Source organism: Hyphomicrobiales bacterium, from assembly GCA_039989895.1.
GTDB lineage: Bacteria > Pseudomonadota > Alphaproteobacteria > Rhizobiales > JACESI01 > JACESI01.
In genome coordinates this window covers 1-57,671 of the sequence record JBDXGY010000003.1, presented here as the reverse complement: position 1 = coordinate 57,671, position 57,671 = coordinate 1, and the positions used below count along the sequence as shown (strand labels likewise).

The window sequence follows — 57,671 nt, the reverse complement described above, 5'->3', positions numbered from 1 at the left end:
TGATTCCGAAATTCTCGACAAACTACGCAGTATTGAGAAGTTGCCAGTCGAGGCGAATTATCGCCAATGGAAGAAAAACATTCTTGATGTTCATCAAAGCGTAGAGACGCAAGAATTCACATGGTATTTGCCGGACGGACAAACCCTGCGTGTTGTCGCTAGCCCCCGGGCCAGTGGGGGCGTTACGTGGATATATGAAAATATGACCGCGGAGCTGGATATTAAAAAACGCGTAAATGTATTGTCATGCTTGCAAAGAGAAACATTAAATCGCCTGTCGGATGGTGTGGCTGTTTTTTCAAGCGATGGAAAACTAACCCTGAAGAATGCTTCTTTCATGAAATTGTGGGGCTTGGATGATGAAATCTTAGTCACCAATCCGGATTTAAACAGTATTGCTGAGATCTGTGTTGAAAAATATGCCTGTAAAGATGACTGGCATGCCCTGAAGATGGCTGTTGTGGGTGTGAGCGACAAACCAGATGAAGCTGATGGCACAATGGAGCGCCCAGATGGCTCTGTCATACGTTATTCAACCAATGCCCTGATCGATGGCAGCAGGATGATTACCTTTGTTGACATTACCGATAGTGTTAATTTTGAAAATGCCATGATGGAGAAAAATGAAGCGCTGAGTGAAGCGGACAAATTGAAAACGGATTTCGTTCAACATGTAAGCTACGAACTGCGCTCACCTTTAACAAATATCATTGGCTTTACGCAGCTTCTGTCGGATGCAGACATTGGTCCGCTCACAGATAAACAACAAGAATATACGGATTATATCCTCTCCTCTTCCTCGTCAGTGCTTGCTATTATCAATGATATTTTGGATTTGGCGACCGCAGATGCAGGCGTATTAGAGTTATCTCTCAGTGAGGTTTCTGTTCGCGGCATTATCAATAATGCTGTTGAAGGGTTGAAAGACCGCCTTCGTGAGCGCCAAATTAAACTTACACAGACTATTGCCCCCGATGTTGACACTTTCATAGGCGATGAACGCCGGATGATACAAACTCTTTTCAATCTCCTGTCTAATGCAATCCAGTTCTCCGAAGAAAATAGCGAAATTTCTCTCATTGTCTCAAGCAAAGATGAAGATCTTATCTTTGAAGTGCAAGACTGGGGTGCGGGTATATCTGAGACATTTATCAATCAAGTATTTGAACGGTTTGAAAGTCAGGAGCAAGGGTCTGTTCGTGGCGGTGCTGGGCTTGGCCTTTCCATCGTCAAACGCTTTGTTGAACTTCACCATGGCCATGTGGCTATCGATAGCCAAGAAGGTGAAGGCACAAAAATTACCTGTGTGATCCCTATGGAACCAGATCACAACTCGACCGCTGCCGAATAATCTGTGATGCAAATGCACAGCCCTTTTCTGACACTCACGCTTGAAGATGATGCCGCTAGCAATCGGCTTGGGGAGGACATTGCGCCAGCCTTGCGATCTGGCGATTGCGTCCTTCTCTCTGGTGATCTTGGCATGGGTAAAACCACCATTGCCCGTGCCTTAATCCGCGCTTTTCTTGATGATGATCAGGCCGAGGTGCCAAGCCCGACTTTTACCCTTGTCAATCATTTTGAAGAGGGCCGTACACCACTTGCGCATTTTGATCTTTATCGCATCACGGACCCTGACGAACTTCAAGAAATAGGGTTCAAAGAAGCTCTGGAAAGTGGCATCACGCTTGTCGAATGGCCACAGCAGGCACCAGATGATATGCCACAAGATGGGCTGACCCTAAAAATTGATGTGGCAGGCGAGGGGCGTTCTATTGCCTTTTTTGGCAATCAGCGCTGGGCTGAGCGCATAACCCGCACACTCCAAATTCGCGCCTTTTTGGATGCTCATGGCTGGAGCAATGCAACGCGACGCTTTCTGCAAGGGGATGCTTCTGCGCGCGCGTATGAAAAAGCCTATCGCAACGATGGTGCTATGGCTGTTTTAATGGATGCGCCAGCGGTGGCCGATGGGCCCATTGTCAAAGACGGCAAACGCTACAGCCAGCTTGCTCATCTTGCTGAAGATGTGCGCCCCTTTGTGGCCATTGGCGAAGCCTTGCGTGCGCGGGCGCTTCCTGCACCTGAGCTATATGCCTATGATCTGGATGCAGGTCTTTTGCTGATGCAGGATTTTGGGCCCCATACCGTCATTGTTGATGATGCGCCAGATGCCGTGCGTTATGAAACCGCTTTGGATATTCTAGCAAAGATTCACGGACATGACTGGCCGGACAGTGCACCACTCCCCGATGGCTCCATCCATAGCCTTGCAACATTTGATCAGACCGTCTTCGATATTGAAATTTCTTTGCTACTAGAATGGTATGCCCCCCATGTAGTGGGCACACCCTTCAGTGAGGAAGTGGAAGCGGAGTATAAGGCTATATGGCAGACGCTTTTTAATACGCTTTCCACAGGTGAAAAAAGCTGGTTTTTACGTGATTATCATTCACCAAATTTAATGTGGCGGCCTGACGAATCCGGCAATAACCGCATTGGTTTGATTGACTATCAAGATGCCCTTATCGGGCCATCTGCCTATGATGTGGCATCCCTGTGCCAAGATGCGCGTTATACCGTGCCAATAGAGATGGAGCATCACCTAAAACAGCGTTATATCGCCGCACGCAACAATCAAAGCAAGGCATTTGATGAGATTGCTTTTGAGCGGGATTATGCGATTATTGCGGCAGAGCGCGGCACGCGGCTGCTCGGTCTTTGGCCCCGATTAAAATATCGCGATGGTAAAGACCATTATATGAAGCATATACCGCGCACGAAAGAATATTTGCGCCGTGCATTCGAACATCCCATTTTGCATGAGATTAAGGTCTGGTACGCTGACAATCTTGGGCTATAACTATCTTTATCAATATTTCATAACGAGGAAATTAACGCGTGAGCGGCACTCAAAACCCCCAATATCCAACCAAAGCATTCGTTGCGGCAGCAGGACTTGGCAAGCGTATGCGCCCTCTAACAGCGACAACGCCAAAGCCATTGATTGAGGTATGCGGCAAATCGCTGATTGACTATGGATTGGATGCATTGGCACAAGCTGGCACACAAGAAGCAGTTGTAAATGTCCATTATATTGCGGATCTCGTGGAGGTGCATGTTTCCAAGCGCCAAAACCCCCGCATTATCATTTCAAATGAGCGCGAAGAACTTCTGGAAACCGGCGGCGGCACGGTCAAAGCATTGCCTCATCTTGGCGATGAGCCTTTTTATTATCTCAATGCCGATTCTATTTGGATTGAAGGCGTAAAACCTAATTTCACTCTTCTTGCGGAAACGTGGGATAATACAAAAATGGATGGGCTTCTTTTGCTTTCAACCACGGTTAAGGCAATCGGCTTTGAGGGTTTGGGTGATTTTACAATGAAGCCAAGTGGTCATTTGAAGCGGCGAGAGGAAAACATCGCGGCTCCTTATGTTTACGCCAGTGCGGCCATTTTCCATCCGCGATTGTTTAAAGATGCCCCACAGGGTAAATTCTCGCTCAATGTGCTTTTCGATCGGGCAATCGAGGCTGGTCGGCTTTATGGAACACATATGGATGGCACATGGTTGCATGTAGGCACGCCTGAAGCCATTGGAGCGGCAGAAGCCGCCATCAAAAACGCCACAGGTTGACGGAATGTCACAGGGTTATCAGCGCGCCAAAGTTTATTCTATCCCAGCCGATGTGCCGTTTTTAAAAACCCTCGTCACAAATGTTCTGGATGGCACATTGTTGCCCGATGGATTTCAATTAGATGATCCATTAGCGTTGTCACAAATCTCCATTTATCTGCCGACCCAACGCTCAGCCCGCCTGTTAGAAGAGGCTTTTCTTGATGCGGCCCCTAATAAAACACTACTCTTGCCCCGCATCCGTGCTCTTGGTGATGTGGATGAAGATACGATATTATTTGAAGAAGATGATTTAAACCGACCTCGTGATGGTGCGCCGAACGAAGTGCCGCCAGCGCTTTCGCCTCTCTCACGACAGCTTATTTTAACACAACTTGTCATGCAGTGGGGTCGTTCTCAAGAAGGCAGATCAACGCCTGTAAAATCGAGTGATCAACCTTTGCTGATGCCAGCGTCTCCGGCGGATGCTGCTTGGCTTGCCGCCGATCTTGGTGATCTTCTTGATAGAGCCGCGACAGAAAAAATTTCATGGCAAAATCTTGCCAAGCTTGTACCTGATGATTATGCCGCTTTTTGGCAGATGAGCCTAACATTTTTAAAAATTGTAACCGAGATATGGCCCACAATACTGGATGAACGCGGCATGGTGGATGCCGCGACTCGTCGAGATTTATTAATCGCTCAAGAAGAACAAATACTCAGCACTCTGCAGGGTCCCGTGATTGCCGCAGGTTCAACTGGTACATTGCCTTCAACGGCACAATTTCTCGCAACCGTTGCTCGCTTGCAAAATGGCGCACTGGTTTTGCCAGGTTTTGATCTTAACATGCGACCTGATGACTATGACGCTATCGGCGGCAGTGAAGACCGCGATAAAGCGATGAGTGGGCATCCACAATATGGCTTGAAACAACTCATCAAAGATTTTGTAAAAATCGAGCCAAGCGAGATAGAGCTCATCGGTGGACGTAGCGATGATCTGGCACAACGCACAAACATCGTCTCACAGGCCATGCTGCCCGCACCAGTGACAGACCAATGGTTTGAACTTCGCAAGCTCATAAGTGATCAGTCTATAACGGACGCCTTTAAAGATGTTGCTTTGGTGAATGCCAAAAATGATGCAGAGGAAGCTCTTGCTATCGCTTGCGCCTTGCGCGGTTATATTGAAAACAGCACGGGCATTGCCTGCTTGGTTACACCTGATCGCGCTCTTGCGCGCCGCGTGGCGCTAGAGCTTGGGCGATGGGGTTTGAGCATTGATGATTCCGCTGGCCGCCCGCTTGTCAAAACAGCGCCTGCCATATTGGCGCAATTGATTATTGATACGGTTTCAAGTCAGTTCGACCCCGTAACAGTCTTGGCGCTATTAAAACATCCTCTCGCTCGCTTCGGTCTGGAGGGGCGGCATGTGCGCCGAGCTGCGCGCATTTTGGATCTTGCCATTTTACGCGGACCCCGCATTGCTGGGGGTACGCACGGACTGCGAAAACGATTGGAACAAGTAAGCGCCGATGTGCTCAGTGGCACGGCGAAAATTCCTGATATCACCGGCAGCGAACCTGAAGGTGAACCAAAAAGCCGAAGTGCGGGCAGATTACACCCTGCCATTGCGGATGCCTCTCATGAAGACTGGGATGTGGCTGAGACACTCATTAGCCAGCTCATAAAAATATTCACGCCCCTAGAAAAGTTGTTTGATGGTCACGAAGATTATCCTCTATCCACACTTGCCGCGACCCATCACGCGGCGTTGATAGAAGTTATGGAAGAAAAGCCGGCTCATAGTCCTGCTCTAAAAGCCGTCGTTCAACGATTTGAAACTCTCAAGGGTGAAGAGGCCCATTCTTTCATGTTGGAGGCGGGGCATTATCCAAAATTATTCCGCGCGCTCTTGGGGTCAGGAACAGTGCGGGAAGCGGGGGCAGAAGATCCGCGCATTCTCATTCTTGGCGCATTAGAGGCCCGTCTTCTTAGTCCTGACTTTATCGTACTTGCAGCGCTTGATGAGGGCGCTTGGCCTAAAGCGGCTCAAACGGATGCCTTCATGTCGCGTGGTATGCGCGCAGGATTAGAACTTGAGGCGCCCGAGCGGCGTATTGGTCTTGCCGCCCATGACGTTTGCCAAGGGTTGGGCGTGGGCAAGGTGCTGCTTACGCGTGCGGCGAAACGTGGTGGTACACCCACGGTTATGTCGCGCTGGCTGCAACGCTTGTTGGCTCTTGTCGGCGAACCATTGGCCGAGGCCATGAGTGAACGGGGCGCACATTATCTCGGACATGCTGCCCATCTGGATCGACCACAAAACAGGGCTCACACACCAGCTGAAAGACCAAACCCTAAGCCATCGGTTGAGGTGCGGCCCACCAACCTGTCGGTGACACGGGTGGAAGCATGGGTGCGTGATCCCTATGCTATTTATGCTGATCGTATTTTAGAATTAAGACGAGTTGATCCGCTGGGTGCACTTCCAAGCTTCGCCGAGCGTGGCACGATTATTCACGAAATACTGGATCGTTTTAATAAAAACTGGGATGGCATTATCAATGATGCGACTCTCACCAGATTACGTGAGATTGGCTCTGAAATTTTTGACGAAGAGATGCGTGACTTTCCCGACCAAAAAGCTCTTTGGTGGCCAAGATTCGAGCGTATAGCCAGCGCCTATCTTAATTGGGAAAAGGAACGCGCTCCAGCGCCCCACACACGCCATTCTGAAATCTATGCCCGTGTTGATATCGCTGTTGATGAAAAGCCCTTTACTCTATCGGGTATGATCGACCGGCTTGATGAATTAGAAGATGGCACCTTGTCGATTATTGATTTTAAAACCGGCGAACCACCAAGTGCGAAGCAAGTAAAATCGGGCCTCAATGCTCAGCTTGCTTTGGAAGTGACGATGCAACAAAAGGGAGCATTTGATCGTATAGCACCTTTCTCATCGCGGTCTGTATCTCAGCTCGGCTGGGTGAAGCTTAATGGGCGCGAAGATACAGCCCCATTCAAATCAGCACTTATCACAGCAAAAAAGGGGGAAACCCAAGACACGCCTGACGACCTTGGCGATCTGGCAGAACAACAGCTTGTCGACCTTATCCGTCAATATCGTGATCCAGAGCAAGGCTATATGTCTCGTCCACGTCCTGATTTCACATTTCGCTTTGAGGGCGATTATGACCATCTCGCTCGCGTCAAAGAATGGCAGGTCACAGAAGATGAGGATGAGACATGAGCAATAGTCTCACGATTGATGATAATGTACGTATGCGCCAAGCAACGGCGTCTAATCCTGCGCTTTCCGCATGGGTGGGTGCTAACGCAGGCTCAGGCAAAACCTATGTTTTATCGCGGCGCGTCATACGGCTTTTGTTAGAAGGGGCGGAGCCATCAAAAATCTTGTGTCTTACCTTTACTAAGGCCGCTGCTGCTGAAATGTCAGAGCGCGTCTTCAAAGCCTTGGCCGAATGGACAACCGCCGCCGATAGCGACCTTTACAATGAGATTGTTGAGCTTACAGGCAAGGCGCCAAGGGATGAACAAATGCGCGAGGCCCGGCGACTTTTTGCAAAGGCCTTGGAGACGCCGGGTGGCTTGAAAATTCAGACCATCCACGCGTTCTGCGAACGCTTGCTGCATCAGTTCCCAGTAGAGGCCAATGTGGCGGGACATTTTGAAGTGCTGGACGATGTGGGCAAAGAGAAATTATTGCATGAAGCTGAGCGCGATGTCTTGATGGAGGCGGCCCATAATCCAAACGGTGTAATTGCAACCAATCTGTCCATCGCCATCGCTCATGCTTCAGACATGGGCTACGAAAAAGCGTTGCGCAACTTCTTAAGCAAGCAGCAGACATTGCTTGACTGGATTGAAGAGCTTGGCGGTGTTGTCGGTGCCGTTGAAGGTTTGCGGGATTATTTCAATCTTGGTGCCAATGATACGATTGCGGGCTTTCAAGAGCAGATGATGGAGCTACCAAATTTTCCTCCTGTTTATATGGAAAGTCTGCGGCAAGAGCTTGCTGCGAGCTCGGTAAAGTTTCAGGCGCAAGCAGACCTTATCGCCATTATTCTTTCAACAGCTCCAATCGCTGAACGTCAAAATGCGATGTTCGATTTTTTCTTCACCAAAAAGGGTGAGGCGAAAAAATTAGGTAGTGTCGCTTCAAAAGATATTATCGGGAATTTTTCAGACCTTGAAGAGCGGCTGACACAAGAACAAGAGCGTTTGCTTGATCTTCTGGATAAGCAAAAAGCTATCCATACGATTGAAGCGACGCAAGCTTTGTTGACGCTTGGGTCGGCTGTTGCAAAATCTTATACTGGGCGTAAATCAGCAAGCGGCATGATGGATTTTGACGACCTCATTCACAAGTCGGCTGATTTATTAGAAAAGCCAGATGCTGCTGCTTGGGTGCATTATAAGCTAGATCAGGGTTTGGATCATATATTAGTGGACGAGGCACAAGACACCAGCCCCCGCCAGTGGGATGTGATTAAACATTTAGCCGACGAATTTTTTAGTGGTGAGGGTGCGCGCACCCAAAACCGCACGTTGTTCGCCGTTGGTGATGAAAAGCAATCTATCTATTCCTTCCAAGGCGCGTCACCTGAGAAATTTGGCGAAATGCGCAAGCATTTTTTGACCAAAGCCCAAAATGCAGAAAAGCGCTTTGAAAAAATAGCGCTCTCACTTTCATTTCGCTCAACAGCTGATGTGCTTGGCGCGGTTGATATTGTTTGTGGCAATGATGCGATAAAGGGCTATCTCACAGAGGAATATGAGGACCACACGGCGGCGCGACAAAACCAGCCGGGCTTTGTGGAGTTCTGGGCACCCTTCGCTAAACCGACAAAAGCCGTGCACAAAGGTGCATGGTGGCAACCGATGGATCAGCTTGGCGAACAATCCGAGCAAGTACGGCTTGCTGAGAAGGTCGCTAAAACCATCAAGAATATGCTTGATAAGTCGGAGCGCCTTGAAGGCACGGGCACGCTTATTACTGCAGGAGATATTTTGATCTTAACCCGTAAACGCGGGGCGCAGGTGGATGCTATAAATCGGGCGCTGAAGGCCCATGGCATAGCCGTTGCCGGTTCCGACCGTCTCAAGCTCATGGATAATATTGCGATCCTCGATCTGCTGGCTTTGGCTGACTTTGTGCTGTTGTCTGAAGATGATTTGGCGCTCGCAGGTCTTTTGAAAAGTCCGCTAATAAGCCTCACTGAAGATGATCTTTTTGCGCTTGCCCATAATCGTACGGGTACTTTGTGGAAAGAGCTTTATCTGCGCGGACGAGAGGGTGATTCACGCTTTGTCAGCGCTTATGAAAAGCTTGATGCATGGCGGAGCGAAGCGGATTTTGTGCCGCCGTATGATTTTTTTCTGAATGTATTATCGCGCGATCATGGTCGCGAGGCCTTTCTTCAAGGGCTCGGACGAGAGACCGACGAACTGCTGGAAGCTTTTCTCACGCAAGTTCAAACCTATGAACAAACGGAAGTGCCAAGCCTTCAAGGCTTTGTCTCATGGTTTAGAAACGGTGCTGTGGAAATTAAACGGGACATGGAAAGCGCGCGCGATGAGGCTCGTGTGATGACCGTGCATGGCTCAAAGGGTCTTGAAGCGCCAATCGTATTTTTGATTGATGGCAGTGCGCCGGTTCACGCCTCTCACCAGCCAGATATTTTAGGTCTTGGGCAAGAGGGCAACGAGCCTTACATCTGGAAACGCTCAAGCGAGCACAAAACAACGGCGCAAAATGATGCCATTGAGCGAGAGAAATCGGAGGCAATGGCTGAATACTATCGTCTTTTATATGTCGCTATGACCCGCGCGCGCGACAGGCTTTATCTTTTCTCCACGGCATCAGAAAAGGGCGACCCCCCAAAGCAGGGCTGGTATGAGATAACCCATAAAGCGCTGTCAGAGCACGAGTATACAACGCCGATTGTTGATGAGGCAGGCGAAACTATCGCGTGGCGTTGGGCTTCAAGTAAAGCGGCACCTTTGAGTGCCCAAGAGAGCGAAAGTATTTTGGAGGCACCGGTTCATAAACCAGATTGGCTTGCCACAAGTGTCGTTCCTCACGTGCCAGTCGCTCAATCCATAGCGCCATCGCGTACAGGTGGACACGATGAAATTGAAGGCACCACAGACACAACGGGCGAAGCATTTTTAGGCGTGGACCCCATAAAACGCGGGCTATTGATGCACCGACTTCTAGAGCGCCTGCCATCGATCACTCCGTCACAGCGGGAAGCGACAGCGCTGCGGTATCTAAGCAGTAATTTGTCCGACATAGATGATGCCGTGCATGGCGCGATCACTGAGGAAGTGTTGCGTGTTTTAGAAAGCCCACTCACGGGCTCTTTGTTTGCTGTGCCAAATGCCCGAAGCGAAGTGCCGGTCTATGGCACGATTACAATTAACGGCGCCACGTACAAGGTGCGCGGCGAAATAGATCGGCTTATTATCGTTGACGACACTGTTCACATTGTAGATTTCAAAACAAATCGCAGTGTGCCCGACCACCCAACCAATGCACCCAAGGTTTATAGGCGCCAACTTGCCCTTTATCGTGCGTTATTGATGCCAATGTTTCCTGATAAACATATCAAAGCATCCCTACTTTGGACCAATGGCCCTGTATTGATGCCTTTAGCAGAAAGTGATTTAATACAAGCACTTAAAACTATATGAAACATTGTTCTTTTGTTTGAAAATAAATATGGCACTTGCAATGTGCAGCTGAGAGCTTATTTCTAGAGTTCATATGAGTGGGGGAAATCCCACGGTAATTTTGTTTCTCGGGGAATCACTGTAAGTATAGTGAAAATTGAGCGTTAACAGCTCATACAAATAAGAGGTTTATCATGGCTACTGAAGTCGTATCCGACGCAACATTCGATCAGGATGTTATCAACTCTGAAACACCGGTCGTTGTCGACTTCTGGGCAGAATGGTGTGGCCCATGCAAAATGATTGGTCCAGCACTTGAAGAAATTTCAGAAGAAATGGGCGACAAGGTAAAAATCGTCAAACTCAATATTGACGAGAACAATGCGACAGCCATCAAATATGGTGTGCGCTCCATTCCAACATTGATGGTCTTTAAAGATGGCGAGGCGACTTCTATGAAAGTGGGTGCCGCACCTAAGGGTGATCTTGCTAAGTGGATTACTGAAAGCGCCTAAAGGCGATTTTCATTAAACCGGACGAAGCCGAAGATGAAAATCTTCGGCTTTTCTATGGGCTATCGGCAATCACAGCCAAAAACTCATCGCCAAAATTCTTCAACTTTGCTTTCCCCACACCTTTGACTCTTATCATTTCATCAAGGGTTGAAGGGCGCACAACAGCCATATCTTCTAGCGTTCTGTCAGGGAAAATAACATAAGCTGGCACGCCGCGCGCTTTGGCAATCGTTAGTCGTTTTTGTTTTAACGCTGACAAAAGTCCAAGATCACGGTCAGAAATATCGCGCGTTTCTGCAATGGATTTTTTCTTTTCACGAGATTTCTTCGATGGCGGTTTTGCTTCCTGTTTGCGATATAAAAATGTCTCTTTACCGCGCGAAAGATCATTGCCCTTCTTGGTAATTTTCAATCCGCCATATCCTGCGACATCCACCTCAAGAAAACCGATAGAGATCATTTGCCGTATCAACGATTGCCATAAAGCCTTGCTGTAGCCATTGCCACTGCCAAAGCACTCCAGGTCGTCATGGCTGGCTTTTTTGATTTTTTCGGTATTAGCTCCCCGCAAGACATCAATGATATGCGATTGGCCATATATTTCATTCGTTTCAAAAATTGCGTCAAACACCGTAAGCGCATCATCGGTACCATCAGTTAGTTCTTGTGGATTGAGGCAAATATCACAATTGCCACAAGGCTCGTGGCTTTCACCAAAATAAGTAAGCAAGGCTTGGCGTCTGCATGTGAGGGCGTCGGCATAATTGATTAATGCATCAAGGCGTTGGTTTTCACGCCATTTGCGATCATTATCACTGTCTTCCTGATCGATGAATTGGCGTCTGAGGCGAATGTCCCCGGGACCAAAAAGCATATGGGCTTCTGCCGGTTTCCCATCACGCCCCGCCCGGCCAATTTCTTGATAATAAGCCTCTACGCTGCCGGGCAAATCCGTATGAAAAACATAGCGTACATCTGGCTTGTCGATACCCATACCAAAAGCAATGGTGGCGCAAATCACAACACCCTCTTCGGTAACAAACCGATTTTGATTTTCTGTACGCACTTCGGTGTTCAAACCAGCGTGATAAGCGAGAGCGTTGATGTCATGGTCACGCAACAGTTCAGCCGCTTCTTCCGTTTTTTTGCGTGATAGACAATAAACAATACCGTTTGAGGCGCGGCGTGGAAGGATAAAATCAAGCAGCTGGTCTTTCCAGCTGTCCTTGGATGACACTGCAAGCTTGATATTGGGCCTGTCAAAGCCTGCAACGAAAACTTTGTGGGGACCGGCGAAAAGTTGTGTTGCAATATCTTTGCGGGTTGCTTCATCAGCGGTGGCGGTTAGGGCAGCTATCGGTACATTGGGGAAGCTATCTGATAGCTTGCCGAGTTGTGCATATTCAGGGCGAAACGCGGGTCCCCATTGCGACATACAATGCGCTTCATCAATAGCAAATAAGGTGATAGGCAGGCGCGATATGGCATTGAGCATACGATCCGTCATTAAGCGTTCTGGTGCCATATAAAGGATGGAGAGTTCACCGCAGGCAGCTTTGCGCCATGTCGCTATGTTTGCTTCACGGTCACGCGCAGAATTAATGGCATCCGCCTCAACGCCTGCAAGCCTCAAGGCTGCAATCTGATCTTCCATCAAAGCAACTAGAGGCGAGACAACCACGCACAGCCCACCCATGGTGAGGGCAGGCACTTGGAAACAAAGTGACTTACCAGCACCTGTTGGCATCACAGCCAGAATGCTCGTTCCCTCCAACAAGCAATCGACTACTTCTTCCTGACCATCGCGAAAGGTTTGATAGCCAAAGATATCACGCAGCACACCCAGTTTTTTATGCTGGAGATCACCCATAGTTGGCTTTATTTCCATCAATAACTCTTATTCAGGGGGCGTCCCATTACGCTCTAAGACTTCCCCGACGAGATAAAGCGAACCGGAAATCAGAACACGTGGCGGGCTTTCATATTGCCAATTTTTCGCCATCAACTTCAACGCATCTTCTACACTGTTTGCTGGCTCAGCTGATACGCCAGCTTTGAGTGCATATTCTGCAAGCTCACTTGGGTCAATCGCATTTTCTGTGTTGTTCAGCGGTACCGTGAAGCAATGACGTGCCAAATCAGCAAAAGGTTCAAAATAACCAACTGGCTCTTTTGTATTCAACAAGGCCACGATTAAAAACAGCGGACGTTCAACACGTTCCTCTAGATCGGCCATTGCACTTGCAATTGCTTGCCCTGCTGCCGGATTGTGCCCGCCATCAAGCCAGATTTCCGTCTCACTCATTGCCTGATCAACCAAGGCGCCTTGTTGCAGTTTTTGCAATCGGCCAGGCCAGTAAACATTTTGCAGGCCTGTTTCTATGATATCTGTATCAAGTCCGAGGCCCGCTGCTTTTAGGGCGGCGATCGCCGTTGCTGCATTGGCTATTTGGTGATGCCCTGCAAGTCGGGGCATATCGAGGTCAAGCAATTCTTCTTCATCTTGAAAAATAAGCCTGCCATTTTCCGACCATGCCATCCATTCTTGTCCGGCATGCTGGGCCGTGGTGCCAGCGCGAGCAACCGCATAATCAAGAACGTCACTCACAAGATCACTCGTCTGTGGTCCGATAACAACTGGGGCGCCGCTCTTGATGATACCGGCTTTTTCGGCAGCAATTTTTTCTATTGTGTCCCCCAAAAACCCTTGATGATCGAGGGCAATAGAGGTGATGACGCTGACAAGGGGAGGGGCGATAACATTGGTTGCATCAAGCCGACCGCCAAGGCCTACTTCAAGCAGTGTAAAATCTGCTGGATTGCTAGAAAAGAGCACGAAAGCGACAGCCGTTAAAAGCTCGAACACGGTAATATCTTCACCGCCATTGATCCGCTCCACCCTAAGCAATGCTTGAGCAAAACTATCGTCATCCACAAAGGTGCTTTCCCCCGGTCCGCTGGCTAAGCGAAACCGCTCGTTATATCTGACCAAATGGGGGGAGCTATGCACATGAACGCTTTTACCTGCGGCTTCCAAAATAGAGCGCATGAAAGCGATGGTCGAGCCTTTGCCATTAGTGCCAGCCACATGGATGACAGGCGGAATATCAAGGTGTGGGTTGCCCAGTCGCTCAAGCAGGCTCAACACCCGTGTGAGCGCCAGATCATAGCCCGGTGGAAAAGTCATCGTCAGGCGGGCAATAATATCATCAGGGCTTTCAAATGCCATGAGGGCACTAAGGAGTGGCGGTGTCGCCACCCTCGTCACTAATTTCAGGAGATTCGTCATCTGCTGCGGCCTCAGCGTCGTCTGCAGCGGGTTCGTCAATTAACGGCCAAGCCTGATGGGTCAATGTTGCGCAAATTTGTGCAACCGTCTCAGGCAGCGCATGACGATGGACCACCATGTCGACCATGCCGTGTTCTTTCAGATATTCTGATCGCTGAAATCCTTCCGGCAATTTTTCGCGGATGGTTTGTTCTATTACGCGTGGTCCTGCAAAACACACAAGCGCGCCGGGTTCTGCAATGTGAACATCACCCAACATCGCATAAGATGCGGTCACGCCACCGGTTGTTGGATTGGTGAGAACGACGATATAAGGCAAGCCCGCTTCACGAAGTGCTTGAACGGCGACGGTCGTGCGCGGTAGTTGCATCAAGGACATAATGCCCTCCTGCATACGGGCGCCGCCAGAAGCTGTAAAAATAACAAATGGTAGTTTCTTTTTTACAGCGCTCATAATAGCAGTAATAATCGCCTCACCGGCCGCCATACCAAGCGATCCCAACATGAACTCGGAGTCTTGAACGACGGCGATCATCTCAACACCTTTGACCTTGCCGTGGGCAATAAGAATAGCATCCTTCAGGCCGGTTTTTGCTTTGGCGTCTTTAAGGCGGTCGACATAGCGCTTGCTATCGCGAAATTTCAAGGGATCAACCGCAACATCTGGCGTATCAATTTGTTTCCATTCCTCATTATCGAAAAAGAAGTTCAGGCGCTTTTTACCTTCAATCTTCATGTGATAATTAGAATTTGGGACAACGAATTGATTTTGCTCAAGATCACGGTGGAAGACAAGCTCGCCGCTCTCGGGATCTTTCACCCAAAGGTTCTCAGGCGTTTCACGCTTATTGAAAAAACCCATTCCAGGGCGGACGACGTTGCTAATCCAGTTCAATGGCTTGGTTCCTTAGTTTATCTGTATTCTCAAGCTTATTCGGCAGCTTCAGATCGTGCGGCATGAACACCAACACTGAGTTCTTTAACAAGATCAGTGACGGCTTTCACTGTTATGTCGGTAGCTTTACCGTCTTCGTCAAGGCTGTCTTTTATAGCACTAACAAGGGCGGAGCCAACCACCACACCATCCGCATCCATGCCAATGATGCGTGCTTGTTCAGCGGTTTTAACGCCAAAGCCAACCGCAACAGGCAAATCTGTATGGTTTTTGATGCGGTTGACCGCATCGGCCACACGGCCTGTATTGGTGAGGGCGGCCCCTGTGATGCCGGTCATTGATACGTAATAGACAAAACCTGATGTGTTGTTGAGTACGGCCGGCAGGCGTTTGTCATCGGTGGTTGGCGTGGCCAGACGGATGAAGTTTATGCCTGATTCCATTGCCGGCAAACATAATTCATCATCTGCTTCTGGTGGCAAATCAACAATGATCAACCCATCCACGCCGGCTTCTTTCGCTTCTGCCGCAAAGGCCGCTGAGCCACGGAAATAAATCGGGTTATAATAGCCCATGAGCACAATCGGCGTTTCATTGTCATACTCACGAAAGCGGCGCACCATATCAAGCACATCATTCATGCGCATGCCTGCTTTCAAAGCGCGCTGGGTCGCTAGTTGAATCGGGATGCCTTCAGCCATTGGATCTGAGAACGGCATACCTAATTCAATGACATCGGCACCCGCAGCTGGCAATGCATCAACGATTGCTTGACTGGTTGCCTGATCGGGGTCGCCTGCTGTGATAAAAGTTACCAGCGCCGGGCGGTTTTCGCTCGCACATTTTGCAAAACGGGCATCAATTCTTGTTACGGGGCGCTTGGTACTCATGATTGTTCTCGAATTTATTTGACGACGTCGCCGTCTTCTTTTGTGAAGGAACCGATATCGGGATTAGGTAAAATGTCCAGAACTTTCTCGGAAGGCCGCGCCAAAACCGCGCCTTTTGGCGAGACCACAATCGGGCGATTCATGAGAATGGGGTGCTCGACGATAAAGTCGATCAACTCATCATCACTCCATTTTTCATTGCCTAGATCAAGTTCATCATAGGGCGTGCCCCTTTGCCGCAAGATATCACGAACGCTAAGACCAGTGGCCGCGATCACCTCAACCAGTTTTGCGCGACCAATGGGTGTTTTTTGATAATCAATTACATCCAGCATTGCGCCTGATTGCTCAATCATCGCCAAAGTGTTGCGCGATGTGCCGCATTTTGGGTTGTGGTAGATTGTGATGGTCATCCTAAACTCGTCTTGTCTTTGTTATAATCGTTATTTCATTCTTCATAGCCGGACTTGGTTCTGCTATCCAGAAAAACCTGACAAGACAGATGTCATCGTCGTGGTGCTGGTTGGAGTGCTTCGATTGGTTTTCCGCCATCAGTAAACTCTGCGAAAGTGTCAACAGCCTGCTTCATGTGTCTTAATTCTTGACGCATTTCTGCCAGTTGGGGCGCTTGTTCATGGGCCATTAGTCTGAGTTCATTCTCAAAAGCATCCATACGAGTTTCCATCTTTGTCACATCATATTGCAACACTTCAAGCCGCTCTAGAAGAATATCTAATTTATCACTCATCTCGTTAGAGCTCCACGCCCAGCGCTTTGCCAACAGTGAACACATCCTTATCGCCACGCCCGCACAGGTTCATGACAAGGATCTGGTCCTTATCCATGGTTGGCGCTCTTTTAATGACTTCGGCAAGCGCATGGCTTGGTTCCAATGCTGGAATAATACCCTCTAACTTTGTGCAAAGCTGAAAAGCCTCAAGCGCCTCTACATCTGTGATAGGCACATAATTGACACGTCCCGTATCGCGCAGCCATGAGTGTTCAGGCCCGATGCCGGGGTAATCAAGGCCAGCCGAGATTGAATGACCTTCGAGTATTTGCCCATCATCATCTTGCAAAAGATACGTGCGATTGCCGTGCAATACGCCGGGCTTGCCGCCGGTGAGAGACGCGCAATGCCCATCCGTATCAAGGCCGTGGCCGCCTGCTTCAACGCCGATGATCTCGATATTTTCGTCATCGAGGAATGGATGGAATAGGCCAATGGCATTTGAGCCGCCGCCAATGCAGGCAATCAATGTGTCTGGCAGACGACCTTCGGCTTCCATCATCTGTTCGCGTAGCTCATTGCCGATGACGGACTGAAAATCCCGCACAAGCGTTGGATAGGGGTGGGGCCCTGCTGCCGTGCCAATGATGTAAAATGTATCGTCCACATTTGTCACCCAGTCGCGCAGTGCTTCATTCATGGCATCTTTCAGTGTACCCGCACCGGCGGTGACAGGATTAACCTCAGCGCCTAGCAGCTTCATACGAAACACATTTGGTGCTTGGCGTTCAACGTCGGTTGCACCCATATAAACATGACAAGGAAACCCAAATCGCGCGCAAACTGTCGCAGACGCAACACCATGCTGACCCGCGCCGGTTTCCGCGATAATGCGGGTTTTGCCCATGCGCTTTGCAAGCAAAATTTGGCCAAGGCAATTGTTGATTTTATGGCTGCCCGTATGGTTCAACTCATCGCGCTTAAAATAAATCTTCGCGCCACCAAGATGCTCGGTCATACGCTCGGCAAAATAAAGCGGGCTGGGGCGACCAGAATAATGTTTATTGAGATGATCAAGTTCGGCTTGAAAAGACGGGTCCGCTTTCGCCTCTTCATAGGCTTTTTCCAAATCCAGAATAAGTGGCATCAATGTTTCGGCAACGAAACGGCCGCCGTAAATGCCGAAGTGCCCGCGCTCATCAGGGCCGGTGCGATAGGAATTTGGTTTTTGCACATTCATTGCCGTTACTCTTTTGCTCTTTTTTACTCTTCTTGCTCTGGTTTCACGCTTTTAATGTTGCTGCGTGAATAAAGCTTTCAATCATTGCTATATCTTTTACGCCGGGTTGGCTCTCAACACCAGAGGAGACATCAACCCCAAAGGGACTAACCCTTTCAATCGCTTCTTGTACATTATCCGGTGACAAGCCGCCAGAGAGCATGAAAGGCACATTATCTGGAAGGTCTTTCACAATATCCCAATCAAATGTCGCGCCATTGCCGCCTGGCAGATCAGCATCTTTCGGTGGTTTTGCATCAAGTAAAATATGATCTGCAATACCAATATAGGGAACAATCGCGGCAAGGTCATCACTCACGCTGATGCCAATCGCCTTCATGACCAACAAATCATAACGTGATTTTATCTCTAAAATGCGCGCAGGCGTCTCGCTGCCATGACATTGCACAATATCTGGTTTGACATCCCGCACGATCTCATCAAGCGCTTCATCATCTATATTGACCACCAAAGATACAATCTTTGTCCGCCCTCGCGCATGGCCAGCAAGGCGTCTAGCCTCATCACCATCCACATGACGCGGGCTTTTTTTGAAATTAACAAGACCAATCCAATCGGCGCCCGCATTAATGGCAGCATTGATGGTTTGGGTTGTGGAAAGACCACAGATTTTAATGATCGGTTTCATAGTAGCGATATGTCGTTTCAAACATGAATATCAAGAATTAAGTGCCTCCGTTTTATGAGGCCTTGGGCGTAGGAACAAGTCTATAATGTTAGAAAGTACCTATCGGTTGGTATCATATGATGACTTTAGCGCATTGCGGCTCTAAATTGTGCGCCAACAGGAGTGCACAATGTCACAAAAACATATCTTTCTCATCGATGGGTCAGCCTATATCTTTCGCGCCTATCATGCGCTGCCCCCACTCACGCGCAAATCCGACGGTATTCCCGTAGGTGCGGTGTCGGGTTATTGCAATATGATGTGGAAGGTATTCAATCAGGCGAAGGACGGAAAGCTGGGGCCGCCTGCCACGCACTTTGCGGTGATCTTTGATCATTCTTCAAAAACATTCCGCAATGAAATATACCCCGAATATAAAGCCAACCGCTCCGCTCCGCCGGAAGATTTACGCCCTCAATTTGGGCTTATCCGTGAAGCAACTCATGCTTTCAACCTGCCATCAATAGAGAAAGAAGGCTTTGAGGCCGACGATCTGATTGCCACCTATGCTCGCATTGCTAATGAAAATGGCAACAAGGTCACTATCGTTTCATCCGACAAAGATTTGATGCAACTGGTGACAGATAATGTATCGATGTATGACTCAATGAAAGACAAGCATATTTCAACGCCTGAAGTGCTTGAGAAATTTGGTGTGGGACCAGAAATGATGATCGACCTTCAGGCGCTCGCTGGTGATAGCACGGATAATGTGCCCGGCGTTCCTGGCATTGGCGCCAAAACCGCCGCACAATTATTGCTGGAATACGGAGACCTTGAAACGCTTCTGGCGAGAGCGGGTGAGATTAAGCAAAACAAGCGGCGCGAGAATCTGATCGAATTTGCGGATCAAGCTCGTATTTCACGGCAATTAGTCCGACTTGATGATCATGTGGAACTTGATGTGCCGCTGGATGATCTTGGGGTTGTTGAGGTGGAAGGGGCGGAGCTGCTTTCTTATCTCAAGGGCATGGAATTCACGACCCTCACCAAGCGTGTGGCTGAAAACTTTGAGGCCGATGTTAGCGCGATTGAGGCAAAGGTCATCAAAGTTGATGGCTATGAAGCGCAGCGCGGGCCAGATCTTGATCCGACACAAATAAGTAAAGAGGGCGGCATCGCAACGCCACAAATGCTGGCCAGCCAACGCGCAGAAAAAATCAGTGCGCTGCCCGTCGACAGCAGCACCTATGAAATGGTGATAAATCTTGAAGCGCTGGATCGCTGGATCGAAGAGGCGCGCGAGAAGGGTATTGTTGCGGTTGATACAGAGACCACATCTCTTGATGCTATGGCCTGTGATCTGGTAGGCGTATCGCTTGCCACAGCACCGGGCCGCGCCTGCTATATTCCGCTTGCCCATATTGATCCTGATGCATTCTGTGGTGATTTGTTCGGTGATGTGCAATCCAGCGATCATGCGGCCATGCCAAATCAAATACCACTCAAAGAAGCGATTGCCCGCTTAAAGCCGCTCTTTGAAGATCCGTCTGTTCTTAAGGTTGCGCAAAACCTGAAATACGACTGGCTGGTTCTCATTCGCTACGGCATTAAAGTCGCGCCTTTTGATGACACGATGCTGATGTCCTATGTGCTGGATGCTGGCATCTCTGGTGGTCATGGCATGGATGCGTTGTCTGAACGCTGGCTAAACCACGACCCCATTCCCTTCAAGGAAGTCTGTGGCTCTGGCAAATCAATGATTACTTTCGATAAGGTGCCCCTTGAAAAAGCAACCGCTTATGCCGCTGAAGATGCCGATGTCACCCTGCGGCTTTGGATGATCTTAAAGCCGCGCCTTGTGGCTGAGGGCATGGTCACGGTTTATGAGCGACTGGAACGCCCGATGGTGCCAGCTCTTGCACGCATGGAACAACGCGGCATTGCCGTTGATAGGCAAATGCTCTCGCGCCTTTCGGGTGAATTTGCCCAAAAGGCGGCAGCCATTGAAGCCGACATTTATGATCTAGCTGGCGAAACATTCAATGTCGGCTCTCCCAAGCAGCTCGGTGAGATACTGTTTGACAAAATGGGCTTGCCTGGCGGCAAGAAGACCAAAACCGGCGCATGGTCTACCTCTGCACAAGCTCTGGAAGATTTGGCAGCTGAAGGTCATGACTTGCCTGTTAAAATCGTTGAATGGCGACAGCTTTCAAAATTGAAATCTACCTATTCAGATGCGATCCCCACCTATATTAACGCTGATAGCAACCGCGTTCACACCTCATATTCTCTGGCTAGCACCTCCACGGGGCGGCTTTCATCTTCAGAACCGAACTTACAAAATATCCCCGTGCGCACTGAAGAAGGGCGCAAAATCAGGCAGGCTTTTGTTGCCGCCAAGGGGCGCAAGCTTTTGTCTGCTGACTATAGCCAAATTGAACTGCGCGTTCTCGCGCACATGGCTGACATCCCACAGTTGAAACAGGCCTTTGAAGACGGGTTTGATATTCATGCGATGACGGCCAGTGAGATGTTTGGTGTGCCGATCGATGGTATGGACCCTATGGTGCGCCGCCGTGCAAAGGCGATCAACTTTGGTATTATTTATGGTATTTCTGCCTTCGGGCTGGCCAATCAGCTTGGCATCGGGCGCGGCGAAGCGAAGGATTATATCGACAAATATTTCGAACGCTTCCCGGGTATTAAAGATTACATGGAAGAGACAAAGAAGTTTGTTCACGCCAATGGCTATGTGGAGACGATTTTCGGGCGCCGCGCGCACTATCCTGATATTAATACCAAAAATCCAAATATGCGCAATTTTTATGAACGCGCCGCCATTAACGCGCCCATCCAAGGCTCTGCGGCTGATATCCTGCGCCGAGCGATGCTGCGCATGGAAGAGGCGCTTTATGAGGCGAAGCTGAACGCACAAATGCTGCTACAAGTGCATGATGAACTGATTTTCGAGCTACCGGAAGAAGAAGTCGACTCCACCACAGCGCTCGTCAAAGGCATCATGGAAAATGCGACCATGCCCGTCCTCAACCTGAGTGTTCCCCTGTCGGTCGATGCTCGTGCTGCGGATAATTGGGATGAGGCGCATTAACATATAAAACCTATCTACGCGCACCAAACCACAAGCATTTCCATGTTGTCGACATAAGGCGACAAGGGCGCGTATAGCCAAGTCAGAAAATATTCATTTTTTTCTTACATTTGCCTGAAAATTTAACGTGATATTCCGCGAGAGAATCGTGTGTTGTTGTTCATTTATTAGACGAGTAAACGTCTGGCTAAGGGCAAACAAGCGGTTCGTCACGCATGGTGCGTGGTTGAATTCATATCAATTTAAAATTGTAAAGAGTAATAAGAAAGAAGTGGTTTGTATGATATTTTTGAAAAAGAGCATATCAGCAGTTGCGGTCATGAGCCTGATGACTGGTGTAGCAATGGCAGCAGATATTGATCCGCCAGCTCAACCAATTGCACCTGCGGCAAAAAATGATAATTTTTATATCTCAATCTTTGCCGGTGGGAATCTCAGTGTTGGCGATGAATCCTTTTCAAATGGCGATGGCTTATTAGTAGATATTGACCGTGATAATGGATTCAGTGTTGGTGGCGCAGTTGGTTACAAATGGAATAGTTTTAATTTTGATGGCATTACACCTCGTACTGAAATCGAGTTTTCCTATTTCAACAATGATGTTGATCAATTGGATTTTTCCGGCAATGGCGCTGGAAATGAAATACTTATTGGTGACACGGATGTAACTGGTTTCAATGTCTTAGCTAACCTTTATCTTGACTTCGATCATTTTAGCGACACGGGCTTCACGCCTTATATCGTTGGGGGCCTAGGTGTTTCTGTTGTTGATCTGGACCTCGTGTACAATCCGGCAGCGCCTTTTGCTTTGAATCTTGATGACAGAAGCACAAACTTTCTTTGGAGTGTTGGTGCTGGTACTAGTTATGCGTTGTCTGACAGTGTTTCGCTTTTTGGTGATGCGCGTTTCCAACAAGCTATTAACGTAGACAGTGTGCGGCGTGGCGGTGGAACACCAGGCGTCAATGGTGGGACATTCGAAGAAGATCTAAGTAATGTGGCCTTGAGAGCCGGCCTATCCTATAAATTTTAGGAAGCGCGACGTCTCTTTTTAAAAAGCCCGCCTTGTGCGGGCTTTTTTATATTTTGAATCACAACAATTGGTGCGCGGGTACCCTCTTATTTTTATCGAAATCCGAATTAACTTTAAGCGCCATTTAATTATATTATTTTTTAGGCAAAACTATTTATGCGAAGTTTAATTCACCCTCAAATCTAGCGCTAAAGTGTTGTTTTCTTCGGCATTAACTACCTTTTTGCGACTTCTGTGTGTTGCATTGAAAAAGGCCACCTCTGTATTTGAGGCATCCAAAGGCGGACAATCTGCCTTCAATTGTAGAGCATTGGTTTGATGACCAAGCAACGAAGGGTGGCTTTAGATGAATATTGGCGTTCAACACGGTATTTGGAATAAAGATTTCGCGGCTGATAAAGCAGGCCTTGAAAGCATTGGCACGGTTCACTGGAACTATGGCGCTGCCGAGCTTTATGATCGGGCACTGAAAAACCGTGAAGGTGAGCTAACCGCTGATGGCGCGTTGGCTGTCGATACGGGTCAACACACTGGCCGCTCCGCACAAGATAAATTTATTGTCCGCGATGCAAACACCGAAGATAAAATTTGGTGGGACAACAACAAAGGCATGGAGCCTAAACACTTTTCTCTGCTTTGGCAGGATATGATTGCTCACGCCAAAGGTATGGAGCTTTATGCCCAAGACCTTTACGGCGGCAATGACATCGCTCATCGTTTGCAAACCCGTGTATTCACAGAATATGCTTGGCACTCATTGTTCATTCGCAACATGCTTGTGCGCCCGCAGCGTGAAGAACTTGAGAACTTTGTGCCGCAGATGACAATCATTGATCTGCCAAGCTTTAAAGCGGACCCTGAGCGTCATGGTTGCCGCTCTGAGACATTCATTGCATGTGATTTTACTCGAAAAATTGTGCTTATCGTTGGTACTTCTTATGGCGGCGAAATGAAGAAATCTGTTTTCTCACTTCTCAACTATCTATTGCCAGAAAAAGGCATTATGCCGATGCATTGTTCAGCTAATGTGAATGATGAAGGTGAAAGCGCAATCTTCTTTGGTCTTTCTGGTACGGGCAAAACAACCTTGTCTGCTGACCCTTCCCGTACTCTTATCGGGGATGATGAGCATGGTTGGGGAGCTGATGGTATTTTTAATTTTGAAGGCGGTTGCTACGCGAAAACAATCAATTTATCAAAGGAAGCGGAGCCTGAAATCTATTCAACGACAGAACGTTTCGGGACGATTCTTGAAAACGTGATGATCGATGATGAAACAGGTAAGCCCGATTTTGATGATAGCTCAAAAACCGAAAACGGTCGGTGTTGCTACCCCATTGATTTCATCTCCAATGCAAGTGCGACAGGCCAAGCACCGCAACCCAAAAACATTGTGATGTTAACAGCTGACGCTTTCGGTGTGATGCCTCCGATTGCGCGTTTGACACCGACACAGGCGATGTATCATTTTTTGTCTGGCTATACAGCGAAGGTGGCTGGCACAGAAAAAGGCCTAACAGAACCGACGGCAACATTCTCTGCCTGCTTTGGTGCACCATTCATGCCCTTGCATCCATCGGTTTATGGCTCGCTTCTACGTGATCTGATTGCCAAGCACGATGTAACATGCTGGCTGGTAAATACAGGATGGACAGGTGGCGCTTATGGTGTTGGTTCACGCATGCCGATTAAGGCAACGCGTGCCCTGTTATCATCTGCCCTTGATGGTTCGCTGAATGCTGCTGATTTCCGCACAGACGCAAATTTCGGTTTCGAAGTGCCAACTGCTGTGGAGGGTGTCGACTCATCTATTTTGACGCCGCGTGACACATGGGCTGATAAACAAGCCTATGATGCGCAGTCAGAGAATCTTGTCTCAATGTTCATTGAGAATTTTGAGAAATTTGAGAAACACGTTGATATTTCGGTTACGAGTGCAGCGCCCCTTTTTTCTCAAGCCGCTGAGTGAAAAGCGGGTCATTGATGCAAAAAGGCAGCCTTGGGGCTGCCTTTTTTTTTTGGGGATGCTGACTATAATAGAGTTCATGGTTTGATTATGAGCTTAAGTTTTGCTTCCATGTGATAAGTGATCTGGACATTGTCATGGGCCTCGCATCCTGATACATGGCGCTAGTGATAATTTTTCTTATGATTTAAACGGACAATGACCAGCGTGAGTGACACCCCCCACACAGAACAAGCCCACCTGATTTCGCAAGCGCTTCCCTTTATGCAGCGCTATGATGGCGAGACTGTTGTGGTGAAATTTGGTGGCAATGCCATGGGCGATGAAGCCCTGCATAAAGCCTTTGCGCAGGATATAGCGCTATTAGCGCAATCTGGCGTGGAACCTATTGTGGTGCATGGCGGCGGGCCGCAAATTGGAGCGATGCTCGACCAATTAGGTTTGAAAAGCGAATTCAAAGGCGGATTGCGGGTTACGACCAAAGAAATGGTGCGTGTGGTTGAAATGGTTCTGGCGGGTTCCATCAACAAGGAAATCGTCTCATCGATCTGCGCCGAGGGAGGTTATGCCATTGGCCTTTGCGGTAAAGACGGCAATATGGTGACCGCCCAAAAAATTCACCGCACAGAACGCGCGGCTGATTCCAATATTGAGCAGATTATTGATCTTGGGTTTGTAGGCGAGCCAAAAGAGGTGGACACGGTTTTGCTGAAAATGCTGCGAATGCGCGGCATTATTCCGGTGATTGCGCCGATTGCGTCAAGTGAAGACCAAAAAACCTATAATATTAATGCGGATACCTTTGCAGGCGCCATTGCCGGTGCCATGGAAGCCGAACGGTTATTGTTCCTCACCGACATCGAAGGCGTGATGGATGATGACGGCAAGCTTCTGCGTGAGCTTGATGTGGCAACAGCCCGCATGATGATAAAGCGCGGCACGATTTCTGGCGGCATGATCCCAAAAGTTGAAACCTGCATTGAAGCACTCGAACAGGGCGTGGAAGGCGTGGTTATTTTGGATGGCCGCAAACCACATGCCGTGCTCTTGGAACTTTTCACCGAGCATGGCGCAGGGACATTGATCACACCATGAGCGACGTCGACCTGACGCCATTTTGCGATGTTGATACATGGATTTTCGATCTCGATAACACGCTTTATCCGCGCAGTTGTGATCTCTTCGCGCAGATGAACGTGCGTATGACGCAGTTCATTCAAGACCTCAAAGGCTTGCCTTTCGATGAAGCGCGCATCATGCAAAAAAAGCATTACCATGACTATGGCACAACCCTGCGCGGGCTGATGAAAGTGGAGAATATCAATCCGGAAGACTATCTCAATTTTGTCCATGACATCGACTATTCACCGGTCAAGCCAGCGCCTGATCTGCGTGCAGCCATTGATGCTTTACCGGGGCGCAAGATGATTTTCACCAATGGTGACGTGCCACACGCAAAGCGCACCACCGATAAGCTCGGCATTACTGATTTGTTTGAACATGTGTTTGATATTATCGCAGCCGACCTCGTGCCAAAGCCGCATCGCGACCCATATGAAAAATTCATCAAACTAGCGAATATTGATCCCAGATGCGCCGCTATGTTTGAAGATTTGCCACGCAATCTCGCCGTGCCTCACGAGATGAAGATGCGCACGGTCCTTATTCAAGATCCACCAGACAGCACTGAGACCCGGCAGCCGTGGGAAGTAGAAATCACTAATGCGGATCATGTGCATTTTCAAACATCTGATTTGACCGGATTTTTGCAAGAAGTCGGGCGGCAATTTTACTCTCCGTAAAAGTCCTCGACAATTTTCCAACCCTCGCTGGCTGTATCGACAATTTTGAAAAGATCAACGTCATCAGGCGAAATGGTGCCTTCTTCTGCAAGCGCATCAAGATTAATCACCCGCCCCCAAAAAGCCTTGCCAAACAAAAGTACAGGCACGCGCTCCATCCTGCCTGTTTGAATAAGAGTGAGCGTCTCAAACAATTCATCCATGGTGCCAAAACCACCTGGAAAGACGGCGACGGCTCGCGCGCGCACAAGAAAATGCATTTTACGAATAGCAAAATAATGAAAGTTGAAACACAGGTCCGGTGTCACATAAGCATTAGGCGCCTGTTCGTGTTCAAGCACGATGTTGAGACCGATTGACGCCGCGCCAACATCATCGGCGCCACGGTTGCCGGCTTCCATCACACCAGGCCCGCCGCCCGTGACCACCACATATTCTTTACCATCGTGACGAAGAGATGCCTTCGATGAAAGAGCGGCAAAGTCGCGTGCTTCTTGATAATATTTTGAATTTTGTTCGAGGTTCTTTTTCGCGATATCGTTTTTAGCAGCCCATGCTTCACCGCCGGGCTCAGGAATCCGAGCTCCCCCGAATAGCACAACTGTCGAATTTATCCCTTTTTCGATCAGGGCTAGCTCAGGCTTTAAATACTCCAGTTGTAGACGAATGTTGCGGGTATGTTCGGATACTAGAAAATCATCATCCGCGAAGGCAAGCTTATAAGCTGGCGCGCGGGTTTGTGGCGTATCCGGAATTTGTTTGATTTTTTCTACATCCGCTAATGAACTTTTGAATTTCCCAACACTGCGCCTAACATTTTTCGCCATTCTTTTTTCCTATAATCAAAAGACAATTGAATGCATCTCTTATCTGATTCTATAAAACCAATTGCGTCTTTAAGACACATCGCATAGTTTTCGCTCAAACCAACTGTCCTTTATGTAAAATGAGAGAAAACTATGAGCCACGCTGACCTTCAAGCCACAATTGAAAAAGCCTTTGATGAGCGTGATGCCATCAATACTGAAACACAAGGCCCCGTGCGTGAAGCTGTTCAAGAGGCATTAAACCTCTTGGATGCGGGTAAAGCTCGTGTAGCAGAAAAATCTGGCAATGACTGGATTGTCAACCAATGGTTGAAAAAGGCGGTTCTTTTGTCATTTAGTCTCAATGACATGGCCCCTATTACTGGTGGCCCTGACGGGGCGACTTGGTGGGACAAGGTTCCATCAAAGTTTAATGGCTGGGGTGAAGCCGAATGGAAGGCTAATAGCTTCCGTGCGGTGCCAGGTTGTGTTGTGCGCCATTCCGCCTATATCGCGCCAAGCGTGGTGGTTATGCCGTCTTTCGTTAATCTGGGTGCTTATGTCGATACAGGCACAATGGTTGATACATGGGTGACGGTCGGCTCTTGCGCCCAAATTGGCAAAAATGTTCATCTGTCCGGCGGCGTTGGCATTGGTGGTGTGTTAGAGCCATTGCAGGCGGGTCCTGTTATTATCGAAGATAATTGCTTCATCGGTGCGCGCTCAGAAGTTGTGGAAGGCGTTATTATACGCGAAGGGTCAGTTCTTTCTATGGGCGTGTTCATCAGCGCTTCCACAAAAATTATCGACCGTAAAACAGGCGAAGTCTTTATCGGTGAAGTGCCAGCCTATTCTGTGGTGGTTCCAGGCGCTTTGCCAGGCAAACCTTTGCCAGATGGCACGCCGGGTCCTAGCCTTTACTGTGCAGTGATTGTAAAAAGAGTTGATGCCCAAACGCGCTCAAAAACCAGTATCAACGACCTTCTTCGCGACTAGGCGACAAAAGCCAAGCTCTCGTTAATCGCTTCTTTAGCCTTTGAGGCGATGCTGTCGGTTCATAATCATTGAACCGGCAGAAAAAATGCGCATCTATTTTGATTCAAACGGCCGCATATCAGCGGCTGATTTTCGTAAATATGCTCTTATCACATCCTTTGTTGGTACTGGTGCAGCCTATTTAGTGTCGATTGTTTTATTCGGTACATATACGTTACCTTTCGTGCCCTTGATGCCAAACCCAGATCCCGTGCATCAAATGCTGTATACATTATTGCCGCTCCTTTTTTCGGCGCCGCTTTTCATCAAGCGTCAACATGACCGCAATCGCACACCAATGTTCTTTATGCTCTATGTTGGTATGGCAGTTGGTCTTGCCCTTTTTGGTGCAGGCGGTAGCACAACGACTCATCCAATCACACAAGTAGAACTCAAGTCTTTCGTGGCCACTAATGTTGTGCATGCACCAGTCACGCTGATGGGACTTTGGCTGCTTATTGAGTGTTGTTTTTTAAAGGGGGTTGAGGGAGCAAACCAATTTGGCAATGATCCGCTTGGCAATGAGTGGTATTGATATAGAGTATATCAGTTGGCCTGATTGTCTTAGTTGACCCGCTCGCGCACCGGCTATAAACCCTGTGTATGACTGTTTTAAAACCTGATCCAATCAAGATTGCACAAAAGCTTATTCGCTGCCCTTCTGTAACACCAGCAGAGGCAGGGGCACTCGACTATCTTGAAGATGTACTCAAAGATGCTGGCTTTGAAACGTTTCGCGTCCCTTTCGGCGGCGGCGACACCTATGAAGTTGATAATCTTTATGCCCGTTTTGGGTCTCGCGCACCGCATTTTTGTTATGCTGGTCACACAGACGTTGTTCCAGTGGGCGATGCTGATGCGTGGACATGTGACCCTTTCGGCGCCGAAATTATAGACGGTAAATTATATGGCCGTGGCGCAGAAGACATGAAGGCAAGCGTTGCCGCCTTCACCGCCGCCGCGATCCAGTTCATTCGCGAAAATCTTGATTTTGGCGGGTCAATTTCTCTCCTTATCACAGGCGATGAAGAAGCCCGTGCCATTAACGGCACGGTCAAACTCATCGAATGGGCACATCAGCGCGGTGAGGCGATTGATGCTTGTATTGTCGGAGAGCCAACCAATTCTGAGATGATCGGTACGACTATCAAAAATGGTCGAAGAGGCAGCCTTAATGGGTCAATCAGCGTTGAAGGCATACAAGGTCATGTTGCCTATCCCGAGCGCACGAAAAACCCGATAACCATCGGCTTGCCTTTATTAAGCGCGCTTGCAAATGAGCCATTTGATGATGGAAGTGCGAATTTTCCACCCACCAATCTCGAATTTTCAAGCGTTGATGTGGGCAATTCGGCCACCAATGTCGTGCCAGCAAAATTGACCGCGCGGTTTAATGTGCGCTTCAATGATCATTGGACAATAGACAGCCTTGAAGCTGAAATTATACGCCGATTGAAAACAGCAGCACCAGAAGGCGCGCACTACAACCTTGATATCGTCAGACCTGTGTCAGATGTCTTTTTAACGAAGGCAGATGATCTGATTGCTCCCTTGCAAGATGCGATTAAAGAAGTGACAGGCAGGACGGCGGATCTTTCAACGGCAGGCGGCACATCCGATGCTCGTTTCATTAAAAACTATTGCCCAGTGGTGGAGTTCGGCCTTGTGTTCAATACATTGCATCAGGTTGATGAGCACACCCCCGTTGAAGACATCAATACATTGACCCGTGTTTATCAGGCTTTTTTAAAGCGTTATTTCGACGGTTCCTGATGCTCGTACCACAAGATGAAATTCGCTCATCCTTGACGGGGGCTTTGAGAATTCTCTTTAAAGACCCAAAGGCGCTATCATATTTCAATATGACGCCAGACGGGTTCTGGCATTCTTTCAAAGCGATATGGATTGTCTTTGTTCCTTTATCGATCACATTGCTGATCCAGCGAGGCTGGCTCATGTCTGAACATGGGTTATCCTTGGAAGCTTTTCCAAGCGCCATCTTTTTTGCCACTAAGATTTTTGGATTTGGGTTGGAATGGGCCATGATGCCGTTTGTTCTATGGATATTGGCTGACCAACTCGATATTAAGACGCGCTATAGCCCGTTTATTATTGCTAGAAATTGGGCCAGTATTGTCATGGGATGGGTATATTTTATACCTACGCTTACCCATGTTGTCGGCCTCATCAATTTAGATGCAATGGTTTTTTCGCAGTTAATCCTACTCGGCTTCGTTTTGATTTATAGTTTTCGCGTTGCGCGGGCGACACTCGACAAGCCCATTCTTTTTTGCATGGCTCTGGTTTTTGTCGATTTGATAATCGGCCTTTTGATTGGCGGGACGCTGTGGTCCTTTATTGAGCCGACGTTAGTCGCGCCTAAAATATAAAATGCAGTTGTAGTGCGATGATTTTGATCAAATGGGGTGCCTTATTGGCAGACTAAATATCAGGTCCGCATTTTGATAACCTTGCGGCCTCTTAGGGCCAGAGGCAACGAAATAATCATATCATTGCCTCTGGAGATTGGCTTACTCAGCAGGTTCAATTTTCTCCGCTTTGTCGAGCGGCAAATATAGCTCGCCGCCAACACGGAATTTCTCCGCCATGGCTTCCATGCCCTCTTTCTGTGCTTCAGCGCGGATGTCGTGAGAAATTCGCATTGAGCAGAATTTAGGACCACACATGGAGCAGAAGTGAGCCACCTTATGAGCATCTTTTGGCAGCGTTGCATCGTGATATTCGCGCGCTGTATCTGGGTCGAGAGCAAGATTAAACTGATCTTCCCAGCGGAATTCAAAACGCGCCCGTGATACGGCATCATCGCGAATTTGAGCCGCAGGATGGCCCTTTGCTAGGTCAGCGGCATGGGCAGCAATTTTATAGGTAATCACACCAACTTTAACATCATCACGATCTGGCAGACCAAGGTGCTCTTTAGGGGTGACATAACAAAGCATCGCCGTACCAAACCAACCAATCATCGCAGCACCAATGCCGGATGTGATGTGGTCATAACCCGGTGCAATATCGGTTGTGAGAGGGCCGAGTGTATAAAACGGCGCTTCTTTGCAAACCTCAAGTTGCTTGGTCATATTCTCTTTGATTTTGTGCATCGGCACATGACCGGGGCCTTCAATCATGACCTGACAATCTTTTTTCCATGCGATGTCAGTTAGCTCGCCAAGGGTTTCCAATTCTGCAAATTGCGCTTCATCATTGGCATCCGCAATCGAACCAGGGCGCAGGCCGTCTCCGAGTGAGAAGGTCACATCATAAGCACGCATGATGTCGCAGATTTCCTCAAAGTTTGTGTAGAGGAAGCTTTCTTTATGATGGTGCAGGCACCATTTTGCCATGATAGAGCCGCCGCGTGAGACAATGCCTGTGACGCGGTTCACTGTCATTGGGATATAATGCAAGCGAACACCGGCATGGATGGTGAAATAGTCAACGCCCTGCTCGCATTGTTCGATCAATGTGTCGCGGTAGACTTCCCATGTTAGGTCTTCGGCAATGCCGTTTACTTTCTCAAGCGCCTGATAAATCGGCACGGTGCCGATGGGGGAGGCTGAATTGCGGATAATCCATTCGCGGATATTGTGAATGTTGCGGCCTGTTGAAAGGTCCATCACATTGTCAGCACCCCAGCGGGTCGCCCAAACCATTTTATCAACTTCCTCTTCCATAGAAGAAGTAACCGCAGAATTGCCGATATTGGCATTGATTTTAACAAGGAAGTTGCGGCCAATAATCATCGGCTCAACTTCAGGGTGGTTGATATTGGCGGGAATGACCGCGCGACCACGGGCTACTTCATCGCGCACAAATTCCGGCGTGATATAATCTGGAATTTCCGCACCAAAACTTTCACCATCACGCTGCGCATCTTTTGCGGCTTGTTCGCGGCCAAGGTTTTCGCGAATGGCAATATATTCCATCTCGCGGGTGATAATGCCCGCACGCGCATAAGCGAGCTGTGTCACAGCCTTGCCGTCTTTTGCCTTGAACGGCTGATTGCGAATAGGAAATTCCTGGGTCAGTTTGTCACCCTTGGCAAAGCCATTGTCTTCAGGCTTGACGTGGCGGCCTTCATAGCGTTCGCAGTCACCCACGGCTTCTACCCAGCTTTCACGAAAACGCGGCAGGCCTTTGGCAATATCGGTTTCTACATTGGTGTCGGTGTAAGGGCCTGATGAATCATAGACGATGACATTGGGTTCGCCAGCGGTTGGATGCACCTGAATTTCGCGCATCGGTACTTTGATGTCAGGATAGAGTTTGCCAGTTTTGTAAATCTTCTGAGAAGCAGGCAATGGCCCAACAGTAACATTAGGTGTGACAGCATTCATGGTTTTGCTCCAAGGCTTTCGTGCGTTGAAGACCCATTCAGTGTCTGGACTTAAGGAAATTGAGAGCGACGGATTATCCGTGGTATCTCACCATCCCTACGCCAGTGTGAACTGGATCAGGTTCTAAGGGTCAGTTACGCTCGCCGCACTTTTATTCATGTTCATAGTAATGAATATAAATTTAGCTCAACAACCTCTCAGTCTCTTGTCGAGACACCCCCGGTCATGGCACATACTAGCGTTAGATTATCGTTTGATGCAAGAGGCTCGCGACTATTGAAAGAAGAAAAGACAAAAAAGGCCGTTCTGCTTTTGATGAGTGAACTGGATGCTGGCTTTTTTGCCAACCAACTAAAGCAAACTGCTCCTGATACATTGTTCTGGCATATGCAATCTTTGGCGCAGCTTGATGAAACATCAAAGCTACCTGATGTCTCAATGCGGCTTATCGCTTTTTGTTCTGGTACAGTTGTGACCAGACAGATCATTGAGCGACTTGATTTCAATTGCTTCAATTTTCATCCAGGCCCACCAGAGCGCCCCGGCTATATGCCAGCTCCCTATGCCATTCGTGATGGCGCGCGCGACTATGGTGTGACCTTTCATTACATGACACCCAAGGTCGATGAAGGGGAGATTATTCAGGTGATGCGCTTTCCAATTGATGGAGATCAGAACCAAGAAGAAATTGAAACCAATGCTTATAAAGCGCTTTTAACGATGGTGATCCAACGTGCAGCGGACCTTGCAGATATTAGTTTTCGGTTTGAACCATGCAACATTCATTGGTCGGGCAAGAAAACCACACGCGCGGACTTGGCTGCTCTCGAATCAAATGGATTGCAAAAGATGTAACGTGAATGCACCCTCTGTCTTTCTTCTTAGGTTGAGTCTTTGTAATTAAAATATTGTGTTCGAAAGCATTGGAGAGTTTTATGCAGTCTTACAAGTCACGTCATTGCTGGATCCTCATGCGTTTAAATTACATTCGTCTCATTCGCGCCGTTTTAATTGCGATTAGCCTTGGTCTTGCCGCAGCACAGTCTTCACAAGCCGCCGAGTGCGGCTTTAATGAAGAAAGCCTGTGTGACGTTCCTCTTGGTAGCTATTATGCCGTGGAGCCTGAAACGGACGGTGATGCTCCGCGTCCTGCCGTTATATTCTTTCATGGCGGTAGCGGATGGGGTTCGCGCATATTTACGGTGCGCGAACAGATGACAAAAGATTTTATTGCGCGTGGTTATGTGGTTATCGCACCCAATGGCAAAAAGCGCCCCGGCAGCCGATTTGGTCCAGGCTGGGCTTTTATTCCTCAATTTGAACCCCATCGCGATGATTTGGCATTCGTGAAAGAAATCATCAAAGATGCGGGAACAAAATTTAATATTGATCCCGCACGCATTCTTATGTCCGGCTATTCTATCGGTGGATCATTGACTTCGTATATTGCCTGCAAGGAGCCGACAGTGGCAGCAGCTTTTGCGCCAGTTGCCGGTGGCTTTTGGCGGCCTCATCCTGTTGATTGTGAAGGGCCTGTTAAGCTTCTCCATACCCATGGCTGGCGCGATCAGACAGTTCCACTAGAAGGTAGGCCTTTGGGCGAAGTGCCTGGTGGGCACGTGGAGCAGGGGGATATCTATCAAACTTTAAACCAATGGCGCATTGAAAATGAATGTGTAAAGTACCGAGCTGATAAATTTATCACCGATGGGCCTTTCTGGCGCCGCATCTGGACGCATTGCGCGGCTGGCACAGCACTCGAATTTGCTCTTCATCCTGGTGGTCATGAGGTGCCAGCAGCATGGGCAACTCTTGCCATCGACTGGTTTGAAAGTGTCACGGCACAAAAGGGAACAGATTGATGAAACTTTATTATAGCCCCGCATCGCCTTTTGTGGCCAAAGTGCTGATTGTTGCCCACGAATGCGACCTTGCCCACAAGATTGAATGCGTTGATACGAAGGTTGTGCCAGGCAGTCCTAACCTCGAATATAGCGCGCAAAACCCGCTGCGTCAGATACCAGCGCTCATGACAGATGATGGCGTCATGATTTATGATTCATTCGCGATTTGTGATTATCTTATCCGGCTTGCCGATAATGAAACGCTGCTACCTGTGAGTGGCCCAGAGCGGACAAAAATATTAAACTTGCATGCCTTGTGTAATGGTGCCACCGAGCGGGCTGTGCAGACACGCTATGAGACATTTGTACGCCCGGAACAATTTCGCTGGCCTGAGATGATCGACGATAATTTTGGTCGCATAAAGGGTGCGCTCGCGCTTTTGGAAGATAATGTGAAGGCCTTTGATGGCCCTTTCGATATATCGGAGGCTGCCTTTGTTGCTTTGCTTCGCTATCTTGATTTGAGATTTGCAGAGATTGATTGGCGCGCTAATTATCCCAAGCTTGTTGAGTCTTTTGACTCGCTCAACGAGATGAGATGCGTGCAAGCGGCTTACGCTTGAGCGAGGCTCTCAATCAAGAGTCCGGGTCCAATGGCGCGCGTGCCTTTGGAAAGTTCAAACTCCAGTTTAATTTGATTGCAAGGGCGCGGATCATAAATGTAGGAATAGTTGCAATTGCTGTTCTCAATTCATCGCTATAGTTGGTTGACCCGTAGCTGGTTGGGATAATGATGTATAAAAACGCGCCAATTACTGCAGGAATAATATAAATCTCTTGTTTCAGTAGCAGCGGCTCTTCATTACAAATCACGTCGCGCAAAATGCCACCGAAACTTGCGCTCATTGCTCCAAAAAGAATAGCAACAATTGGATGCGCCCCAGCCAGATCAGCTGCCCTTGCGCCCAAGACTGCAAACAAAGCCAGCCCCGCTGCATCGGCATAGAGCAGCCATGTCATTCGCCGCCCTGCTAAACTCTGGTTAAAGAAACACGCAAGGATAGCGCAAATGATGCACACGACGATGGGTAAGGGCGCCTCCACCCAATTGACTGGTAGGTTGCCAAGAAGGATATCGCGCAAAGTTCCGCCGCCAATGCCGGTAACTGTCGCGATCAAACTGACGCCGACAACGTCCATTCCTTGACGTAGCGCCATTAGAGCGCCGCTTAACGCAAAAACAGCCGTACCAGCCATCGCTAACCAAGTGAAATATTCTTGCATGCTCTACCCCCTAAGTGCTGCACATCTGTCTATGTGTATTAGCATAGGATAAGGTGGGATAGAAATTTTTGACCACAATAAGCCAGCATAAAAGAGCGCTAAAAGCAGGTTCAAAGTGTGTTTAATTGCTTGCAACCCTCAAGTTCGTGAGTTTAAGGGTTTGATTTGTGTTTATGCGGTAGGCGTCAGCGATACTTTCTTATTGGTCGGTTTGGCACCATCAAGGTGCGCCCATGCAGGGCGGACAAACAAGAAGTAACCAAAGCCTATTTTTTGGATAATCCAGTAAAGGACTAGGGGCGCAATCACAGCTGTTGCGGTTACAATCATTGAGATTGTGCCAATGTCGGAAATGATACCAAGCTTCAGCAAGATTGCGCGCGAGATTGCCATGGGAAAGAAGAAGGCGAGATAAACAACGATTGAATGTTGTCCGCAATAGCGCAGAAAGCTCATCCATTTTACTTTTGCCAAGAGAGCCGAAACCAAAATCACACCAACAGCGCCAGCAAAACCAAGCAGTAGCGAGACAAGGGGCAAATCACCATATTTCATCACCGTGGTTTCGCTACCAAATTCAACGCTCACGCTGTTGAATATCAAAACGCCATTGAATAAGGCCCAGATAGCCAAGCCAAGCATGCCAAGCCCAACATTATTGCGTGCCCATTCTGCCAGCTTGAAGATATGAGGGGCAAAGAAGTAGCCAGCAAAGAAATAGACATAACGCGAGGCAAATTCGTCAACGATCAAATTGCCTGTATGGATGGGGGCAATTTGCAAAAGGGCGGCGCCCGCAAAAACCACCATCCACGGCAATGACTTCAAAAGTTTGGTGACCACGAACATGATTGGCAGCATGTAGATGAACCAAAGTGTGGCATAGGGTTCCCACAAAGTTTCAAGATATAGAAACGGCAAAGCGCCATACCCATATTCTGCGCCATTGACCGGAATTTTGATGCCAAACTGAATGAATGTCCAAATCAAATAGAAATAAACAAAATGGATGACCTTCTTGTCGAGATAGCTCTTCCAAGGACGGTCAATCACGAGTGCCAGAAAGAGACCTGCGATCATAAAAAAATCAGGCATACGGAACGGGCGGGCATACTCGACCAAATAATGCAGCCAGCCTTCTTCACCGGCGGCTTTGCCAACGCCCAGCGTTGAATGCATCATCACAACAAAAATAATACAAAAGCCCTTGGCATAATCGACCCAGTCGACTCGACCTGTATCACCGGCAGGAAGTGCTGCTTTTAATGTTGTTGCCGTTGTCATTGCGTATCCCATCTCTTCAAAACCAATAAAGACCTCAATATCACAGGGATGCTTGCCACTTTTATAATGTGGGGGGTGCTATGGTCGGCATTTTCAAATCACGCTTAATGAAGCCTTAAAAGGTCATATTTTGTGTATTTTTTGTCTTTCAGCCCTTAACAATGGTTCTTTCTTAACCGCCCCTTAAATCGCCGCATTTAGATTTAATGTCGAACAAAGTCATATGATCTTGGAATGCGCACATTTATGGCACGTAAAAATAAATCCCGCCAAGAACGGATTGAACCTGTTATCGATGTTAACTTTGGTCGCTCAAGCAAGGGTAAGCTTGACATCGAGTTAAATCCTGATGATCGCTCTTCCAGTTCGAAAAAACAAAAAGCAAAGCTCAAAAAAGCGGCTGGTAGGCGCGCGCCAGCTAAGGCGAAGCGAAAAAAAGACCGTGCAGGCAGGCGCTCATCTGGCGGTGGTTTCGGTCGCTTTGTTCGCCGCAGCATATACTGGGGTACGGTATTTGGATTATGGGGCGTTATCGCCGTTTTCGGAATTGTAGGATATTATACTGCAAAGCTTCCCAACAGTGCCTCATGGAAAATTCCTGATCGCCCCCCAAATGTGCGCATTGTATCTGTTGATGGCTCTTTGATCGGACACAGGGGTTTGACAGGTGGCGAGGCCGTCCCTTTCCATTCTATGCCGTCTTATTTGCCTGATGCAATTGTAGCGATTGAAGACCATCGATTTTACAATCATTACGGCTTTGATATTATTGGCTTCACACGTGCCATGGTAACGAATGTTATCAAAGGGCGTTTGGTGCAAGGTGGCTCATCGTTGTCGCAGCAGCTTGCGAAAAATTTATTTTTAAAACCCGAACGCACTTTCGAGCGAAAAGTGCAGGAGTTGGTGCTCGCCTTTTGGTTAGAGGGAAAATATACCAAAGAGCAAATTTTGGAGCTTTATCTGAATCGTGTCTATTTTGGCGCGGGTGCTTATGGTGTTGATGCGGCGTCTCGGCGTTATTTTAAAAAATCAGCGAGTGAGATTAATCTTGGTGAGGCCGCAACACTAGCTGGTCTCGTGAAAGCACCATCCCGCCTTGCGCCTAACAAAAACCCTGAAGGAGCGAAAAAACGAGCGAAGCTTGTTCTGGCGGCGATGGAGCGTGAGGGCTTTATTTCATCAGATGACCGAAAAATAGCACTGACATTGCCTACAAAAACGACCACAAAAACGACCACAAAAACAGCTCCAAATAATCCCGGATCACACAAATATATCGCTGACTGGGTAATGAATGTTCTGCCGCAATATGTGGGTGAGCTTACAGAAAATGTAATCGTCGAGACAACGATCGACGCACATCTGCAAAGCTTTGCTCAAAAAGCTATCGCTAACGGGCTTTCTAAAAACAGTAAAAAGCTAGGCGTCAGTCAAGGGGCGCTTGTGTCTGTTGATGGTATTGGGGCTGTCCGCGCCATGATCGGTGGCCGCGATTATGGTCAAAGTCAATTTAATCGCGCTGTTAAAGCCAAGCGCCAGCCCGGCTCCTCTTTCAAACCGTTCGTTTATCTCGCCGCCATGGAATATGGGATGTCGCCCGATACCGTGCGTGTCGATAAACCGATATCAATTAATGGCTGGAAACCAAAAAATTATTCTAAGGAATACGAAGGCTCGGTGAAGCTGCGCACCGCACTGGCCAAATCACTGAACACTATTGCCGCCACTCTCATTGATGAAGTTGGCCCTCAATCTGTGGTGGAGGTCGCCCAGCGCCTTGGCATCAAGTCTAAACTGACCGCCAATCCCTCATTGTCCCTTGGGACCTCTGAGGTAACACCCTTTGAGCTGGCAACGGCTTATGTGCCTTTTGCAAATGGTGGTTTTCGTGTGGAGCCTTTTATTGTCAAACGTGTAACTACACTTGATGGCAAAGTGCTTTATCAGCATGATGATAATAGGAAATACAAGCGGGTTATTGACCCCGTCCACATTGGCATGATGAATGTCATGCTGACTGAAACATTGATTCACGGGACGGGCAAGAGAGCCGCATTGAAAAACTGGCCTGCGGGCGGAAAAACCGGCACCAGTCAGAATTTCCGTGACGCATGGTTTGCTGGCTTTACCGCGAATTTGACAACCGTGGTCTGGTTTGGAAATGACGATAATTCACCTACCAAACGAGCCTCTGGTGGTAATTTGCCAGCTAAAATATGGCAAGGCTTTATGGAAGAGGCGCATCAAGGTGTGCCAATAGTCAATCTGCCCGGTAGTTATGATGGTAAAATATTAGCAGGTAATCTGCCGCAAGATATTGGTTCCATCTCCGCTCCTGATGGATCACCGAAAGTCATCAAAGCGAAAAGTGAAAAACAGGGCATCAAGGGTTTCTTTAAAAAAATATTTGGCAAAAACTAGAAGCGTTCGCATTATTTCAAATGCTAAGAGCACTCAAATCTGAGCCTCAAATTTTAGTTCTGATCCCAAGCGAGGTTTGGATCTGGAACAGTGGCTGCATTCCTTCCGTGCCGATAATCTGAAATTGCTGTATAAACAGCTTTTCTCAAGTTGTTGAGACTTCCCAGAGCTTCAAATTCCTTTGGCGTTCGACCAGGATTAAAGTCAGAATGTTCGCAAAAATTATCGTTATGAGGTGTTGCAAATTTCTGTTTTGGAATCTGGATATAAGCAACATTTTGATAGGGGCTGATCTTCTCGCTCCATTCAACCGATGCATCGTCAATGGGCATTGATCCGTCATTGAGTTGAACTGAAAGAGCAAAACAGGCTGGCGCTGCGTCCATGTGTCTTTTTAAATTTTTTCTAAGATAATTTGGGTCGTCTAAATCGAAGTCATCTTTAGGGGCATATGCGCCGATTTCACAGGATTGCGCGGAATATTTAACCTGTTGATTTGCGCCAAAAGCATAAGGAGACATTGAGAAATATCGCATATCAAGCGGGGACTTGATTTCGAGGCTACTGTTTGCATAAGCAGAAATAAACCCCCTTATGCGCCAACTAAAAGGATTGTAGCTTGGCATAAAATATTTTTGAACTGCACCTGGCTTGCCAACCAAAAAACCTGATTTGACAAAGTCGAGATAGTCTACCGGATTAGGCGAGAAGAACACATTAAAATTGCCCATCAAAATATCGAACTGATCCACGGGCTGAGACGCATTCGCGGGGGTTGAGGGTGATGTGTCTAAGATTTTCAATGACAGGCCCCGTCCATCAAAACTTTTGTCCGGACGCGGTGTGAAGGCGCCATTGGAAAATCGAACCCATGCTTTATGCTCGGCTCCCGCATTGGCAAACAGGCCAACTTTGAGGTTTTCTGGGAGATTGTCCGCAACTTTAAAAGTCGCTTTCAAACATCCATGAGCCTTTGCGTGGGCATCACGGCGCACCAGTTTGCTGTCGTCTTTATAAATGCCAACCAAATCGGAGATGATATGTTTGATGATGATATCAATTGCTGCCTGTTGTGGGTCGCTTGCCCCTTTAAGCTCTTCAGGCGTCTTGTCGGAAAATTTGTCCACACCCCACAATAGTGCGGTGATTGCCACAACAGACAAACCCGCAACTTTCAACTTGCTACCTATGGACATAAATTACAATTCCCCAGTTTATATTTGTATCAAAAGCGTCTTCGCCCATGTGATCACCGACCAGCATGATATCCATGCTTAAAGTGTTTTCAGATAGGCAACGATCGCCATGCGGTCTTCATGAGAAAACGATGCGTTATTGTAATTATGACCTGTGTTGGTGTTGCCATCAATGTGCGCCAAATGGTTTCCAAGCCGCCTTCTTGCCTCGAAGAAAAATCTGTTTTCGTCGTTTTTTTCTGTCACAAAGCCGACTTTAACAGGGTCAAATTCACGGGTGCCAGACCAAAATGAATAGGGGCGCTGAGATGAAGGCAATAGTAAATCATAAAGGGTCGGGACAGACCCGTTATGAAGATAAGGGGGGCTTGCCCAAATGCCGTTCAAAGGACGACTTGTATATCCAAGCGGGTTGTTTTCGGGCTTTGTTTCGGAAAAAGCAAAAGAGATACTCAAACAATCTTGAAGTCGCTTAGATTTGTTATGGTCGCGATTTGCATTCTCCCATTGACCGCCCAAGTCGATGAGGGTGCTATCCTTATCTATCCGGGAAATACCTTTAGGAATGCTCGGCATACTTAAAAAATTCTCGCCAATGATTCCAGTGAGATCGCTTCTATTAGCCGCCAAGACACCGGCGACAGTCACAGTCATCAATTTGCTGACTTCTATTCTTTCGCCCAATCTAATCGGTTCGCCGCTTCCAATACTGCCATAATCGACCTCCATCGCTTCTCCGTCATCGCTACTCCAAATTCCTGGTTTTGCGGTATCAGAGTAGGCATTGCAGGCCATCCAAGGATCGGTAGCTAGGGGCAATATATTTTTGTTTTGTAAGCTGGCTGGAAGGTTTTTAACTCGTTCCTTCGCAATCTGCGTTCCATAGATAAAGTAGTTATCCTGAACATGAATCTCGCTTTTGGTATCTGCCCTATCCACCACATCATGACAAAGGAGACAATTTTTATTATAAAGGTCTCGACCTTTAGAGGCGAGTTTGGCTTCTTGTTGCTTTTCTTCAGGCGTGAATGGTCCAAAAATTTCTTCTGGCCATTTTGGAGAGCGTAGGCTTTCTAGTGTGCGTTCGAGATAATATAAATTCTTGATATCTACGCTTGATTTGAAGCCGTCATTATTCAAATTCTTAGCAACAACAACATCGCCATAAGTGCCAACAAATTCGCCAACATTGCGAACCAAAGCGCCCACATCAACCCCCCAGTAATAGGCTTTCGGAGCTGCGCCATTGTACTGAACTTTGTTATATTGCGGGGCATTCCAGATATGAGGAATACTCACCGGCGCATCGGGCGTATTAAATTGTGGGTTACTTTCATCAAGAAGAAGAGCTACTTTATTGTAGATGTGTCCGAAGGCGTCGATACGGCCATACCCATAATCAACGTGCGTGTCGTTGCTTTTTCCCAACTGAATATGCCGATCAAGCAGCTTCTTGTATTCAGCTCTCAGCTTATCTTTTCTGTCTTGCTTTGGGGGTGATGATTGGGTGGTAGTTAACACGCGCGCTTCAAACCGTCGCCATTTTTCTTCATTAATAAAGGTCTCATAAAGCGCACGGTTCAGCGCCCCCACAAAGCTCTGAAAGTCTATCTGAGAGCCTCCACCTTCCACTCTGATGTTGCGGCCTTTGTAGCTGATATGTGAGGTGTGGCATGCGGCACAGGTAAAGCCGACCCATGGCTCTTGATCAGATTGATTTTCTTTCCAGCGCAATTTGGTGCGCTGCAAATTCTTGTCAGAACCTTTATCAATCACCAATCCGAATGTAAGTTGTGCATCCTTTTCTCGGCCTGGCACATTTGTTTTTCGCGGAATAAAATTATATTTTTTAACGTTGTCAGGGGCCATGAACAAATCGGTAGACTCTTTTTGCTCAAGAGCCTCAAGCCATTCAAGCGGCAGCATGCGTGAGCCTTGAGATGCTTCGTACCAAAGCGCTCTTTCATTATCGTTCCACCATTGATCCAGCTCGGCGACAGGATCGGGGTCATCGGTCGAAATATTATATGGTCGATAGGGTTTTTCTGTGTAGGATTGAAAACCAAAATATATGAGTGCGACCAGCGGGATAATAAGTACCAGCCATACTTTTCGATTCATAATGCAGCCCCTTGTCGGTCCCTGTTTAGGGTTCAATCATAGCTCACGTTCGTGGCTAACTCTTGACTTCGATAATATCAGCCCCTTACACTGTGTCTAGGATTAAATGGCTATTAATTAATCACATTTCTCAAGGTGTAATGTCAGAAAATTTCAATTTTGAGACGGGCAGAATCTGGCGAAAACTGATGGCTTTTATCCTCTATCAAGACCGTAATTCTCACGTCAATATATTCAGCCTAACAGGCTTCTTTAATGCGAGCCCACCGCGCGTAGCTTGAAAATTTCGAAGCAGGGAACTTTTTATGCCAACTTTCAAAATTGTGCTTTTGGCGCTGACTCTTCTCATAAGCCCTCACACTGTGGCAGCACAAGAAACCGTTTCTTCTGACAAAGATCATGAAGCAGTCGAGACTTGGTCGACAATGCGCTTAGCGCGACGTCAAGCGCTTGATACATATCTCAATGAAAGTCGCACGGGATACGACTGGTTTACCAAATATGCGTTCAGCCAAACTGATGGCACACCGTTTATCATTTTAAAACTCTTCCCGGTTGTTGCCCCCGAGCATTGGGGTAGCCCATCCAATTTTCTAGATGTGGTCGGGCTGTTTAAAGACACCAGAAATCCTGATTATCCAATAGCAACAGGGGTTGGTTTAAGCGTGTTTAATCGCGATGATCCTTTAGCAAAACAGATAGATTACGCTAGCCTGACATGCGCCTCTTGTCATATTGGCAGAGTGAAAGACGATAATGGCAACTTCAGCTATCTCGACGGTGGGGTGAACGCGCAATTTAATTTCATACAATATCAAATACGAATATATGAAACGATCCAAACGCTCTTAAAAGGACAAACCCTGACGACACCTGAAGCGAAGGCAAAATACCTTGCGAAGGTGCTTTTGGAGGCCCTCGATAAAGTGCATGCCTCAAACCCAAATTTCTTTTATGAAAACTACAAATATAATGATCTCGACCTCAATGCGGCCTACGAGAAACATCAAATAGATATATTCAAAGAAAACGCCACCGAGATCATCACCAAGTTTATTAAAAAGAATGAAAAAGATTATGAAGGTCTCACGATACTGCAAGAGCACAGCTATGGAGATCTTGAGGAAGAGTTTAGGGCAGGTTTCCCCGGCATGGCTGACGCCACGGGGGTAGGGACTACAAATGGTTACGCCTATGTTGAAGGGTTCTTTTGGCGACTGCTTGCAAGATTGATCCTGCCGCCAACTCAGGGCATTACAGACTTTATGGCCGTTTGGGAACAAAACCGGCGAACAGTGAGTTGGGATGAGACAAAAACAAAATTTCATAGCGGCGGTGGCCAGTGGAATGGTAATATCCCGATCCCGATTTATCGTAATTTAGCAGCCCAGCTCTCAACGGGTCTTTCTGATATCGATATTCGTGTGTCTGCCTATTCGGTCGAGTTTCTCAATAAACTTCCTGCCCCCGTTTATCCCTTTGACGTCGACCTTGATCTTGCGCGGGTGGGAAAAGGCTTATTTGAGAAAAATTGCGCCAGCTGCCACCGCGATCAAAACGACATCGTTTATACCAACATCGGAACTGATCTCAGTCGCGCCCAAATCATCAATAGTGCCATTCGTGATGCAGGTACTAAACGTCTCGTGAAGGTGTGCTCACCACAAACGACGATCAAATTAAATGGCCAAATCGCAGCCCCTTGTGCCGACTTCAGGGGGGTGTCCCTCGAAGACAAGCAAGAGTTGATTATGAGTACGCTGGAAAGCCAACAAGGCTATAACGCCTTACCACTCGGTGGAATCTGGGCGAGGGCCCCCTATTTGCATAACGGGTCCGTTCCAACCCTCCATCACCTGCTTATGCCTGAAAGCAGACCACAAAAGTTTGTCAAAAGCAGACTCACTTATGACAAGATACAAGGTGGATTTTCTTGGAAACTACCCCTGTCGCTTGAAGACAAAAGAAGCTCAGCCTATGTGATGGACACATCGGCATTGGCGGCTTTCAGTAATAAAGGGCACGATGAGGATATTATCGAAGGCAGCAATAACTATAAACTCAATTGGTCAGATGATCCCGCCGGCGCAAAAGCTCTTATCGAATATCTGAAAACATTGTAACTCGCGAGCGATCTATTGATTCCAGATCAGTTTTTCATTCGCATAGCCAAATTTTTTCAATTGCTTGAGTGCTTCAACTCGATGAACGGGTGATAGTCGCTTGGTGCGCGATAAAATCCAGACCCTTTTCCCGTTAGGGGTTCCCACGACAGCGGTGCGATAATTTGGGTCAACCCAATGAACGATATAGTCTGCGCGAAAGGTGAGGAATTTTTTGAATTCAACCTTGAAATAGCCAGGCTCGGGTTGTGTCGCAACGCCTTGTATTTTGATCAAACGAGCCCCTTTTTCGCAGGTGTTGGTGACAGAGAATTTCCCGCCTTCAATGCGATTATAAATGGCCTTCGAGTTTTTACATCCATTTTGATAAAACACAGGCAGACGCGCTATTTCATGCCATGTGCCCAGATAACGCTCGATATTAAATCCTTTGACGATGCGCGCATCAGCATGAGCTGGTACGCCAAGAATACCGGTTGTAAGCAGGCTCACGCAAAGGAGCGTCGCAACTTTCATTGCAGTTTTACGTGGAACGGCAAATGAAATCATTGTAGAGAGACCTCGATTAAAAGAGAACCTTGATGCGACATAGTGCGGGCAGAGATCACATGACAATCACGTTTTGTTAGATTGCAAATTTTAACTACCATTATATTAAACATAAGACAGCAAACACAAATGACCAACAAAACTGGTGGGCTCCACGTATGAACTTGAGAGATTTGGAGTATCTGGAAGCGGTAGCAGTTCATAAGAATTTTAGCCGTGCAGCCCTTGCCTGCAATGTTTCGCAACCTGCGCTATCCAGCCAAATTAAAAAGCTCGAACAAGAATTAGGTGTCGAGATTTTCGACCGGCGCAATAATGAAGTTTTGTTGACAGAGTTTGGTGCGCGCATAATCGACAAAGCAAGCGCAGTAAATCGCAATGCCCGTACAATAAAAGATGTTGCGATGCAGTTTAAAGATCAGGAGGCATTTCCGTTTAAACTCGGAATAACGCCAACACTCGCGCCTTATCTCATCGGCTATTTCCGCGATTTGATAGGTGATCTTTATCCCGCAATGCGGGTCGTTTTGGTGGAAGATAAACCGGTTCAATTGGCTCGAAAAATTGAAACGAGAGAGATCGACGTGGCTTTTCTCGCCCGTAAGACATTTGATAAATTAAATGGAAAACAAGAAAAAGCGACACTCTCCTTCCAGTCTTTATGGCTGGAACCTCTGTTTCTTGCAGCAAAGTCGGGCACGCCTTTAGCCACTCGCAAGAGTATTTTGGCAAAAGACGTTCCAGCTGATCGTCTTATTCGCTTCTCAATTCCTTTCGGTTATGAGTTGGAGAAAGATCTGCCAATGACGGCTGATGAGAACGAAACCAAAGTAGAGTTCGATGTCACAGCAGCTCGGTTTGAAACGGTTTGCCGACACATTAGCCACAGTGAGGATTGCACTATTGTCAATTCAATTGCGGCTGAGCAATTTACAAAAGACCGATGGGGTCTGTCTTTCGTCCCTTTTGAGGATGCTGGCAACAAACGCGATTTGGGTGTGGTTTCCCGCAAGGGTTATAATCGCCAGTCATTGCTGGACAACTTCACAACAGCGATTCTAGGGTCGCCACCAGCGGGTACTGTCGCTATTCCTAGTCTGTAGAACGACTCACTATGACATTTCATCTTGCGCCACGTACAAAGCGTTGGTGCGCGCAACTGTCTTATGAATGCATAGCGAGTTAAATCATGCATTATTTTGCCAAGAATTCAGAATAAATGATAAAAAAAATGTGAGTTGCCGTGAGCGGTTCAATATTCCGATTCCAGTTAAATGCCATAATACACTGTTTTAAATTGATTTTTTTCCGTAACGACCCGAGAGGTGTCGTGAGTATAATGAGTCCTTATATAACGCATAAGGACAATGTATTTCAGCCAAATTTGACTTTCTGCAAGGTTCCACGGACCCAAAGGCGCTACCCGTCTGCGCTGTTTGGACCCTTAAATTACCTATTGGAGAAAAGTCATGGCATCAGGGATTTTAGCAAGTTTACGCTCAAAGTTTTTGAATACGTCGTCGCTGGCTCAAGAAACAGTCCGCGATAACCAAACACTCGTACAAAGTTTCTTTCAAAACTCAGTTGTAGAACATGTTCCAGCATTTTTGCTGGATAATGATTTTGCGCGGCTTTTGAATTTTGGCCTTATCACAACACAAGACTCCCCTTCCGCTGTTTCTGTCACTGGTGATGATGCGGATGTTTTCAACTTCCGCTCTGCGTCAATTGACGCAAATGGCGAGAACGCGACCGGCATCGATGTGACAGGTAGCGCAGATATTCGCAACTTTGGCGATATCGCTGGCGACTTTAACGGCGTTAGCTTTTCAGGAAGTCAGTCTTCTGGAAGTCTCGATAACTTCTTTAACGCAACAATTTCATCAGATAGTCGTGCGGTAAACATTCAAGGTAACAATGTTGACGTGCGCAACTTCGGCAATATCTTGGGTACTGGCGATCAACGCAACGGTACAATCTACACAGACGCGAGCGCTGAGAATTTCTCAATCGGCAACTTTGCTGGTGGTATCATTGATGCGGGTGAAGGCAATCAAGGTGCGGCGATCTCTTTGCAAGTTGGCAATGTTGAAAATGATGTTGTGTCCGGCAATATCGTCAACGGTTTTGGCTCAACAATTCAAGGTCGCGGCCAAGCAGCCTCTGACACTACGCTTGCTGGTGACGGCATTCGGGTTGATAACGGCGCAGAAGGTACGGTCTTTGATAGTGATATCGTCAACAGTGGCCTTATCTCTTCTGAGAGCGAACAAGGTACAGCTGGTGGTATTCGCGTTGCGGATGGACAGGCGTTTGATGGCCAAATTTTGAACACACAAACAGGTGTGATTGAAGGCGCTGCCAATGGTCTTTATATTGGTGATGCGGAACATGATCTGGACGTATTCAACTTTGGTACGATCAGTTCAGACAGCCGCGCAGTAAACATTGATGGTACAGGCGTCGATCTTGTAAACGGCGGCACTATCATTGGTACTGGCGACCAACGCAATGGTACTGTTTATGCTGACGGTACTGCCAACAACTTCTCAGTTACAAACCTAGTCGGCGGCACAATCGATGCAGGCGTTGGTAACCAAGGTTCTGGCTTTGGTGTTGAGATTGGCGAAAATAGTAACAGTTTCGAACTCAATAACGCTGGCCTCATCCAAGGTCGCGGCGATGCTTCTGCCGGGTCAAACCTTGCAGGTGACGGTGTTCGTATTGGTAATGTTGGCAATATCGGCTCAACCGATGCAACAATCAACAATACCGGTACGATCACGTCTGAGGGTGCTAATGGCACTGTTGCTGGTGTGCGTTTCGTCAATGGTGTTTCATTCCAAGGCGAGTTTAACAATGCTGGCGAAATCAGCGGCGTACAAAACGGTGTTTATTTCGGTAACCCAGTTGATGGCGAAGGCGCTGACCACACGGGCGGTGTTTTCAACAACCTTGAAGGTGGTGTTATCTCTTCTGACAGCCGAGCGTTCAACATTGATGGCATCGGACTTGAAGTAAACAACGCTGGCGAAATTGTCGGTACAAGTGACCAACGCAATGGCACAGTTTACGCAGATGGAACCGCGCAAGACTTCACTTTCAATAACGCCTCAACCGGTGTTGTTGATGCAGGTGCAGGCAATCTAGGTTCTGGCTTTGGTGCAGAAATTGCTGGAAGCAACACGTTCACTTTGAACAATGCAGGCCTTATTCAAGGACGCGGCGATGCGGCGGCTGGAACCAATGCTGCTGGCGACGGTGTTCGCATCGGCAATGTTGGAAACACTGGTGACTTTGATGGTGACATTACAAACAGTGGCACAATCACATCAGAAGGTGCCAATGGAACCGTTGCGGGTGTGCGCGTTGTAAACGGCGTGAACTTCCAAGGTACATTGACCAATAGTGGTCTGATCTCTGGCGTTCAAAACGGTGTTTATTTCGGAACCAGCAATCACACAGGTGGTCAATTCATCAACACGGGTGAAGTAACATCTGATAGCCGTGCATTGAACATTGATGGTGAAGGTCTCGAAGTCATCAACGAAGGCTCAATCCTCGGCACGGGTGATCAGCGTAACGGTACTGTTTATGCAGATGCAACAGCGGATAATTATACGCTTACCAACCGTGGTCTGATCGATGCTGGAGAAGGCAACAATGGTTCTGGTGTATCGCTTCAAACAGGCGATGTGGCTGGCGATATTGTTTCTGCTTCCGTATTCAATGAAGGCACTATCCAAGGTCGCGGCGATGCGAGTGAAGGCAACACCATTGGTGATGGCTTGCGCGTATTTTCTGGTCAGGAAGATGCAAGTTTTGCTGGTGTTATTCAAAACGAAGGCCTTATCGCTGGTTCTGATACATCAGATGAAGCTGCGGGTATCCGTATTGATGGTGGTGTCGATCTTCTTGGTGCGATCATCAACGAAGGCGAAATTCGCGGTAACGTGAACGCCATTGATGCACGTGAAGCAGGCGCTGTGACGATCGTCAACGATGATGAAGGCGTGATCAATGGTAATGTATTGCTGGGTGACGGCGATGACATTCTGGTCAACCTTGGTGAAATCAATGGTGTGATCGACGGTGGTGCCGGACGTGATGCTATTATTGCTGGTGACGGCGACGACACGCTTGTTGGCGGTCTCGGCAGTGACTTCCTAGAAGGTGGAGACGGCATTGATACAGCTGACTTCTCAGATTTGGATGTTCCTGTAACAGTTCGTCTTGATGTAAATGGAAATGGTACAGCAACCCGTGAGACTGGTTTTTCTGTTGTTGTTGATGATGCGATCGTCAATGAAGCAGGCGGTTCTTATGGTGAGCAGTTCATCGAAGAAGCGGTTGCTGGAAATCTTTACTACAATATCCACACAACGGATTTTGCTGGTGGAGAAATTCGCGGTCAGCTGTTTGTTGAAAACGATGTAACCGAGGACGGTTTCCGCGTTATCACCTTGGCAGGCGATCTCGATGCAGCCCAAGAACCTGGTCCATTGTCTGACAGTGCAGCAACAGGTGATGCAACACTGACAATCAGACAAAACCTAGAAACAGGTGAAGTTGTTTACTCAAGCGAACTCAACGTTGTTGGCCTTGCTGAAAGTGACCTGCAAACACCGGCTCCAGGCGTTCTGTCTGCTATTCACTTGCACAATGCACCAGCTGGCATCAATGGCCCAGTGGTTCAAGATACGCTTGTGGATGCGGGTGCAACACTGGATGTGTCTGAACCAATCTCTGCACTTGGTGTTGTAGGTGAAGATGTCATCGATGAAGTTGTTGAGACTGACGTGCTGTTTTCAATTGAAAACGTTATCGGTTCTGACGACGTTGATACCATTGACTTGAGTGCATTTGGTGACGGCGTGACAATCGACCTTGATGTCAACACACCCCAACCTGGTCCTGCATCGCAAGATGGTGAAATCCGTGTTGATGGTGAAGTTGTTGGTGAAGTTGATGACTTTGAAAATGTCATCGGTACATCTGGCGATGATCTGATCTTGGGTAACAATGAAACCAACATCCTTGAAGGTGGTGCTGGTAATGATGCCATCCATTCCTTCGGTGGTGTCGACACCATTGATGGTGGGAGCGGTATTGATACTGCGCTCTTTTCAGCAGGTGGTGGCGTTACGCTTGATCTGGATGAAGATGGCAACGGTGTCGCGACCATAGGCGATGCGCTATCTGACACTGTTTTGAACTTTGAAAACATCAATGGTTCAAACAATGCCGCCAGTGCAAATGGTGGTGCTGATAATCTGTCAGGAAACTCCGGCGTTAACGTGCTCAACGGTCAAGCCGGTGATGACACGCTCAACGGCGAGGGTGGCAATGACACGCTTATCGGTGGCCTAGGCAACGATACGCTTATCGGTGGTGCAGGTGCAGACACGTTCATTTTTAATGAAGGCGACGGCATTGATACCATCGTCGACTTTGAAGCAGGCGTGGATAGCATCGATCTTCGTGACTTCGGTCCTGACTTCGACGTTGCAGGTGCGCTGTCTAATGCACAACAAGATGGTGACGATGCAGTCCTCAGCCTTGGTGAAGCAGCAAGCGTGCGCCTCGCAGGTATCGATGTTGATAGCCTAAGCGAAAACGACTTCGCGGCTTAATCCCTCCCAACAAACCGGAGTAGCGGCTGTGGCCGCTACTCCACTTCCCATTTAATCCATACGAAGAGGTGTCGTGATGGTCGATAATCAAAACCCAATTTCTACAGCAATGAAGGCTCTTAAGAGCGGTTTTGTTGCTATTGCTTTGTTCAGCCTTGTGTTGAACCTGTTGATGCTTACTGGTCCTCTTTACATGCTACAGGTCTATGACCGGGTACTGACAAGCCAAAATGGAGATACGTTGATTGCGTTGAGTCTTATTCTCGCCGGTGCTTTTCTTGTCATCGGACTGCTCGAGTTTATTCGTTCCCGTATTCTAAGTCGGCTTGGAACCAAGTTTGAATTGGATGTTGGCATTCCCGTTTTGACAAGTGCCATGCGCCGTAAAGTAGAAGGCCGGGCCAAAACCGGAGATAATGTCGTCGCCGATGTGAATGCCTTTCGCGATTTTCTTTCTGGCAGTGGGCTTATTCCATTCTTCGATATGCCGTGGGTTCCAATTTACCTTGGCGTTCTTTTCATCCTTCACCCCTATCTCGGATTGCTCGGTGTTATCGGTGCAGTTGTGCTGATTGTTCTTGCAATGATTAACAGTTCCGCGAGCAACGAACCAATGCAGCAAGTGGCGCATAATCGGGGTCGCAGCGATGGTTTATTTGAAACCTGCGAACGCAATGCGGAGCTTATCCAGTCTATGGGTATGCGTAACGATCTTGCTCGCCGTTGGAATTCGTTACAGATCACATCAAGTTATTTCAAAACCCAAGTGACAGATCGTATCTCGACTTTTGCAACGATCTCGAAAACCTTTCGCATGGCCTTACAGTCGGCAGTACTTGGTGTTGGTGCAGCACTCGCCATCACCGGCGACACCTCAGCCGGTGCTATGATTGCAGCAACCATCATCATTGGCCGTGCGCTCGCGCCCATTGACCAAGGAATTGGTCAATGGCGCACCCTATTGGCGGCGACTATGTCGTTCCGCAAACTCAAGCGCTTAACGCTGGATCACCCTATCGAAAAGCCTAAGCTGCCATTACCAGATGCTAGCTCAAGCCTCAGCGTAAATATCCAAAAAGCAGGTCCACCCTTGGCGCAAAATGCAACGCTATCAAACATTTCATTTAATATGGATGCTGGAGATGTTGTTGCTGTGATCGGACGCAGTGGATCGGGAAAGTCCACGCTTGCAAGAATGCTCGCTGGTATCTGGTTTCCCCAAAAAGGGGAGGTCTGTTTTGATAAAAACCCGACCAGCCAATGGAATGGTGATCAACTAGGCCGAATGGTCGGTTACCTTCCGCAAGATGTTGAACTGTTCGATGGCACTATCCGCAATAACATCGCCAGATTTGCGAATGATGTTGATGATGAAGGTGTCTATAAGGCGGCAACCGATGCAGGTGTTCACGATATGATTTTGGACTTACCTGATGGCTACGAAACAGAGCTTGGAAAAGACGGCGTATTCCTCTCCGGTGGACAGCGTCAACGCTTAGGCCTTGCACGGGCGCTTTACAAAGACCCGTTTCTTCTCGTGCTTGATGAACCAAATTCCAATCTGGATGCTAATGGCGATTCTGCCCTTTTACGAGCGGTCCAAGCAGCACAAATGCGTCGTGCGGTTGTCGTGGTGATGACCCATCGCCCAAGCGCCTTGCAAGCCGTGAATAAAGTTCTGATTCTCAACAATGGCACCCAAAGTAATTTTGGTCCTAAGGAAGAAGTGCTTCGACAACAAACCCGTCAAGTATTCGACAATAATCCGGTCAAACGCATTCAAGCAACAAGCGATGAAATTGCGAATGTCGCAGAAAACGTAAAGGTGCAATCATGAACCAGTCTCTTAAACCCTATACAGGAAATTCCAATGCACTATCTGCGCAGGATCTCTCTCAGGCCTATATGGCGAGTTCAACGCGAATCTCGCGATTGGTTATTTTGGGATTGCTTTGCGTTATGTTTTTTGTCGGTGGCTCCATTTATTGGTCATTGATGACAAAACTGGATGGTGCCGTCGTTGCGCCTGCTTCTTTCGTGGTGGAGGGAAACCGCAAAACAGTCCAACACCTTGAAGGGGGGATTGTCAGCGAACTTCTCATTAAAGAAGGTGATGTCGTCGAAGCCAATCAAACCTTGTTACGGCTCGATAGCACTGACACGGATGTCAATTTAACCGTGCTAGGCAGTCAGTTCTCCGAATTGGTTCTGCGTCGCGCTCGCCTTACGGCAGAGCTTCAAGATGACGATAGTTTTCCGCCTGTTCGTATCGATCCAGAGATTTCAAAGCGATTGGATGAGACAAGTTTTCTGGCTGCTTATCAGACCCAAAAACGCCTGTTTGATACGCAACGAATTGCAAGGCAAAGTGAGGAAGAAATCATGCAGCAACGGGTTGAAAGTCTAAATCAAGAAATTGAAGGATTAGAAAATCAACGTGAAGCGAACCAAAATCAACTCACTATCGCAAGACGCGAATTAGGCGCCCTACAAAAGCTTTTAAAACAAGGCTACACGTCAGAAAGCCGTGTGAATGTTGTGAAGCGTGAAATTGAACGGCTACGTGGTCAAGACGCGTCTTTTAAAACCTCCCAAGCACGGGCGCGCAATCAAATTGGCGAGCTACAGCTCACCGCTTTAAGTGAGCAAAAGAACCGACGGGAACGGGCAACCGCAGAACTTGCTGCAACTCAAGCGCAATTGGCGACTGTAGAGCCGCAATATTTAGGTGCTGTACAACGGCAAAAACGCATTGATGTGAAAGCGCCAGTCAGCGGTAAGATTGTCAATTTGAACATCTACACACAAGGTGGTGTCATCCGTCCAGGTGAAGATATTTTAGATATTGTGCCCGCAGATGAAGCCTTGGTCGTGGCGGCTCGTGTTAGTCCGACTGATATCGAAAAACTGCGCATTGGACAAGAAACGCGCGTTCGCCTAACCGCATTCGATCAAACCAATGTGCCGGAAGCGCAAGGCATTATCTTAGACCTTTCTGCCGACAGCATTCGTGACGAACGCAGCGGTGCTGAGTATTTTGTTGCGAAAGTGGAGCTTGCTGCGGAGCAGTCAGCCGATGTCGAAGATTTAAAGTTCGTGCCCGGTATGCCTGCTGATATCTTCGTCAACACGGGTGAGCGCAGAGCGATTAGCTATCTCTTGCAACCACTCAGCAATCGCCTTTCACGCACATTCATTGAATAGCCGAAAGTTCGAAGTGAGAAACAAGAAAAGCACCGTCTATTATAGATAGTAGATGGTGCTTACTTATGCTTGTCCGGTTTCATATTAAGATGGGGAAGCTGTCGCTTTCTTGGCGTTTATTGCAACAAATAGAATTTCCAGTAATATTTCCCACGAATTGAAATAAATCCAATTGAAAGTATATCAAGGAAATGGAATGAGATATTGGTTAGAGTTCTTAAGGACAAAGGTTCAAGGACTTGGAGCACTCAATGAACGGCCAAAACTGCTTGAGTTTTTGGTCATTATCCACTCCGAAGATCAACATGGAATAAAAGTGATGGAAAATGTCTGCGCTAGCTTTGCGCAGGCGAAAATGCAATTCACTGTCTTAGACTTGGCATCGCAAAACAGCTGGCCAAATCTCGATGCCTATATGGGCATCGTATTATGTACTGAAAGAATTAAACAAATAAACGCTGTTCAAGCGTTAGAAATAGAAAAATACGTGCATAATGGCGGCGGGCTTCTTGTGGCTTACCGCAGCTGGAATCGTTCATTGGAAAACATATTTGGATTTTCCTCTCCCTCCGAATTCCTTGAAGTTCTATCGCCTGGGTCAAGTGGTTTCGACTTTTGTACGGAGTTATTTCCCGGTCTTTCCGAACTTCGGATAACCGATAATGATTGGCATTTTAATCATTATCAACTGGACTTGAATCAGAAAGATTTGAATGCAGATTGCGAAGTTCTGATCACGGATATCGAAAAGCGACCGATAGCTTGGTTCCATCGGCCAGGTGCCGGAAGGGTAGTATATTGGAATACTGGGATCCTCAGCAGCCGCCTGCTGCGTGGGTTTGTCCTCCAAACGGCTTTGCTTATATTGCCACTTGGTGTCAGTAGCATTGCAGGTGTTGGCTTAATACATGTGGATGATTTCCCCCCTGCTTTATCGGATTTGGAGACAGAACCAATCTCTACTGAGTTTCCGGGGATGACACATAACGAGTTTTACTACGACATTTGGCTTCCTGATATGATGGCTCTCAAAGAACATTATGGGTTGAAATACACGTTCTACACAATAATGGATTACGCCGATAATGACACAACCCAACCTGCTAAATTGAACGTTGAATACGACAGAACCCTTTCGAAGGAATTGAAGCAACGGTTTGCGCATGTAGTTAACAATGTAGAAGATGATGAATTCGGTTTCCACGGTTACAACCACGAACCACTAACCGAACAATGCTGACCAGAAATTGATTGCGTTGAATCCAAATTAAGGTATGCCCGCGATCTATGGCAGCGAAACGTTCCATTCGAGCTGCCAGTTTCATTCGTTCCAGCGAACAACTGGTATCATCAAGACCATATCAAATTACTTAAAAAAATCTTTCCTGAAATTTCAACCGTTAGCAGCTTGTATTCATTTGGAGATCGAGACATGGGTGGAGCTCGGGAAATTGGCCCAGAGCCCTGGGAAGACTCCCTTCTGTCTTTGCCGCGTGAAACCTTTGGATATATCCCGAACCCTCGCGAGATGATGATGATGCTCTCCCAGATTGCTGCCACCGGGTTTTGGAGCCATTTCATTCACCCTGACGATGTTTTTGATATTCCTGAGGATGGCAAAAATATTACTTATGTCAGAAATAAGAACCATAGGAATTGGCGAGGTGTTAACGCCGATGGATCTGAAAGCTTATTATCTGAACTGGATAACTGGATTGGAACAGTAAAATCTTTGTTCCCCTGGCTTGAATTTCTCACGACGGCTCAAGCCGCAGATCGATTCAGGATTATTAGTCAATCCCAAAATCAAATTTCAATCTCTAGAAAAAAAATAGAAATTCAGTCACCGTTATCAGGCTTGTATTACGTGAGAACTGACAAATCTATCAAGCTTAAACCAGAAAGTAGTGGACAGGTGCTTGATGCTAAATTCGTATTTAATGGTATTCTGCATATTATTAGGAGTCCACCAGGCAAGGGTGTTTTCTTAATACAAGATGCATGACGTTATCTATCTAATTCTCCCTTATGTAATCGACCTATGTGATTTCATAGGCGCTGAGCGGGGACAAATATAAGGTAATTTGGAACCAAGAGCTGTCTAAACTAAGAGAGAGTTCAGCTCATCTTGTTGGTTTCATTATGCGGCCCTGTTTTGCATAGGCTTGTCTGCTGCGATGTAATGCAACCAACCTGCACATATCCTGACACCATTTGAGCACAGCTATGCTGGTCAGCTCGGATGAGTGTCCTGTCCATACATTTGTTTAGAGGACAGCACTAAAACAAGTCCAAGCGACAACAAATTTTATCTAATATTAACCATAATCCAAGATTGTACCGCAAATATCAATTTTTTAAATCTTTACTTGTAGTGGCGCACAAAAAGGTTGAAGCGGAGTTAGGTCTTTGGATTGTGGGCGTAAAGTTGCACTGGGACGTGCACTGAAATCTAGTAAAAAACAACAATTTACTCGTAAATTCGAAGGTCGAGCTTTTTGTGTGGCTCTCCTAGCGAGTGCTGCAATTTGCTTAACCAGTCTTGAAGCATCGGCGCAAAACATAATCCAAAACCCCGGTTTTGAAATAAACCCACCGTCAAACTTCGGTAACAATGTGGGCCATTCGATTTCTCCGTGGGTGATCGGTCCCGGCCAGCAGCCTAATGTGGTGCAGGTAGACGGTGCGGGCGGTCAGAGTTTTTCTTCAGGTACATTCGGCCCTGAATTTGACGCGCAAAATGGTGGTACGGGTGCAGGTGGCAACGTAAATCAGCACTATCTGGACGTGGCAGATGGATCAAACGATTTCTTCCAATCGTTTACAGTGCCTGCATGTGTCACGGATACGGCCGATATCTCCTATACGCTTTCAGGTTTTTTCTCGCTTCGAGCTGGTGCTGGAGGCTCGGGCGGCGCTGGAGCGACTGGCTCAATCCGTATCTTGAATGGGGTCGGTACAGCCGGTGTGCTTGTTGGCTCTCCTGCGACTGCTATCATTCCCGCAAGTCCAGGCGCGCCAAATACTTGGGTTCAAACAAGCGCAACAGTCGACCTTGTGCAGGGTGTTACATATTCTTTTGTCGTGGAAATGCCTGATCCGGTAAATTTTGACGAAGCTTCACTCACATTTGCCTCGACTTCTTGTCTGGACATTGAAGCGAGCGATGACGATTTTAGTACGACGCCATTCGATAATACGGGTGGTACGACTGCGACTGTTTTGACGAACGATACGTTAAACGGCGCACTTGTCTCGACTGATGGTTCTCAAACAACAATCTCTATAACCGATGCTGATGGCCTGACCGGTGTGACCATTGCTGATGACGGTGTCATCACCGTTCCAGCGAACACGACG

The 57,671-nt window shown here is 47.7% G+C and carries 40 protein-coding genes, 1 pseudogene and 1 riboswitch (1 of these 42 running past the window's edge); of the genes and pseudogenes, 26 read left to right on the top strand and 15 right to left on the bottom strand.

Translation table 11 applies throughout. The annotated features are described in order from the left end of the window. The 6 genes from ABJ081_02590 to trxA form a co-directional block, all read left to right on the top strand. A protein-coding gene (locus ABJ081_02590) for a PAS-domain containing protein (protein ID MEP6355545.1) crosses the window boundary here: on the top strand, positions 1-1,351 show its 3' portion. 1,166 nt of this gene lie to the left of the window's left edge; the window shows 1,351 of its 2,517 coding nt (coding positions 1,167-2,517); its start codon lies beyond the left edge, outside the window; it ends in the stop codon at positions 1,349-1,351. A gap of 12 nt (positions 1,352-1,363) precedes the next feature. Beyond that, positions 1,364-2,863, top strand: a complete 1,500-nt coding sequence (gene tsaE, locus ABJ081_02585) for a tRNA (adenosine(37)-N6)-threonylcarbamoyltransferase complex ATPase subunit type 1 TsaE (protein MEP6355544.1) — start codon at positions 1,364-1,366, stop codon at positions 2,861-2,863. A gap of 38 nt (positions 2,864-2,901) precedes the next feature. Then, positions 2,902-3,639: a nucleotidyltransferase family protein gene (locus tag ABJ081_02580; protein MEP6355543.1), complete on the top strand. Its 738-nt coding sequence runs from the start codon at positions 2,902-2,904 to the stop codon at positions 3,637-3,639. Positions 3,640-3,643: 4 nt separating this feature from the next. Next, positions 3,644-6,871: a double-strand break repair protein AddB gene (addB, locus tag ABJ081_02575; protein ID MEP6355542.1), complete on the top strand. Its 3,228-nt coding sequence runs from the start codon at positions 3,644-3,646 to the stop codon at positions 6,869-6,871. After that, the gene (gene addA, locus ABJ081_02570) at positions 6,868-10,338 is read left to right on the top strand and encodes a double-strand break repair helicase AddA (protein MEP6355541.1); all 3,471 of its coding nucleotides are present in this window, start codon (positions 6,868-6,870) and stop codon (positions 10,336-10,338) included. Before addB ends, addA begins: the two co-directional genes overlap by 4 nt. 173 nt (positions 10,339-10,511) lie before the next feature. Beyond that, positions 10,512-10,832 carry a thioredoxin gene (gene trxA, locus ABJ081_02565; GenBank protein MEP6355540.1) on the top strand — a complete coding sequence of 107 codons (321 nt, stop codon included), beginning with the start codon at positions 10,512-10,514 and terminating at the stop codon, positions 10,830-10,832. 52 nt (positions 10,833-10,884) lie between these two features. Here trxA and recQ read toward each other — a convergent pair whose 3' ends face one another. From recQ to ABJ081_02525, 8 genes are all read right to left on the bottom strand, one after another. Next, complete coding sequence (recQ, locus tag ABJ081_02560; GenBank protein ID MEP6355539.1) at positions 10,885-12,720, bottom strand: DNA helicase RecQ; 1,836 nt, start codon at positions 12,718-12,720, stop codon at positions 10,885-10,887. A 9-nt stretch (positions 12,721-12,729) separates the two neighbouring features. Beyond that, the gene (locus ABJ081_02555; GenBank protein MEP6355538.1) at positions 12,730-14,061 is read right to left on the bottom strand and encodes a folylpolyglutamate synthase/dihydrofolate synthase family protein; all 1,332 of its coding nucleotides are present in this window, start codon (positions 14,059-14,061) and stop codon (positions 12,730-12,732) included. Positions 14,062-14,068: 7 nt separating this feature from the next. After that, on the bottom strand, positions 14,069-15,016 hold the full coding sequence (gene accD, locus ABJ081_02550; GenBank protein ID MEP6355537.1) for an acetyl-CoA carboxylase, carboxyltransferase subunit beta: 948 nt from the start codon (positions 15,014-15,016) through the stop codon (positions 14,069-14,071). Between the two features lie 35 nt (positions 15,017-15,051). Next, positions 15,052-15,906 (bottom strand): tryptophan synthase subunit alpha, encoded by an 855-nt coding sequence (gene trpA, locus ABJ081_02545; GenBank protein MEP6355536.1) that lies wholly within the window; start codon positions 15,904-15,906, stop codon positions 15,052-15,054. Between the two features lie 14 nt (positions 15,907-15,920). Next, positions 15,921-16,319 carry an arsenate reductase (glutaredoxin) gene (gene arsC / locus ABJ081_02540; GenBank protein ID MEP6355535.1) on the bottom strand — a complete coding sequence of 133 codons (399 nt, stop codon included), beginning with the start codon at positions 16,317-16,319 and terminating at the stop codon, positions 15,921-15,923. Positions 16,320-16,411: 92 nt separating this feature from the next. After that, on the bottom strand, positions 16,412-16,654 hold the full coding sequence (locus ABJ081_02535) for a hypothetical protein (GenBank protein MEP6355534.1): 243 nt from the start codon (positions 16,652-16,654) through the stop codon (positions 16,412-16,414). Between the two features lie 4 nt (positions 16,655-16,658). Then, positions 16,659-17,876, bottom strand: coding sequence for a tryptophan synthase subunit beta (gene trpB, locus ABJ081_02530; GenBank protein ID MEP6355533.1), 1,218 nt, complete (start codon positions 17,874-17,876; stop codon positions 16,659-16,661). A 43-nt stretch (positions 17,877-17,919) separates the two neighbouring features. Then, entirely contained in the window at positions 17,920-18,564 is a 645-nt protein-coding gene (locus ABJ081_02525) for a phosphoribosylanthranilate isomerase (GenBank protein ID MEP6355532.1), read from the bottom strand. A gap of 169 nt (positions 18,565-18,733) precedes the next feature. Between ABJ081_02525 and polA the strand changes: the two genes are divergently transcribed. The 5 genes from polA to ABJ081_02500 all read left to right on the top strand — a co-directional run bounded on the left by polA (position 18,734) and on the right by ABJ081_02500 (position 26,456). After that, positions 18,734-21,655: a DNA polymerase I gene (gene polA, locus ABJ081_02520; protein ID MEP6355531.1), complete on the top strand. Its 2,922-nt coding sequence runs from the start codon at positions 18,734-18,736 to the stop codon at positions 21,653-21,655. A gap of 319 nt (positions 21,656-21,974) precedes the next feature. Next, on the top strand, positions 21,975-22,688 hold the full coding sequence (locus tag ABJ081_02515; GenBank protein MEP6355530.1) for an outer membrane beta-barrel protein: 714 nt from the start codon (positions 21,975-21,977) through the stop codon (positions 22,686-22,688). A 346-nt stretch (positions 22,689-23,034) separates the two neighbouring features. Beyond that, a complete protein-coding gene (locus tag ABJ081_02510; GenBank protein ID MEP6355529.1) occupies positions 23,035-24,657 on the top strand; it encodes a phosphoenolpyruvate carboxykinase in 1,623 nt (540 codons plus the stop codon). 195 nt (positions 24,658-24,852) lie between these two features. Further along, entirely contained in the window at positions 24,853-25,749 is an 897-nt protein-coding gene (gene argB / locus ABJ081_02505; GenBank protein ID MEP6355528.1) for an acetylglutamate kinase, read from the top strand. After that, the gene (locus tag ABJ081_02500) at positions 25,746-26,456 is read left to right on the top strand and encodes a pyrimidine 5'-nucleotidase (GenBank protein ID MEP6355527.1); all 711 of its coding nucleotides are present in this window, start codon (positions 25,746-25,748) and stop codon (positions 26,454-26,456) included. The genes argB and ABJ081_02500 overlap by 4 nt, the downstream gene beginning before the upstream one ends. Here ABJ081_02500 and ABJ081_02495 read toward each other — a convergent pair. Beyond that, positions 26,444-27,283 carry an LOG family protein gene (locus ABJ081_02495; protein ID MEP6355526.1) on the bottom strand — a complete coding sequence of 280 codons (840 nt, stop codon included), beginning with the start codon at positions 27,281-27,283 and terminating at the stop codon, positions 26,444-26,446. The two genes, ABJ081_02500 and ABJ081_02495, sit on opposite strands and share 13 nt — an antisense overlap. 132 nt (positions 27,284-27,415) lie before the next feature. On the opposite strand from ABJ081_02495, the gene dapD reads away from it, so the two are divergent. The 4 genes from dapD (at position 27,416) to ABJ081_02475 (ending at position 30,687) form a co-directional block, all read left to right on the top strand. Continuing rightward, the gene (gene dapD, locus ABJ081_02490; protein MEP6355525.1) at positions 27,416-28,258 is read left to right on the top strand and encodes a 2,3,4,5-tetrahydropyridine-2,6-dicarboxylate N-succinyltransferase; all 843 of its coding nucleotides are present in this window, start codon (positions 27,416-27,418) and stop codon (positions 28,256-28,258) included. Positions 28,259-28,343: 85 nt separating this feature from the next. Next, on the top strand, positions 28,344-28,832 hold the full coding sequence (locus ABJ081_02485) for a DUF805 domain-containing protein (GenBank protein ID MEP6355524.1): 489 nt from the start codon (positions 28,344-28,346) through the stop codon (positions 28,830-28,832). Between the two features lie 68 nt (positions 28,833-28,900). Next, positions 28,901-30,070: a succinyl-diaminopimelate desuccinylase gene (gene dapE, locus ABJ081_02480; GenBank protein MEP6355523.1), complete on the top strand. Its 1,170-nt coding sequence runs from the start codon at positions 28,901-28,903 to the stop codon at positions 30,068-30,070. Continuing rightward, the gene (locus ABJ081_02475) at positions 30,070-30,687 is read left to right on the top strand and encodes a hypothetical protein (protein ID MEP6355522.1); all 618 of its coding nucleotides are present in this window, start codon (positions 30,070-30,072) and stop codon (positions 30,685-30,687) included. Before dapE ends, ABJ081_02475 begins: the two co-directional genes overlap by 1 nt. Before the next feature lie 141 nt (positions 30,688-30,828). Here the strand turns inward: ABJ081_02475 and thiC are convergent, their stop codons facing one another. Further along, positions 30,829-32,649 carry a phosphomethylpyrimidine synthase ThiC gene (gene thiC, locus ABJ081_02470; GenBank protein ID MEP6355521.1) on the bottom strand — a complete coding sequence of 607 codons (1,821 nt, stop codon included), beginning with the start codon at positions 32,647-32,649 and terminating at the stop codon, positions 30,829-30,831. A gap of 75 nt (positions 32,650-32,724) precedes the next feature. After that, a riboswitch (TPP riboswitch) is annotated at positions 32,725-32,880 on the bottom strand. Here thiC and ABJ081_02465 point away from each other — a divergent pair. The 3 genes from ABJ081_02465 to ABJ081_02455 all read left to right on the top strand — a co-directional run bounded on the left by ABJ081_02465 (position 32,875) and on the right by ABJ081_02455 (position 35,116). Beyond that, positions 32,875-33,504 (top strand): formyltransferase family protein, encoded by a 630-nt coding sequence (locus ABJ081_02465; protein MEP6355520.1) that lies wholly within the window; start codon positions 32,875-32,877, stop codon positions 33,502-33,504. (Overlaps the previous riboswitch by 6 nt.) An 80-nt stretch (positions 33,505-33,584) precedes the next feature. After that, positions 33,585-34,511: a PHB depolymerase family esterase gene (locus ABJ081_02460; GenBank protein ID MEP6355519.1), complete on the top strand. Its 927-nt coding sequence runs from the start codon at positions 33,585-33,587 to the stop codon at positions 34,509-34,511. After that, positions 34,511-35,116, top strand: coding sequence for a glutathione S-transferase family protein (locus ABJ081_02455; protein ID MEP6355518.1), 606 nt, complete (start codon positions 34,511-34,513; stop codon positions 35,114-35,116). Before ABJ081_02460 ends, ABJ081_02455 begins: the two co-directional genes overlap by 1 nt. Positions 35,117-35,129: 13 nt before the next feature. Here the strand turns inward: ABJ081_02455 and ABJ081_02450 are convergent, their stop codons facing one another. Next, on the bottom strand, positions 35,130-35,777 hold the full coding sequence (locus tag ABJ081_02450) for a trimeric intracellular cation channel family protein (GenBank protein ID MEP6355517.1): 648 nt from the start codon (positions 35,775-35,777) through the stop codon (positions 35,130-35,132). Between the two features lie 171 nt (positions 35,778-35,948). After that, complete coding sequence (locus ABJ081_02445) at positions 35,949-37,061, bottom strand: acyltransferase family protein (GenBank protein MEP6355516.1); 1,113 nt, start codon at positions 37,059-37,061, stop codon at positions 35,949-35,951. Positions 37,062-37,307: 246 nt separating this feature from the next. Here ABJ081_02445 and ABJ081_02440 point away from each other — a divergent pair, with 246 nt between their 5' ends. Next, on the top strand, positions 37,308-39,485 hold the full coding sequence (locus ABJ081_02440) for a transglycosylase domain-containing protein (GenBank protein ID MEP6355515.1): 2,178 nt from the start codon (positions 37,308-37,310) through the stop codon (positions 39,483-39,485). Positions 39,486-39,538: 53 nt separating this feature from the next. Here the strand turns inward: ABJ081_02440 and ABJ081_02435 are convergent, their stop codons facing one another. Together ABJ081_02435 and ABJ081_02430 are read right to left on the bottom strand one after the other, a co-directional pair. Then, positions 39,539-40,681, bottom strand: coding sequence for a hypothetical protein (locus ABJ081_02435; GenBank protein MEP6355514.1), 1,143 nt, complete (start codon positions 40,679-40,681; stop codon positions 39,539-39,541). A 78-nt stretch (positions 40,682-40,759) separates the two neighbouring features. Then, the gene (locus ABJ081_02430; protein MEP6355513.1) at positions 40,760-42,802 is read right to left on the bottom strand and encodes a di-heme-cytochrome C peroxidase; all 2,043 of its coding nucleotides are present in this window, start codon (positions 42,800-42,802) and stop codon (positions 40,760-40,762) included. A gap of 305 nt (positions 42,803-43,107) precedes the next feature. Here ABJ081_02430 and ABJ081_02425 point away from each other — a divergent pair, with 305 nt between their 5' ends. Next, on the top strand, positions 43,108-44,925 hold the full coding sequence (locus ABJ081_02425) for a cytochrome C (protein ID MEP6355512.1): 1,818 nt from the start codon (positions 43,108-43,110) through the stop codon (positions 44,923-44,925). A 12-nt stretch (positions 44,926-44,937) separates the two neighbouring features. Here ABJ081_02425 and ABJ081_02420 read toward each other — a convergent pair whose 3' ends face one another. Continuing rightward, on the bottom strand, positions 44,938-45,474 hold the full coding sequence (locus ABJ081_02420) for a lipocalin family protein (GenBank protein ID MEP6355511.1): 537 nt from the start codon (positions 45,472-45,474) through the stop codon (positions 44,938-44,940). Between the two features lie 158 nt (positions 45,475-45,632). On the opposite strand from ABJ081_02420, the gene ABJ081_02415 reads away from it, so the two are divergent. The 6 genes and pseudogenes from ABJ081_02415 to ABJ081_02390 form a co-directional block, all read left to right on the top strand. Further along, positions 45,633-46,577 carry a LysR family transcriptional regulator gene (locus ABJ081_02415; protein MEP6355510.1) on the top strand — a complete coding sequence of 315 codons (945 nt, stop codon included), beginning with the start codon at positions 45,633-45,635 and terminating at the stop codon, positions 46,575-46,577. A gap of 366 nt (positions 46,578-46,943) precedes the next feature. Further along, entirely contained in the window at positions 46,944-51,107 is a 4,164-nt protein-coding gene (locus ABJ081_02410; GenBank protein ID MEP6355509.1) for a CHRD domain-containing protein, read from the top strand. A 76-nt stretch (positions 51,108-51,183) separates the two neighbouring features. Next, positions 51,184-52,944: a type I secretion system permease/ATPase gene (locus tag ABJ081_02405; GenBank protein MEP6355508.1), complete on the top strand. Its 1,761-nt coding sequence runs from the start codon at positions 51,184-51,186 to the stop codon at positions 52,942-52,944. Next, positions 52,941-54,311 carry an HlyD family type I secretion periplasmic adaptor subunit gene (locus ABJ081_02400; protein ID MEP6355507.1) on the top strand — a complete coding sequence of 457 codons (1,371 nt, stop codon included), beginning with the start codon at positions 52,941-52,943 and terminating at the stop codon, positions 54,309-54,311. Before ABJ081_02405 ends, ABJ081_02400 begins: the two co-directional genes overlap by 4 nt. Positions 54,312-54,507: 196 nt before the next feature. Then, a pseudogene (locus ABJ081_02395) lies at positions 54,508-56,316 on the top strand (DUF2194 domain-containing protein). Positions 56,317-56,813: 497 nt separating this feature from the next. Further along, a partial coding sequence (locus tag ABJ081_02390; GenBank protein ID MEP6355506.1) for a hypothetical protein occupies positions 56,814-57,671 on the top strand: 858 nt, incomplete at its 3' end.

What these genes read in the sequence shown, in the direction of transcription:
- tsaE (MEP6355544.1), top strand. Translation starts at nt 1,364, where the DNA reads ATGCACAGCCCTTTTCTGACACTCACGCTTGAAGATGATGCCGCTAGC.
- addB (MEP6355542.1), top strand. Translation starts at nt 3,644, where the DNA reads ATGTCACAGGGTTATCAGCGCGCCAAAGTTTATTCTATCCCAGCCGAT.
- addA (MEP6355541.1), top strand. Translation starts at nt 6,868, where the DNA reads ATGAGCAATAGTCTCACGATTGATGATAATGTACGTATGCGCCAAGCA.
- trxA (MEP6355540.1), top strand. Translation starts at nt 10,512, where the DNA reads ATGGCTACTGAAGTCGTATCCGACGCAACATTCGATCAGGATGTTATC.
- recQ (MEP6355539.1), bottom strand. Translation starts at nt 12,720, where the DNA reads ATGGAAATAAAGCCAACTATGGGTGATCTCCAGCATAAAAAACTGGGT.
- ABJ081_02555 (MEP6355538.1), bottom strand. Translation starts at nt 14,061, where the DNA reads ATGGCATTTGAAAGCCCTGATGATATTATTGCCCGCCTGACGATGACT.
- trpA (MEP6355536.1), bottom strand. Translation starts at nt 15,906, where the DNA reads ATGAGTACCAAGCGCCCCGTAACAAGAATTGATGCCCGTTTTGCAAAA.
- arsC (MEP6355535.1), bottom strand. Translation starts at nt 16,319, where the DNA reads ATGACCATCACAATCTACCACAACCCAAAATGCGGCACATCGCGCAAC.
- ABJ081_02535 (MEP6355534.1), bottom strand. Translation starts at nt 16,654, where the DNA reads ATGAGTGATAAATTAGATATTCTTCTAGAGCGGCTTGAAGTGTTGCAA.
- trpB (MEP6355533.1), bottom strand. Translation starts at nt 17,876, where the DNA reads ATGAATGTGCAAAAACCAAATTCCTATCGCACCGGCCCTGATGAGCGC.
- ABJ081_02525 (MEP6355532.1), bottom strand. Translation starts at nt 18,564, where the DNA reads ATGAAACCGATCATTAAAATCTGTGGTCTTTCCACAACCCAAACCATC.
- polA (MEP6355531.1), top strand. Translation starts at nt 18,734, where the DNA reads ATGTCACAAAAACATATCTTTCTCATCGATGGGTCAGCCTATATCTTT.
- ABJ081_02515 (MEP6355530.1), top strand. Translation starts at nt 21,975, where the DNA reads ATGAGCCTGATGACTGGTGTAGCAATGGCAGCAGATATTGATCCGCCA.
- ABJ081_02510 (MEP6355529.1), top strand. Translation starts at nt 23,035, where the DNA reads ATGAATATTGGCGTTCAACACGGTATTTGGAATAAAGATTTCGCGGCT.
- argB (MEP6355528.1), top strand. Translation starts at nt 24,853, where the DNA reads ATGACCAGCGTGAGTGACACCCCCCACACAGAACAAGCCCACCTGATT.
- ABJ081_02500 (MEP6355527.1), top strand. Translation starts at nt 25,746, where the DNA reads ATGAGCGACGTCGACCTGACGCCATTTTGCGATGTTGATACATGGATT.
- ABJ081_02495 (MEP6355526.1), bottom strand. Translation starts at nt 27,283, where the DNA reads ATGGCGAAAAATGTTAGGCGCAGTGTTGGGAAATTCAAAAGTTCATTA.
- dapD (MEP6355525.1), top strand. Translation starts at nt 27,416, where the DNA reads ATGAGCCACGCTGACCTTCAAGCCACAATTGAAAAAGCCTTTGATGAG.
- ABJ081_02485 (MEP6355524.1), top strand. Translation starts at nt 28,344, where the DNA reads ATGCGCATCTATTTTGATTCAAACGGCCGCATATCAGCGGCTGATTTT.
- dapE (MEP6355523.1), top strand. Translation starts at nt 28,901, where the DNA reads ATGACTGTTTTAAAACCTGATCCAATCAAGATTGCACAAAAGCTTATT.
- ABJ081_02475 (MEP6355522.1), top strand. Translation starts at nt 30,070, where the DNA reads ATGCTCGTACCACAAGATGAAATTCGCTCATCCTTGACGGGGGCTTTG.
- thiC (MEP6355521.1), bottom strand. Translation starts at nt 32,649, where the DNA reads ATGAATGCTGTCACACCTAATGTTACTGTTGGGCCATTGCCTGCTTCT.
- ABJ081_02465 (MEP6355520.1), top strand. Translation starts at nt 32,875, where the DNA reads ATGGCACATACTAGCGTTAGATTATCGTTTGATGCAAGAGGCTCGCGA.
- ABJ081_02460 (MEP6355519.1), top strand. Translation starts at nt 33,585, where the DNA reads ATGCAGTCTTACAAGTCACGTCATTGCTGGATCCTCATGCGTTTAAAT.
- ABJ081_02455 (MEP6355518.1), top strand. Translation starts at nt 34,511, where the DNA reads ATGAAACTTTATTATAGCCCCGCATCGCCTTTTGTGGCCAAAGTGCTG.
- ABJ081_02450 (MEP6355517.1), bottom strand. Translation starts at nt 35,777, where the DNA reads ATGCAAGAATATTTCACTTGGTTAGCGATGGCTGGTACGGCTGTTTTT.
- ABJ081_02445 (MEP6355516.1), bottom strand. Translation starts at nt 37,061, where the DNA reads ATGACAACGGCAACAACATTAAAAGCAGCACTTCCTGCCGGTGATACA.
- ABJ081_02440 (MEP6355515.1), top strand. Translation starts at nt 37,308, where the DNA reads ATGGCACGTAAAAATAAATCCCGCCAAGAACGGATTGAACCTGTTATC.
- ABJ081_02435 (MEP6355514.1), bottom strand. Translation starts at nt 40,681, where the DNA reads ATGTCCATAGGTAGCAAGTTGAAAGTTGCGGGTTTGTCTGTTGTGGCA.
- ABJ081_02430 (MEP6355513.1), bottom strand. Translation starts at nt 42,802, where the DNA reads ATGAATCGAAAAGTATGGCTGGTACTTATTATCCCGCTGGTCGCACTC.
- ABJ081_02425 (MEP6355512.1), top strand. Translation starts at nt 43,108, where the DNA reads ATGCCAACTTTCAAAATTGTGCTTTTGGCGCTGACTCTTCTCATAAGC.
- ABJ081_02420 (MEP6355511.1), bottom strand. Translation starts at nt 45,474, where the DNA reads ATGATTTCATTTGCCGTTCCACGTAAAACTGCAATGAAAGTTGCGACG.
- ABJ081_02415 (MEP6355510.1), top strand. Translation starts at nt 45,633, where the DNA reads ATGAACTTGAGAGATTTGGAGTATCTGGAAGCGGTAGCAGTTCATAAG.
- ABJ081_02410 (MEP6355509.1), top strand. Translation starts at nt 46,944, where the DNA reads ATGGCATCAGGGATTTTAGCAAGTTTACGCTCAAAGTTTTTGAATACG.
- ABJ081_02405 (MEP6355508.1), top strand. Translation starts at nt 51,184, where the DNA reads ATGGTCGATAATCAAAACCCAATTTCTACAGCAATGAAGGCTCTTAAG.
- ABJ081_02400 (MEP6355507.1), top strand. Translation starts at nt 52,941, where the DNA reads ATGAACCAGTCTCTTAAACCCTATACAGGAAATTCCAATGCACTATCT.